The 55,719-nt window shown below is 69.6% G+C and carries 51 protein-coding genes, 1 tRNA gene and 2 pseudogenes (2 of these 54 running past the window's edge); 29 read left to right on the top strand and 25 right to left on the bottom strand.

All coding sequences use genetic code 11. The annotated features are described in order from the left end of the window. The 4 genes from ACWD0Y_RS08875 to ACWD0Y_RS08860 all read left to right on the top strand — a co-directional run. A protein-coding gene (locus ACWD0Y_RS08875) for an aspartate kinase (protein ID WP_450259687.1) crosses the window boundary here: on the top strand, positions 1 to 1,105 show its 3' portion. The gene continues 167 nt to the left of window position 1, outside the view; the window shows 1,105 of its 1,272 coding nt (coding positions 168-1,272); its start codon lies off the left edge, out of view; the stop codon is at positions 1,103 to 1,105. Continuing rightward, entirely contained in the window at positions 1,102 to 2,160 is a 1,059-nt protein-coding gene (locus ACWD0Y_RS08870) for an aspartate-semialdehyde dehydrogenase (protein ID WP_450259686.1), read from the top strand. Before ACWD0Y_RS08875 ends, ACWD0Y_RS08870 begins: the two co-directional genes overlap by 4 nt. 295 nt (positions 2,161 to 2,455) lie before the next feature. Further along, complete coding sequence (locus tag ACWD0Y_RS08865) at positions 2,456 to 3,115, top strand: SigE family RNA polymerase sigma factor (RefSeq protein ID WP_450259685.1); 660 nt, start codon at positions 2,456 to 2,458, stop codon at positions 3,113 to 3,115. Then, complete coding sequence (locus tag ACWD0Y_RS08860; RefSeq protein ID WP_450259684.1) at positions 3,112 to 4,401, top strand: hypothetical protein; 1,290 nt, start codon at positions 3,112 to 3,114, stop codon at positions 4,399 to 4,401. Before ACWD0Y_RS08865 ends, ACWD0Y_RS08860 begins: the two co-directional genes overlap by 4 nt. 70 nt (positions 4,402 to 4,471) lie before the next feature. Here the strand turns inward: ACWD0Y_RS08860 and ACWD0Y_RS08855 are convergent, their stop codons facing one another. Next, a complete protein-coding gene (locus ACWD0Y_RS08855; protein WP_450259683.1) occupies positions 4,472 to 5,326 on the bottom strand; it encodes an SURF1 family protein in 855 nt (284 codons plus the stop codon). 111 nt (positions 5,327 to 5,437) lie between these two features. Further along, complete coding sequence (locus ACWD0Y_RS08850; protein WP_450259682.1) at positions 5,438 to 7,240, bottom strand: S9 family peptidase; 1,803 nt, start codon at positions 7,238 to 7,240, stop codon at positions 5,438 to 5,440. Between the two features lie 683 nt (positions 7,241 to 7,923). Between ACWD0Y_RS08850 and ACWD0Y_RS08845 the strand changes: the two genes are divergently transcribed. After that, positions 7,924 to 10,257 carry an FhaA domain-containing protein gene (locus ACWD0Y_RS08845; protein WP_450259681.1) on the top strand — a complete coding sequence of 778 codons (2,334 nt, stop codon included), beginning with the start codon at positions 7,924 to 7,926 and terminating at the stop codon, positions 10,255 to 10,257. A 268-nt stretch (positions 10,258 to 10,525) separates the two neighbouring features. On the opposite strand, the gene ACWD0Y_RS08840 is transcribed toward ACWD0Y_RS08845, so the two are convergent. Together ACWD0Y_RS08840 and ACWD0Y_RS08835 are read right to left on the bottom strand one after the other, a co-directional pair. Continuing rightward, positions 10,526 to 10,599: transfer RNA gene (locus ACWD0Y_RS08840), tRNA-Pro, on the bottom strand. Between the two features lie 137 nt (positions 10,600 to 10,736). Beyond that, entirely contained in the window at positions 10,737 to 11,684 is a 948-nt protein-coding gene (locus ACWD0Y_RS08835) for a metallophosphoesterase (RefSeq protein WP_450259680.1), read from the bottom strand. Between the two features lie 76 nt (positions 11,685 to 11,760). Between ACWD0Y_RS08835 and ACWD0Y_RS08830 the strand changes: the two genes are divergently transcribed. Beyond that, positions 11,761 to 12,225: a GatB/YqeY domain-containing protein gene (locus ACWD0Y_RS08830; protein WP_450259679.1), complete on the top strand. Its 465-nt coding sequence runs from the start codon at positions 11,761 to 11,763 to the stop codon at positions 12,223 to 12,225. 121 nt (positions 12,226 to 12,346) lie between these two features. On the opposite strand, the gene ACWD0Y_RS08825 is transcribed toward ACWD0Y_RS08830, so the two are convergent. Further along, the gene (locus tag ACWD0Y_RS08825; RefSeq protein ID WP_450259678.1) at positions 12,347 to 14,581 is read right to left on the bottom strand and encodes a transglycosylase domain-containing protein; all 2,235 of its coding nucleotides are present in this window, start codon (positions 14,579 to 14,581) and stop codon (positions 12,347 to 12,349) included. A 407-nt stretch (positions 14,582 to 14,988) separates the two neighbouring features. On the opposite strand from ACWD0Y_RS08825, the gene ACWD0Y_RS08820 reads away from it, so the two are divergent. Then, complete coding sequence (locus ACWD0Y_RS08820; RefSeq protein WP_176710042.1) at positions 14,989 to 15,330, top strand: WhiB family transcriptional regulator; 342 nt, start codon at positions 14,989 to 14,991, stop codon at positions 15,328 to 15,330. Here the strand turns inward: ACWD0Y_RS08820 and ACWD0Y_RS08815 are convergent. Both ACWD0Y_RS08815 and ACWD0Y_RS08810 read right to left on the bottom strand, forming a co-directional pair. After that, the gene (locus tag ACWD0Y_RS08815; RefSeq protein WP_450259677.1) at positions 15,327 to 16,676 is read right to left on the bottom strand and encodes an ArsA family ATPase; all 1,350 of its coding nucleotides are present in this window, start codon (positions 16,674 to 16,676) and stop codon (positions 15,327 to 15,329) included. The two genes, ACWD0Y_RS08820 and ACWD0Y_RS08815, sit on opposite strands and share 4 nt — an antisense overlap. Then, positions 16,673 to 17,662, bottom strand: a complete 990-nt coding sequence (locus ACWD0Y_RS08810) for an ArsA family ATPase (protein ID WP_450259676.1) — start codon at positions 17,660 to 17,662, stop codon at positions 16,673 to 16,675. Before ACWD0Y_RS08810 ends, ACWD0Y_RS08815 begins: the two co-directional genes overlap by 4 nt. 71 nt (positions 17,663 to 17,733) lie before the next feature. On the opposite strand from ACWD0Y_RS08810, the gene ACWD0Y_RS08805 reads away from it, so the two are divergent. The 4 genes from ACWD0Y_RS08805 (at position 17,734) to ACWD0Y_RS08790 (ending at position 20,216) form a co-directional block, all read left to right on the top strand. Further along, positions 17,734 to 17,895, top strand: coding sequence for a DUF4177 domain-containing protein (locus ACWD0Y_RS08805; RefSeq protein WP_019355547.1), 162 nt, complete (start codon positions 17,734 to 17,736; stop codon positions 17,893 to 17,895). Further along, positions 17,892 to 18,362, top strand: coding sequence for a RidA family protein (locus ACWD0Y_RS08800; RefSeq protein ID WP_093799831.1), 471 nt, complete (start codon positions 17,892 to 17,894; stop codon positions 18,360 to 18,362). The genes ACWD0Y_RS08805 and ACWD0Y_RS08800 overlap by 4 nt, the downstream gene beginning before the upstream one ends. Positions 18,363 to 18,489: 127 nt before the next feature. Continuing rightward, positions 18,490 to 19,389, top strand: coding sequence for an NUDIX hydrolase (locus tag ACWD0Y_RS08795; protein ID WP_450259675.1), 900 nt, complete (start codon positions 18,490 to 18,492; stop codon positions 19,387 to 19,389). After that, positions 19,386 to 20,216, top strand: a complete 831-nt coding sequence (locus ACWD0Y_RS08790) for an MBL fold metallo-hydrolase (RefSeq protein ID WP_450259674.1) — start codon at positions 19,386 to 19,388, stop codon at positions 20,214 to 20,216. The genes ACWD0Y_RS08795 and ACWD0Y_RS08790 overlap by 4 nt, the downstream gene beginning before the upstream one ends. 149 nt (positions 20,217 to 20,365) lie before the next feature. On the opposite strand, the gene ACWD0Y_RS08785 is transcribed toward ACWD0Y_RS08790, so the two are convergent. After that, positions 20,366 to 21,040 (bottom strand): Crp/Fnr family transcriptional regulator, encoded by a 675-nt coding sequence (locus ACWD0Y_RS08785; RefSeq protein ID WP_014046869.1) that lies wholly within the window; start codon positions 21,038 to 21,040, stop codon positions 20,366 to 20,368. 333 nt (positions 21,041 to 21,373) lie between these two features. On the opposite strand from ACWD0Y_RS08785, the gene nth reads away from it, so the two are divergent. The 4 genes from nth to ACWD0Y_RS08765 all read left to right on the top strand — a co-directional run bounded on the left by nth (position 21,374) and on the right by ACWD0Y_RS08765 (position 25,604). Next, positions 21,374 to 22,165, top strand: a complete 792-nt coding sequence (gene nth, locus ACWD0Y_RS08780) for an endonuclease III (RefSeq protein ID WP_450259673.1) — start codon at positions 21,374 to 21,376, stop codon at positions 22,163 to 22,165. A gap of 64 nt (positions 22,166 to 22,229) precedes the next feature. Next, positions 22,230 to 22,970, top strand: a complete 741-nt coding sequence (locus ACWD0Y_RS08775) for an NUDIX hydrolase (protein ID WP_450259672.1) — start codon at positions 22,230 to 22,232, stop codon at positions 22,968 to 22,970. Positions 22,971 to 22,982: 12 nt separating this feature from the next. After that, the gene (locus ACWD0Y_RS08770; protein ID WP_450259671.1) at positions 22,983 to 24,188 is read left to right on the top strand and encodes a MarP family serine protease; all 1,206 of its coding nucleotides are present in this window, start codon (positions 22,983 to 22,985) and stop codon (positions 24,186 to 24,188) included. 45 nt (positions 24,189 to 24,233) lie between these two features. After that, on the top strand, positions 24,234 to 25,604 hold the full coding sequence (locus ACWD0Y_RS08765; RefSeq protein WP_450259670.1) for a 6-phospho-beta-glucosidase: 1,371 nt from the start codon (positions 24,234 to 24,236) through the stop codon (positions 25,602 to 25,604). Positions 25,605 to 25,660: 56 nt separating this feature from the next. Here the strand turns inward: ACWD0Y_RS08765 and ACWD0Y_RS08760 are convergent, their stop codons facing one another. The 6 genes from ACWD0Y_RS08760 to ACWD0Y_RS08735 all read right to left on the bottom strand — a co-directional run bounded on the left by ACWD0Y_RS08760 (position 25,661) and on the right by ACWD0Y_RS08735 (position 33,892). Next, entirely contained in the window at positions 25,661 to 25,855 is a 195-nt protein-coding gene (locus ACWD0Y_RS08760; protein ID WP_450259669.1) for a hypothetical protein, read from the bottom strand. 115 nt (positions 25,856 to 25,970) lie between these two features. After that, positions 25,971 to 26,951, bottom strand: a complete 981-nt coding sequence (locus ACWD0Y_RS08755; RefSeq protein ID WP_450259668.1) for an alpha/beta fold hydrolase — start codon at positions 26,949 to 26,951, stop codon at positions 25,971 to 25,973. Next, positions 26,948 to 27,424 (bottom strand): phage holin family protein, encoded by a 477-nt coding sequence (locus tag ACWD0Y_RS08750; protein WP_450259667.1) that lies wholly within the window; start codon positions 27,422 to 27,424, stop codon positions 26,948 to 26,950. The genes ACWD0Y_RS08755 and ACWD0Y_RS08750 overlap by 4 nt, the downstream gene beginning before the upstream one ends. A 49-nt stretch (positions 27,425 to 27,473) precedes the next feature. Further along, entirely contained in the window at positions 27,474 to 28,931 is a 1,458-nt protein-coding gene (nhaA, locus tag ACWD0Y_RS08745) for a Na+/H+ antiporter NhaA (RefSeq protein ID WP_450259666.1), read from the bottom strand. Between the two features lie 263 nt (positions 28,932 to 29,194). Further along, complete coding sequence (gene acs, locus ACWD0Y_RS08740; protein ID WP_450259665.1) at positions 29,195 to 31,162, bottom strand: acetate--CoA ligase; 1,968 nt, start codon at positions 31,160 to 31,162, stop codon at positions 29,195 to 29,197. A gap of 198 nt (positions 31,163 to 31,360) precedes the next feature. Beyond that, a complete protein-coding gene (locus ACWD0Y_RS08735) occupies positions 31,361 to 33,892 on the bottom strand; it encodes a bifunctional SulP family inorganic anion transporter/carbonic anhydrase (RefSeq protein WP_450259664.1) in 2,532 nt (843 codons plus the stop codon). Between the two features lie 279 nt (positions 33,893 to 34,171). Between ACWD0Y_RS08735 and ACWD0Y_RS08730 the strand changes: the two genes are divergently transcribed. Continuing rightward, positions 34,172 to 35,497 carry a hypothetical protein gene (locus ACWD0Y_RS08730; protein WP_450259663.1) on the top strand — a complete coding sequence of 442 codons (1,326 nt, stop codon included), beginning with the start codon at positions 34,172 to 34,174 and terminating at the stop codon, positions 35,495 to 35,497. Here the strand turns inward: ACWD0Y_RS08730 and ACWD0Y_RS08725 are convergent. Next, a complete protein-coding gene (locus tag ACWD0Y_RS08725) occupies positions 35,485 to 36,480 on the bottom strand; it encodes an ATP-binding protein (protein WP_450259662.1) in 996 nt (331 codons plus the stop codon). The two genes, ACWD0Y_RS08730 and ACWD0Y_RS08725, sit on opposite strands and share 13 nt — an antisense overlap. 102 nt (positions 36,481 to 36,582) lie before the next feature. Between ACWD0Y_RS08725 and ACWD0Y_RS08720 the strand changes: the two genes are divergently transcribed. Continuing rightward, positions 36,583 to 37,407, top strand: coding sequence for an oxidoreductase (locus ACWD0Y_RS08720; protein WP_450259661.1), 825 nt, complete (start codon positions 36,583 to 36,585; stop codon positions 37,405 to 37,407). Positions 37,408 to 37,754: 347 nt separating this feature from the next. Here ACWD0Y_RS08720 and ACWD0Y_RS08715 read toward each other — a convergent pair whose 3' ends face one another. Next, positions 37,755 to 38,645: an HAD family hydrolase gene (locus ACWD0Y_RS08715; protein ID WP_450259660.1), complete on the bottom strand. Its 891-nt coding sequence runs from the start codon at positions 38,643 to 38,645 to the stop codon at positions 37,755 to 37,757. Between the two features lie 430 nt (positions 38,646 to 39,075). On the opposite strand from ACWD0Y_RS08715, the gene ssd reads away from it, so the two are divergent. Continuing rightward, positions 39,076 to 40,197: a septum site-determining protein Ssd gene (gene ssd / locus ACWD0Y_RS08710; RefSeq protein WP_450259659.1), complete on the top strand. Its 1,122-nt coding sequence runs from the start codon at positions 39,076 to 39,078 to the stop codon at positions 40,195 to 40,197. Next, a pseudogene (locus ACWD0Y_RS08705) lies at positions 40,194 to 41,048 on the top strand (TadA family conjugal transfer-associated ATPase); the annotation flags it as partial. The gene ssd and the pseudogene ACWD0Y_RS08705, both read left to right, overlap by 4 nt. A gap of 277 nt (positions 41,049 to 41,325) precedes the next feature. Here the strand turns inward: ACWD0Y_RS08705 and ACWD0Y_RS08700 are convergent. Both ACWD0Y_RS08700 and ACWD0Y_RS08695 read right to left on the bottom strand, forming a co-directional pair. Further along, on the bottom strand, positions 41,326 to 41,535 hold the full coding sequence (locus ACWD0Y_RS08700; RefSeq protein ID WP_450259658.1) for a DUF397 domain-containing protein: 210 nt from the start codon (positions 41,533 to 41,535) through the stop codon (positions 41,326 to 41,328). Between the two features lie 106 nt (positions 41,536 to 41,641). Next, positions 41,642 to 41,869 (bottom strand): DUF7848 domain-containing protein, encoded by a 228-nt coding sequence (locus ACWD0Y_RS08695; protein WP_450259657.1) that lies wholly within the window; start codon positions 41,867 to 41,869, stop codon positions 41,642 to 41,644. Between the two features lie 374 nt (positions 41,870 to 42,243). Between ACWD0Y_RS08695 and ACWD0Y_RS08690 the strand changes: the two genes are divergently transcribed. Genes ACWD0Y_RS08690 through ACWD0Y_RS08680 form a run of 3 tightly spaced genes read left to right on the top strand, consistent with a single transcriptional unit; the run spans position 42,244 to position 43,860 of the window. Then, complete coding sequence (locus ACWD0Y_RS08690) at positions 42,244 to 42,498, top strand: hypothetical protein (protein ID WP_450259708.1); 255 nt, start codon at positions 42,244 to 42,246, stop codon at positions 42,496 to 42,498. Beyond that, positions 42,470 to 42,985: a DUF6879 family protein gene (locus tag ACWD0Y_RS08685; RefSeq protein ID WP_450259656.1), complete on the top strand. Its 516-nt coding sequence runs from the start codon at positions 42,470 to 42,472 to the stop codon at positions 42,983 to 42,985. Before ACWD0Y_RS08690 ends, ACWD0Y_RS08685 begins: the two co-directional genes overlap by 29 nt. A 20-nt stretch (positions 42,986 to 43,005) precedes the next feature. Further along, positions 43,006 to 43,860, top strand: a complete 855-nt coding sequence (locus tag ACWD0Y_RS08680; RefSeq protein WP_450259655.1) for a helix-turn-helix domain-containing protein — start codon at positions 43,006 to 43,008, stop codon at positions 43,858 to 43,860. A 189-nt stretch (positions 43,861 to 44,049) separates the two neighbouring features. On the opposite strand, the gene ACWD0Y_RS08675 is transcribed toward ACWD0Y_RS08680, so the two are convergent. Next, entirely contained in the window at positions 44,050 to 44,313 is a 264-nt protein-coding gene (locus ACWD0Y_RS08675) for a hypothetical protein (protein ID WP_450259654.1), read from the bottom strand. 108 nt (positions 44,314 to 44,421) lie between these two features. Here ACWD0Y_RS08675 and ACWD0Y_RS08670 point away from each other — a divergent pair, with 108 nt between their 5' ends. Beyond that, positions 44,422 to 45,189 carry an HNH endonuclease gene (locus tag ACWD0Y_RS08670; RefSeq protein WP_450259653.1) on the top strand — a complete coding sequence of 256 codons (768 nt, stop codon included), beginning with the start codon at positions 44,422 to 44,424 and terminating at the stop codon, positions 45,187 to 45,189. Positions 45,190 to 46,850: 1,661 nt separating this feature from the next. Here the strand turns inward: ACWD0Y_RS08670 and ACWD0Y_RS08665 are convergent. The 5 genes from ACWD0Y_RS08665 to ACWD0Y_RS08645 form a co-directional block, all read right to left on the bottom strand. After that, entirely contained in the window at positions 46,851 to 47,330 is a 480-nt protein-coding gene (locus ACWD0Y_RS08665; protein WP_450259652.1) for a hypothetical protein, read from the bottom strand. Continuing rightward, entirely contained in the window at positions 47,330 to 47,575 is a 246-nt protein-coding gene (locus ACWD0Y_RS08660) for a hypothetical protein (protein WP_450259651.1), read from the bottom strand. The genes ACWD0Y_RS08665 and ACWD0Y_RS08660 overlap by 1 nt, the downstream gene beginning before the upstream one ends. A gap of 19 nt (positions 47,576 to 47,594) precedes the next feature. After that, a complete protein-coding gene (locus tag ACWD0Y_RS08655; protein ID WP_450259650.1) occupies positions 47,595 to 47,843 on the bottom strand; it encodes a hypothetical protein in 249 nt (82 codons plus the stop codon). A gap of 264 nt (positions 47,844 to 48,107) precedes the next feature. After that, positions 48,108 to 48,827: a hypothetical protein gene (locus tag ACWD0Y_RS08650; protein ID WP_450259649.1), complete on the bottom strand. Its 720-nt coding sequence runs from the start codon at positions 48,825 to 48,827 to the stop codon at positions 48,108 to 48,110. Between the two features lie 759 nt (positions 48,828 to 49,586). Continuing rightward, positions 49,587 to 51,230 carry a recombinase family protein gene (locus tag ACWD0Y_RS08645; RefSeq protein ID WP_450259648.1) on the bottom strand — a complete coding sequence of 548 codons (1,644 nt, stop codon included), beginning with the start codon at positions 51,228 to 51,230 and terminating at the stop codon, positions 49,587 to 49,589. Between the two features lie 52 nt (positions 51,231 to 51,282). On the opposite strand from ACWD0Y_RS08645, the pseudogene ACWD0Y_RS08640 reads away from it, so the two are divergent. The 6 genes and pseudogenes from ACWD0Y_RS08640 to ACWD0Y_RS08615 form a co-directional block, all read left to right on the top strand. Continuing rightward, a pseudogene (locus tag ACWD0Y_RS08640) lies at positions 51,283 to 51,591 on the top strand (TadA family conjugal transfer-associated ATPase); the annotation flags it as partial. A gap of 41 nt (positions 51,592 to 51,632) precedes the next feature. Beyond that, entirely contained in the window at positions 51,633 to 52,460 is an 828-nt protein-coding gene (locus ACWD0Y_RS08635) for a type II secretion system F family protein (protein ID WP_450259707.1), read from the top strand. Next, complete coding sequence (locus ACWD0Y_RS08630; RefSeq protein WP_450259647.1) at positions 52,457 to 53,269, top strand: type II secretion system F family protein; 813 nt, start codon at positions 52,457 to 52,459, stop codon at positions 53,267 to 53,269. The genes ACWD0Y_RS08635 and ACWD0Y_RS08630 overlap by 4 nt, the downstream gene beginning before the upstream one ends. 14 nt (positions 53,270 to 53,283) lie before the next feature. Beyond that, entirely contained in the window at positions 53,284 to 53,496 is a 213-nt protein-coding gene (locus tag ACWD0Y_RS08625) for a DUF4244 domain-containing protein (protein ID WP_093803408.1), read from the top strand. Continuing rightward, complete coding sequence (locus ACWD0Y_RS08620; protein WP_093799813.1) at positions 53,483 to 53,854, top strand: TadE family type IV pilus minor pilin; 372 nt, start codon at positions 53,483 to 53,485, stop codon at positions 53,852 to 53,854. Before ACWD0Y_RS08625 ends, ACWD0Y_RS08620 begins: the two co-directional genes overlap by 14 nt. Next, on the top strand, positions 53,851 to 54,324 hold the full coding sequence (locus ACWD0Y_RS08615; RefSeq protein ID WP_450259646.1) for an Rv3654c family TadE-like protein: 474 nt from the start codon (positions 53,851 to 53,853) through the stop codon (positions 54,322 to 54,324). Before ACWD0Y_RS08620 ends, ACWD0Y_RS08615 begins: the two co-directional genes overlap by 4 nt. Here the strand turns inward: ACWD0Y_RS08615 and ACWD0Y_RS08610 are convergent. Further along, positions 54,212 to 55,719: the 3' portion of a DEAD/DEAH box helicase gene (locus ACWD0Y_RS08610; RefSeq protein WP_450259645.1), read on the bottom strand. It continues 1,045 nt past the right edge of the window; the window shows 1,508 of its 2,553 coding nt (coding positions 1,046-2,553); its start codon lies off the right edge, out of view — the gene reads right to left on this strand; the stop codon is at positions 54,212 to 54,214. The genes ACWD0Y_RS08615 and ACWD0Y_RS08610 overlap by 113 nt on opposite strands.

Genomic DNA, 55,719 nt, shown 5'->3' with positions numbered 1-55,719 from the left:
GGTATCCCCGATTCCTGCCGGACGTGAATTCGACATGCTGCTGACCGCGGGTGAGCGGATCTCCATGGCCCTGCTGGCCATGGCGATCAAGAACCTGGGCCACGAGGCCCAGTCGTTCACGGGCAGCCAGGCGGGTGTCATCACCGACTCGGTCCACAACAAAGCGCGCATCATCGATGTCACGCCGGGCCGGATCCGCACCGCTCTCGACGAGGGCAACATCGCCATCGTCGCCGGGTTCCAGGGTGTGTCCCAGGACAAGAAGGACATCACCACCCTCGGCCGGGGCGGGTCGGACACGACCGCGGTCGCCCTCGCGGCAGCGCTGGACGCCGAGGTCTGTGAGATCTACACCGATGTGGACGGTGTCTTCACCGCCGACCCCCGGGTCGTGAAGAAGGCCCGGAAGATCGACTGGATCTCCTTCGAGGACATGCTGGAGCTCGCCGCCTCCGGCTCCAAGGTGCTGCTGCACCGGTGCGTGGAGTACGCACGCCGTTACAACATCCCGATCCACGTCCGCTCGTCCTTCTCGGGACTGCGCGGCACCTGGGTCAGCAACGAGCCGCAAGGGGACCAGCAGGTGGAGCACGCCATCATCTCCGGAGTCGCCCACGACGTCTCCGAAGCCAAGGTCACGGTCGTCGGTGTGCCGGACAAGCCGGGCGAGGCCGCGGCGATCTTCCGGTCCATCGCGGACGCCGAGATCAACATCGACATGGTCGTGCAGAACGTCTCGGCCGCGTCGACCGGACTGACCGACATCTCCTTCACCCTCCCCAAGACCGAGGGCCGCAAGGCCATCGACGCCCTGGAGAAGTCGAAGGCCACGATCGGTTTCGATTCGCTGCGTTACGACGACCAGATCGGCAAGATCTCCCTGGTCGGCGCCGGTATGAAGACCAACCCGGGCGTGACGGCGGGCTTCTTCGAGGCGCTGTCCGACGCGGGTGTGAACATCGAGCTGATCTCGACGTCCGAGATCCGCATCTCGGTCGTCACCCGCGCCGACGACGTCAACGAGGCCGTGCGCGCCGTGCACTCGGCCTTCGGCCTGGACAGCGACTCCGACGAGGCGGTCGTCTACGGAGGCACCGGGCGGTGACCGGCAAGCCGACGCTCGCGGTCGTCGGAGCGACCGGAGCCGTCGGCGCCGTCATGCTCCAGATCCTGTCGCAGCACGCCGACGTCTGGGGCGAGATCCGACTCCTCGCCTCCCCGCGCTCGGCCGGCCGCAAGCTGGTCGTGCGCGGGGAGGCGACCGAGGTCCTGGCGTTGTCGGAAGAGGCCCTGAGGGGCGTCGACGTCGCGATGTTCGACGTGCCCGACGACGTGGCCGCGCGGTGGGCGCCCGTCGCCGCCGCCCAGGGCGCGGTGGTGGTGGACAATTCCGCGGCCTTCCGGATGGACCCGGACGTCCCGCTGGTCGTCCCCGAGGTCAATCCGCATGCCGTACGGACCCGCCCGCGGTCCATCGTGGCGAGCCCGAACTGCACGACGCTGTCGATGATCGTGGCGATCGGCGCGCTGCACGCCGAGTTCGGTCTCGCCGGCCTCGTCGTCTCCTCGTACCAGGCCGTGAGCGGCGCGGGCCGGGCCGGCGTCGAGGCGCTGCGCACCCAGCTCTCGCTCGTCGCGGGCACGGAGCTGGGGACGCACCCCGGTGACGTACGACGCGCGGTGGGCGACGACACCGGGCCCTTCGCCGCCCCGATCGCGCTGAACGTGGTGCCGTGGGCCGGCTCGCTCGCGGACGACGGCTGGTCGTCGGAGGAGCTCAAGATCCGCGCCGAGTCGCGCAAGATCCTGGACCGGCCCGGTCTGCCGGTGTCGGTCACGTGCGTCCGGGTGCCGGTGCTCACCACGCACTCCCTGGTGGTGCACGCACGCTTCGAGAACGAGGTCTCGGTCGAGCGGGCGCACGAGATCCTGGCGACCGCGCCGGGCGTGGTGCTGTTCGACGACCCGGCCGCGGGGGAGTTCCCGACGCCGGCCGACGTGGTGGGGACCGACCCGACGTGGGTGGGGCGGGTACGCCGGTCGCTGGACGATCCGACGGCGCTCGAACTCTTCGTGTGCGGTGACAACCTCCGCAAGGGCGCCGCGCTCAACACCGCGCAGATCGCCGAGCTGGTGGCCGCCGAGCTGGGAGCGGCGTAACCCGGCGGTGGAATCGGGGCGGTGACAAGCGGAATCCTTTGTAGGATCTGTGAACACTCTGTGATCAAGTCGAAGACCGCATTACTTGAACCGGAGCGTGATTCTGTTCGATCATTCGCTCCCCGCCTTACTGCAACCGGCAGTTGGGAGGGGAGCGTCTTTGCGGTTGCCCCGGCAAAACGCCACGACAATTGGGGCATTCAGGAGGGCGGGTGCGCATGCGGGCGTTTGTAACACCGTCAAAAGCGGTGCCTCGTGCGTACAACCCTGTCGGGGGGAAGCGTGTCCAACAGGCGTGGCAGAGGTACTCGACATCACAGTGGGCACGGCTCGAGGCGCAGCAGTGCGCCCGCTCCGGCGGCCCCGCCCGCCCGGCGGCATGCCGGTGATCGCCCCCATGCCGACCGCACGTCCCGCCCGTATACCGTCCGCGCGTGAGGGCGCTGAAGACGTCATGACCGCGGGCACCACAGTCGATCACCTGACCGAGACCTACCGGGCTCACTACCGCTCCCTGCTCGGCCTCGCGGCCCTGCTGCTCGACGACACGGCCTCGTGTGAGGACGTCGTGCAGGAAGCTTTCATCCGTGTGCACTCCGCGCGCAACCGGGTCCGCGACCCGCAGAAGACCCTGGCCTACCTGCGCCAGACCGTCGTCAACCTCTCCCGCTCCACGCTGCGCCGCCGCATCCTCGGCCTGAAGCTGCTGTCGAAGCCGATGCCGGACATGGCGAGCGCGGAGGAGGGGGCGTACGACCAGCTGGAGCGTGACGCGCTGATCAAGGCGATGCGCGGGCTCCAGCGACGCCAGCGCGAAGTGCTGGTCCTGCGGTACTTCGCGGACATGACGGAGGCTCAGTGCGCCGAGACGCTGGGGATATCCCTGGGTTCGGTGAAGGCGTACGGTTCACGCGGCATCGCGGCGCTCCGCGTCGCCATGGAGGCCTCGGCATGAGTGACAAGCAAGAGCGGCACGGGCCGGACGGGCCGTTGAACGACCTGACTGGAAAAGCGATTGTGAACGACAGTCCGAACGAGCGCGACGAGCCCGATACGGACGAGGTCCTCGGCACGACCGACGGTCCCGGCACGACCGACGGTCCCGGCACGGACGACGGTCCCGGCACGAGCGACGGCCCGGGCACGGCCGACGGCCTCGGCATGGGCGACGAGCTCGCCCTGCGCCGGATGCTGCGCGGCGCCGTGGAAGAACTGGAGCCCTCGCGAGACGCCCTGGAACACCTGCGCAAGGCGGTCCCCGCCCGGCGCGCCAGGCGGCGCCAGGCCGTCGTCGGCATGGCGGCCGCCGCCCTCTTCGTCGGCACGGCGGTCCCCGCCTTCGTCCACGTGGCGAACTCCGACAGCGCGGCCGACGGCCGCCCGTCGATAGCGGGCCACGGACGGGACACGCACGGCGGCACCGGCTGGGAGAAGGGCGTCGACGGCGGCAAGGGCAAAAGGGTGGAGGAGAAGCCTTCCGAGAAGGAGCTCTCCCGGGAAGAGAAGAAGAAGCGGAAAAAGAAGGAGAAGGACGCCGGGAAGGGTTCTTCGGACACCGGTGAGAGCCGCCGCACCGGCAGTGGCGGCGGCGGTGGCGGCGGCGGTGGCGCCGAGGCTCCGGGCAGCGTGCCCGCGTCGACGCCGACCTGCGGCGCGAGCCAGCTCTCGGTCGTCTCGGCGGGTACCGGCACGCCCGACGCCGAGGGCAAGGTGTACGGCACGTTCCGGGTCGTCAACATCTCCGAGATGCGGTGCACAGTCGCCGGCCGGGGCTCGGTGTACGCGCAGCCGATGGGCGCGGCCGACCCCAGCCGTATCAACGTCGTCGACCACACCTCGGGCGACGCGGCGGCCGGTCTGCCGGACCCGTCCCTGGAGACGACCGGCCTGCTGCTGGAGCCGGACATGGCGTACGAGGTGAAGTTCGCCTGGGTGCCGACGGACAGCTGCCCGACGACCAACCCCTCGCCCGATCCCGTGCCCACCGATCCGGGCCCGGACCCGGGTCCGACGGGCGGCACGGAAGACAGCAGCACGGGCGGCATCGGCGGTACGGGCGAGGGAAGCGAGGCTGAGCAGGCCGGCATGGAGCCGCAGCTCGGCACCGAGGACGGCGGCACGGCGGACGGCAGCGTCTCGGTGAGCCACACACCGGAGGCGGGCGCGTCGAGCGCGGCGGCGACGGTTCCCAACGCGTGCGCGGGGACGATCTACCGCACGGGCGTGCTGGCGGCGCAGTAACGGAGCGGAAGGGTACGGCGACGGGGCGGGCGCGCCGTCGCCGGCCGCGCCCGCCCCGTCGCCGTACCTCTCAGTCGCGCCTGCCGCCGGAACCGGCGGTGTCGCCGGCGCCCGCGCCGACCGCCACCCCGTCGGCCTGCCCGTCCCCGCTCTCCGGGGTCTCCGGCACCGCCGGGCCCTCCGGCAGGATTCCGAGGGCGAGGTCCCGGGCGGCCTCCGCCTCACGGCGCATGAGCCGGAACCACATGAAGAGCACGAAGCCCGCGAAGACGAACCATTCGCCGGTGTAGCCGAGGTTCTGGAACGCCTTGAGATCGAGGCCGCTGCCCTGCGGGGCGACCGCGGGGACGGGCAGCAGGCCGGGATCGCCCTCGGTGAGGGTGATCCAGGCGTCGTACACGTCGTACGGAACGAGGTTGACGAGCGACGCGGCGCTGATCATCCCCAACTGCCCCTCCGGCAGTCCGCCGCCGGTGTGCACGCCGTCGGTGCCCGAGTTCTCGGACGCCTGGAGCGCGCCGGTCACGGTGACCTCGCCCGGGGGCGCGGCCGCGGCCCTCTCCCCGGCGGGCAGCCATCCGCGCACGACGGGCAGGGCCTTGCCGTCGTCCGTGCGCAGCAGGGTCAGCACGTAGGAGCCGCGCTTGCCGTCGAGCTCCCGTCCGGGCACGACGAACTGCTCGGCGTAGCGCCCGGTCGCGGTGGCGGGCCGCCCGGAGGTCTCTTTGTCGACGGGGAGCAGCTCTTCGAGGGGTACGGCGGCCTGCGTGCCCGGATCGGGCTTCTCCTCGGCGGCCTGGTGGGTCTCGACGCGGTCTTCGAACCGCCCGAGCTGCCAGGACCCCATGAAGACACAGAAGGGAATGGCCAGCACGACGAAGAGGTGGATCCCCCACCAGCGGGGCGTCAGCAGGAACCGGTACACCCCACCAAGGTACGGGCCCGCCCCGCCCCGCACACAGCCCGGGGTCGCCGGACGCGGACATTCCGGCCCGTCCGGGGCCCGGCTCCGGCCCGGCCCCGGGCCCCGTTCCCGCTAACCCAGATGCCGGGCGGCGAACTCCAGCTCCAGCCGGACCTGCTTGATCCGCTCCTCCACCACCAGCGACCCGTGCCCCGCGTCGTACCGGTACACCTCGTACACCGCTCCCCGCGCCGCCAGCCGGTCCACGTAGTTCTCGACCTGGCGGATCGGACAGCGGGGGTCGTTGACGCCCGCGGAGATGTAGACCGGGGCCCGCACCGCGTCGACGTACGTCAGCGGCGAGGACGCCTCGAAGCGCTCCGGGACCTCCTCCGGCGCGCCGCCCAGCAGTGTGCGGTCCAGTGCCTTCAGCGCCTCCATCTCGTCGTGGTACGCCGTCACGTAGTCGGCGACCGGTACCGCCGCCAGCCCCACCGCCCACGCCTCCGGCTGCGTACCGAGGCCGAGCAGCGTCAGGTACCCGCCCCACGAACCGCCCGCCAGCACCAGCTTCGCCGGGTCCGCGAGGCCGGACGAGACCGCCCACTCCCGGACCGCCGCGATGTCCTCCAGCTCGATCAGCCCGACCCGGTGCTTGAGCGCGTCCGTCCACGCGCGCCCGTACCCGGTGGAACCGCGGTAGTTGACCCGCACGACCGCGTAGCCGTGGTCCACCCACGCCGCCGGCCCGGCCGCGAACGCGTCGCTGTCGTGCCAGGCGGGCCCGCCGTGGATCTCGAAGACCGTCGGGAACGGCCCCTGTCCGGTGGCCGGCTTCTGCACGAGCGCGTGGATCCGCCCGCCGGGCCCCTCCACCCACGCGTCCTCCACCGGCACCGACGCCGGCGCCTTCGTCCCCGGCGGGTCGAGCACCACGCGCCCCGACGTCGACCGCACCACCGGCGGCCGGGCCGCCGAGGACCACAGGAACTCCACCGACCCGTCCGGCCGGGCCGTGGCGCCCGACACCGTGCCGGCCGGCGTCTCGACCTCCACCAGCTGCCGCGTGGCGAAGTCGTACCGCCACAGCTCACTGCGCGCCTCGAAGCTGTGCACGACGAGCAGCGCGGCCCCGTCCGGATACCACTCGGCCGACACGTCGCCCGGCAGCTCGATCCCCAGCTCGGTCTCCTCGCCCGACGCCACGTCCCACACCATCGGCTCCCAGCGCCCGCGCCGCTGGTGCCCGACCAGCAGCCGGGTGTCCCCGTCGACCGGAGCGAAGCCGAGCACGTCGAGCCCCAGCTCGGCCTCCCCGCCGCGGGTGTCGTCCAGCTCGGCCACGCCACTGCCGTCCAGCCGCATCACCCGCAGCGCGGAGTGCATCGCGTCGCCGTGCTCGGTGTGCTCGATCGCGATCAGCGTCCCGTCGTGCGACATGTCTCCGACGCCGGCCGACTCCCGGTGCCGGTAGATCTCGACGGGCTCGGCGCCCGGCCGTACGACATGCACCGTGGACCCGTCCTCGTCGGTCGAGCGCCCCACGACCGCCGTCCCGTCCCGCCCGAGCGCCAGCCCGCCGGGGTACGACGGCTCCAGCCCCGGCGCCGCCGGCTCGTCCGCACCGCCCGCGAACGGCTGCCGCATCCAGACGCCGAACTCGTCCCCGTCCGTGTCGCTGAACCACCAGATCCACTCGCCGTCGGGTGTCAGCACCCCGTCGGTGGTCCCGTTCGGCCGGTCGGTGGCCTGCCGCTGCGCTCCGGTCGCCCGGTCCCAGGCGTACAGCTCGTACGTCCCCGTCGCGTTGGACACGAACAACGCGCGGTCCGGCGCGTCCTCGGCCCAGTCGGGCAGCGAGACGCGCGGCGCCCTGAAGCGCTTCTCCCAGTCGGGCATGGACATGGCCTGCGAGGACCCGCTGTTCTCAGTCATCCCCCCATTCTGCGCCGCTCCACCGACAGGCCTCTCCTGTCCTGTCGGTATGCCCGAGGACACGAGGGGGCCAGGTGCTCAGCGCGGGCGTCGTCCGACGGCAGAGCCGACAGCGGTCATGCAGGAGGAGCAGTAACGGTCCGCCGGCGCGTCAGCCCCGGGCAGGGGCGCGCTCGGGGGACGTGAGGGCAGCGGGTATCCGCACAGAGCGCCGACGGCCGCCTCCTCGCTGGTCACATGCCAGACCAGCTCGCTCCGACCGGTCACCGGCTCCGCGTGCATCTCGTACATCCGTGTGCCCTTCCGTACTCACAGCGAGCGGCGCCCGCCCACCGTTCCATGAGAAGCCGCCGGGCCCGAAGGGGCGAATCGGCATGGGCCGGCAGAGGAAACGGGACACCGGAAGCTCGCCGGGCGGACACCCCTGCCCCCGCCCCGCGCAATGCCTGACAGGCCATCAGCTGCCGTGGCCCCTGTCGGCCGCGCGCCGACGCGGCACGCCCACGGCCAGGGAGGGCGGGCCGCAGGCCCCGGCGCGGCGCTCCGGGGGTGAGGGCTTAGGACCGATTCAGTGAATTGCGTCGACACACCGCAGTAAATGACCGTATCTGTCTATATAAGGACTATCGGTAATATTCGCCTCATCTGCCTGTATTGCGGCAGATCGGCACCCGGAGGCTGTAGTGGGAACGCTGAACAAGCTCGAGCAGCGCTTCGAGGCTCTGGTCAACGACACCTTCGCCAAGGTCTTCAGATCCGCCGTGCAGCCCTTGGAGTTCGCCGGCGCGCTGCGGCGCGAGTGCGACATCAACGCCAGGATCTGGACCCGGGACTGCACCATCACACCTAATGTTTTCATCGTCGAACTCAGCCCGGGCGACCACGAGTTGTACAACGCCTGCCTGCTCATGCTCGGCGAGGAGCTGGTCGAGACGGTACGCGCGCACGCCGAGGAGCAGTGCTACTCGTTCGTCGGCCCGCTGAAGGTCCAGTTGCAGCGGGCGGAGAACCTGAAGGCCGGGCAGTACCGCGTGCGCAGCCGGCTCGAGGTCCCGCCCCAGGTCCAGCTCGCCCTGGAAGCCGGCCGGGGCCACCGCGTCACGTACGCGACGGAAGCCGGGCTCCGCGCTGAAGGGGCCCGGGCCTGGCAACCGCCGCAGCATGTCCAGCGCGGTGACAAGCGGGTCCTGACACCGGACCAGTTCATATCGATGGGCCTTTCGATCAGCGAGGACGGCAGCCTGATCCGCGCCGTCCCCCCGAGCCCTCTCGCCGCGCCGCCGGGGCCGCTCCGCCTCGTCGAGGCCGCGGCGAACCGCCCGGGCGTCGCCGTCCTGCCCCAGTCCGGTCACGCGGTACGTGCCCTCCCCGTCGGATCCGGCGGGCGTCCGGCACGTGGCCCCGCAGGAGACCCCGCGCATCGCCCGGACCGCGGGACCGGGCACCAGCACATCGTCCGCCCGCCCGAGCCGCAGATCAGGAGCCTGCCCACAGGCCAGCCGTCGGCCGCCCTCGATCCGGTCGGCGACTCCGGCCGTGCCGAAGCCCCAAGTCATTGGTCCGGAAAGCAAGTGCTGGCCGGAAAGCATTGCCGTCATCACACCACCGACGCTGTGCCCGACGGGCCCTCTCTCTCATCGAAAGGACAAAACGTGACGAACGATCGCGACATCCGCGTTGACGGCTCCGCACCCGACAGGGGCAGGGAGTACTCCGACGGGCTCGGCTTCGCGCCGCCGGACCGGTACGTCGCCGGCGGGCCCCAGGCCGCCGCGCCGACGGAGCCTTCGACCGCCACGCGGCCGGCCGGTCAGGCGGTGTCGCAGGGGGGACCGGCGGAGGACCACGCCCCACTGCCCGTGCGCAACGGCCTCGGCGCGGAGCCCCTCGCGGCTCCCTACGACAGGGGAGCGCAGCAGGCGCGGGCCGCCGGTGGAACACCGGTGCCCCCTCGCCCGCCGGTGCACCACGGCCCGGCGCACCACGGCCCGGCGCAATGGCCGGGGCCGGACTGGAACGGCCGTAGCGGGGGCCTGGGGCACAGCGCGGCTGTCGAGCTCTCCTCCGACCGCCTGCTGCGCAGCCGGTCCAACGGCCGCCGCGGCCTCAGCCGGTTCCGCATCGGCGGCAGGAACGCCGAACAGGAACGCCTGCAGAAGCTGGCCATCCTCCGCACCCCGGTGATGCAGTGCCACAAGATCGCCGTCATCAGCCTCAAGGGCGGAGTCGGCAAGACGACCACCACGACTGCCCTGGGCGCGACGCTCGCCGCCGAGCGCCAGGACCGGGTCGTCGCGATCGACGCCAATCCGGACGCGGGCACCCTCAGCCGCCGCGTGCGCCGCGAAACCGGCGCGACCATCCGCGACCTGGTGGTCGAGATCCCGAACCTCACCAACTACATGGCCGTACGGCGCTTCACCTCCCAGTGCCCGAGCGGCCTCGAGATCCTCGCCAACGAGGTGGACCCCGCTCTCTCGACGGCGTTCAACGACGAGGACTACCGACAGGTCATCAACTGCCTCGGACAGCACTACCCGATCATCCTCACCGACTCCGGCACCGGCCTGCTGCACAGCGCGATGCGGGGCATCCTGGATTTCGCCGATCAGCTGATCGTGGTCGCCACGCCCAGCGTGGACGGCGCGACCAGCGCCAGCACCACCCTGGACTGGCTCAACGCGCACCACTACGAGGACCTCGTCAACCGGAGTATCACCGTGGTGTCCGAGGCGCGCGTGAAGAGCAAGACGGTGAAGGTGAACAACGTCGTGGACCACTTCCGTGCCCGCTGCCGGGGCGTGGTGGTGATCCCGTTCGACGAGCACCTCGCCACGGGCTCGGAGGTCGACCTGGAGCAGATGAAGCCGCGGACCCGCGAGGCGTACTTCGACCTGGCGACGCTGGTGGCCGCGGACTTCCCCCGCACCCAGCCCGAGGCCGTGAGCTGGGCCGCCTCCTACCCCCACTCGGGTTACAACGCGCCCAGCTATTTCGCAGCCCCTGCGCGAGGATGACCTGCCGCCGGATCCGGACCGCCCTGGTACGCCGTTCCCGCCGCCGCCAACTCATTGACTCCCTGCTGCGGCGGCAAGGCACCTGACCTGCGACGAAAGAGGGCCCGGACACGCTTTCCGGGCCCTTCGCGTTTCCCGGCCGCATGCCCCTTCGCGGTCCGGGGACCAGTGAGCGGCCGGCCGCACGCGACGGCACCGAGCGGGCCGGAGAACGGGTCAGGCCCGGCCTCCAATGAAGGAGACCGGGCCTGACCTGGTGTTTCAGCTGTCGGGGTGGCGGGATTTGAACCCACGACCTCTTCGTCCCGAACGAAGCGCGCTGCCAAGCTGCGCTACACCCCGATGTCGCGCGCGTTGCGGCGACATCGATTACTTTAGCGGACGCACGCCCGGAGGCGAAATCCGGTTTCGCGGCCTCGCGGGCCGGGGCGGATCCGGCCGGGGCCGGTGATCACCAGGTCCAGGGTGGGGCCGCTCCCTCAGGGACGTGCCACGAGCGTCAGCAGGGTCGCCTCCGGCGGGCACGCGAAGCGGACCGGGGTGTAGCGGTTGGTGCCGCAGCCCGCCGAGACGTGGAGGTAGGAGCGCCGGCCCTCGGCGGAGTGCGTCGAGAGGCCCTTCGCCCGGTCCGTGTCGATGTCGCAGTTGGTGACCAGTGCCCCGTAGAAGGGAATGCACAGCTGGCCGCCGTGCGTGTGGCCGGCCAGGATCAGCGGGTAGCCGTCGCCGGTGAAGGCGTCGAGTGAGCGCAGGTACGGGGCGTGGACCACGCCGATGGAGAGGTCGGCCGAGCGGTCCGGGCCGCCGGCGACCTCGGCGTACCTGTCCCGCTTGATGTGCGGGTCGTCGACGCCGGTGAAGGCGACCTCCATGCCGTCGAGCCCGCCGAGCTTGAGCCGGCCCCGGGTGTTGGTGAGGTTCACCCAGCCCGCCGCGTCGAAGCCGTCGCGCAGCCGCTCCCACGGGTTGTGCACGACGCCGACGGCCGGCGCGTTGCCGTTCAGGCCGTGCTTGCCCTGGGCCTTCTCGATGAGGTAGCGCGCGGGGTTGCGGAGCTTGGGGCCGTAGTAGTCGTTGGAGCCGAAGACGTAGACCCCCGGGAACTCCATCAGCGGGCCGAGCGCGTCCAGCACCTCCGGCACACCCTCCGGGTCGGAGAGGTTGTCGCCCGTGTTGACGACGAAGTCGGGGCGCAGGCCGGCCAGCGACTGGAGCCAGCGCTGCTTCTTGCGCTGCCCGCTCACCATGTGGATGTCCGATACCTGGAGCACGCGCAGGGGCCGGGCCCCCGGCGGGAGCACGGGCACGGTCACCCGGCGGAGCCGGAACGAGCGGGCCTCGAACCCGGCGGCGTAGGCGAGGCCGGCCGCGCCAACAGCCGTGATTCCTGCGGTGACTTTCAGGGGTACCCCGTAACGTGCGCGCATGTGCCCATCGTCGCAGACGGTCCCGGCGCACGAAATCGGTGGGCGTCAGTCGATGCGTACCTGCCACACTTGCCCCATGACCACGCTCAAGTCCAGGCTTCAGGAAGACCTCACCGCCGCCATCAGGGCGCGCGACGAGCTGACCTCGTCCACGCTCCGGCTGACCCTCACCGCGATCACCAAGGAGGAGGTCGGCGGCAAGGCGGCGCGCGAGCTCTCCGACGACGAGGTGCAGAAGGTGATCGCCAAGGAGGCGAAGAAGCGCCGCGAGGCGGCCGAGGCGTTCACCCAGGGCGGCCGGACCGAGTCGGCCGAGCGCGAGCTGGCGGAGGGCAGGATCCTCGACGCGTACCTGCCGCAGCAGCTGAGCGACGACGAGCTGAACGCCATCGTCGGGCAGGCGGTCGAAGAGGCGAAGGCCACGGGCGCCGAGGGGCCGCGCGCGATGGGCGCGGTCATGAAGATCGTGAACCCGAAGGTGGCGGGCCGCGCCGAGGGCGGCCGGGTGGCGGCCGCGGTCAAGAAGCTCCTGGCGGGCTGAGCACGCCCTACGCGTACACGGGCGTACGGGCCGCGGTACGGCGCACAGCACGGCGGAAGGGGCGCCCGGTGGTCTCCACCGGGCGCCCCTTCCGCCGTACCCGTACACGATGCCGCTGTGTCTACGGCCCGTTCCCGCCCCGGCCGCCGCCGTTGCCGCGGCCCCGGTCGCGGTCACTGCCGCCGTCGTCGTCACCGGGCCCGTCGTCACCGGGCCCGTCGTCACCGGGCCCGTCGTCGCCGGGCTTGTTGTCGTCGCCCTCGTCCCGGTCGCCCTTGTCCTTCTTGTCCTTCTCGGGCTTCGGGATGTGGACGGTGTTGAAGCCGGGCGCGGGCTCGCCGTCCAGCGCGCCGCTCATCGCGTCCTTCCAGATCGGGCCCGGAACCTGGCCGCCGTAGACCTTCGGGTGGTAGACGCCGCCGATGGTGATGTTCTCCATCGAGACCTGCTCGGCGCCGGCCGCGCCGACCCAGACCGCACCGGACAGGTTCGGCGTGTAGCCGACGAACCAGGCGTTGTGGCGGCTGTCCGTCGTACCCGTCTTGCCGGCGTTGTCGCGGCTGGTGAGCCCGGCCTCCTGGCCGGTACCGGAGTCGACCACACCCATGAGCAGGGTGTTGATGGTGTCGGCGGTCCGCTCGGACATCGCCCGCGAGCAGGACGACTTGGGCACCGGCAGGCTCTTGCCCTGCGCGGTCGTGACCGACTCGATGAAGACCGGCGTGCAGTACGTGCCGCGGTTGGCGAAGGTCGCGTACGCGTTCGCCATCGTCAGCGGGGACATGCCCTCCGTGCCCAGCGAGATCGCGGGCACTTCCTTCAGCTTCTGTCCGTCGGCCGTGACGACGCCGAGCTTGTCGGCCATCCTCGTCACCGGGCAGATGCCGATGTCCTCGATCATCTGGATGAAGTAGGTGTTGACCGAGAGGGCCATCGCCTCCTGCAGCGGGTACGGGCCGACCTCGGACTCGGACTCGTTCGGCACCCGCTCGCCGTTGACGTTGACCCAGGGCCTGCTGCTGCAGGTCTGCACCGTCGGGTAGTCCATCTCGAACGGCGACGAGTAGATCTTCGTCGCCGGGATGCCCTGCTCGATGGCCGCGGCCGCCACGAACGGCTTGAAGGTCGAGCCGGTCGGGAAGCCGTAGGTCGATCCGCCCATCTTCTTGTCGGCGGAGAAGTTGATCGTCGTCTCGTTGTTCCCGAAGCCGTACGGCCTGGACTGGCCCATGCCGAGGACCTTGCCGCTGCCGGGCTCGACCAGCGTGACGGCCGTCGCGACCTTGTCGGACTGGTAGACGTGGTTCTTGATCGACGCCTGCACCGACTCCTGCGCCTTCGGATCCAGCGTCGTGCGGATCTTCAGGCCGCCCTTGTTCCAGACCTTGATCCGCTCCTCCTTGGTCTTCCCGAAGACCGGGTCGGACAGGAAGACCTCGCGCACGTAGTCGCAGAAGAAGCCCGCGCCGCTGACGGCGGTGATGCAGCCGTTCTTGGGCTTGCTGACGTTCAGCTCGATCGGGGTGGCCTTCGCCCGGTCGGCCTCGGCCTGCGGGACGGCGTGGACGTCGGCCATGCGCTGGAGCACGGTGTTGCGCCGCTTGGTCGCCTCTTCGGAGTCGTTGACCGGGTCGTAGCGGGACGGCGACTGCACGATGCCGGCCAGCAGCGCGGCCTCCTCCAGCTTGAGGTCCTTGGCGGACTTGCTGAAGTAGCGCTTGGACGCGGACTCGACGCCGTACGCCTGCTGCCCGAAGAAGGTGATGTTGAGGTAGTTCTCGAGGATCTTGTTCTTGCCCAGCTCCTCCTCGACCTGGATCGCGTACTTGAGTTCGCGGACCTTGCGGCCGAGTGTCTGCTGGGTGGCCTGGGCGACCTTGGTGCGGTCGTCACCGGCCTCCTCGACGAAGACGTTCTTGACGTACTGCTGGGTGAGGGTCGACGCGCCCTCCGAGACGCCGCCCGTCTGGGCGTTGCGGTTGGCCGCGCGCAGCACGCCCTTGAGGTCGATCGCCCCGTGCTCGTAGAAGCGCGCGTCCTCGATCGCGATGATCGCCTTCTGCATGTACGGGGAGATGTCCTTCAGGTCCACGACGGTGCGGTCACGCGAGTAGACCGTGGCGATGGGGCCGCCCTGCGCGTCGAGGATGGTGGTGCGCTGGCTCAGCGGCGGCGTCTTGAGGTTCGCGGGGATCTCGTCGAACCCCTCGACCGTCCCCTTGGCCGCGAGACCCAGCGCTCCGGCCGCCGGCAGCGCGATGCCCGCCAGCACAGCTCCGGAGAGCGCGGCGACACCGATGAATTTGGCGGCCTGCTGGATCCCGGTGAGACCCCCGCCCGAGCGCTTTTTTGGCATGGGGGCAGCCTACGTTCTCATTCGCCGGACACGCGTATAGGCCTTGGCCTAAGCTGCTCCCAACTGTCACAGCAGTGTGGTTTCGCATCAAGCCCCCCGACATCGCCGGTGTCAAATTCCGTCAGTTCCGGAATGGGGCGTGCGCATGTCCGATTCCGCCTCATGCGTCACTTGGTTTCCGTTGTGACTTGGCCGAACCGCCCTGCTTCGTCGGGTTGGTTACGTATGCCCTCGCATCACTCCGTCGGGTGATCTGTCGCTTACGCATAGTCCGTTCGGGCCATTCAAGATTGGGCCCGAAGGGGGTGTTGTGCTGTGCCCACCTTCCGTAACGTCCTCAACTGGCAGCGGTGAATATGCCGCTGTCGCCGTGGGGGAGCCTCGATTCGGGAGAGGACGGCGCCGGTATGGGCTGGGTAACCGACTGGAGTGCGCAGGCAGCCTGCCGCACTACCGATCCGGATGAACTGTTCGTACAAGGAGCAGCGCAGAACAGGGCCAAGGCGGTGTGCACCGGATGTCCGGTGCGGACCGAGTGCCTGGCCGACGCGCTGGACAACCGCGTCGAGTTCGGCGTGTGGGGCGGCATGACGGAACGGGAGCGGCGCGCACTTCTGCGCAGGCGCCCCACCGTCACTTCCTGGCGCCGGCTCCTTGAGACCGCCCGCACTGAGTACGAGCGCAGCACGGGCATTCTGGCCGAGGACGACGAGACCGGGGCGTACATCGAGTACGCGGCTGTGGGTTAGTCCGGACGGACGGACCCACCAGGCTCGGCGGCCTCACCGGCGGCGAGCCGGTCAGCGATGGCCCGGAGTCCCGTCAGGTCGTGCACGTCGCCCGGGAGGGCGGCCACTTCGGTCACCGCCACCTCGGGGTGGAGTGCGGTGAAGCGGTCGCGCGTGCGCTGTTCACGCGCGAGGACCTGCATGCGCTCGGCATGCAGGCGCAGCAGACCCGCCGTCAACTGCTCCACGGTGCGGGTGCCGCCGGGGCCGTGGTCCCGGGGGTGGTCCGGTGCGATTTCGGCGTGGGTTTCGTCATCGACTTCCGCATCGGGAGAGGTGGCCGAGGAGTCACGAACACCAGCCTTCCCGGCCTCCTGATCCACAATGCGGCCCTCATCAAGATTTTCTGCGGCGGCGAGCGCCCGCTCGGCCGAGAGCCGGGAAGCGCCGCTGCCGTGAACCCGGTTGAGTACGAGTCCGGCGAACGGCATCTCCTCCGCCGCCAGCCGCTCGACGAAGTACGCGGCCTCGCGCAGCGCGTCCCGCTCCGGTACGGCGACCACCAGGAACGCCGTACCGGGCGCCTGGAGCAGCCGGTACGTCGCGTCCGCACGCGTGCGGAAGCCGCCGAACATGGTGTCCATGGCGGCCACGAAGGTCTGTACGTCACTCAGCAGTTGACCGCCCATCAGCTTGCTGAGGGTGCCCGTCATCATCGACATGCCGACGTTGAGGAACTTCATCCCGGCCCGGCCGCCCACCTTCGCGGGCGCCATCAGCACCCGGATGAACTTGCCGTCCAGGAACGACCCGAGCCGCTTCGGCGCGTCGAGGAAGTCGAGGGCGGACCGGCTCGGCGGGGTGTCGACGACGATCAGGTCCCACTCGTCGCGCGCCCGCAGCTGGCCCAGCTTCTCCATCGCCATGTACTCCTGCGTGCCGGCGAAACCGGCCGACAGGGACTGGTAGAAGGGGTTCTCCAGGATCGCGCGGGCCCGCTCGGCGTCCGCGTGCGCCTCGACGATCTCGTCGAAGGTCCGCTTCATGTCGAGCATCATCGCGGAGAGCTCGCCGCCGGCCGACTCGTCTATGCCCTTCACCCGGCGCGGGGTGTTGTCCAGCGCGTCGATGCCCATGGACTGGGCGAGCCTGCGGGCCGGGTCGATGGTGAGGACGACGACCTTCCGGCCGCGCTCGGCCGCCCGTACCCCCAGGGCCGCCGCGGTCGTCGTCTTGCCGACGCCGCCCGAGCCGCAGCACACGATGATGCGGGTGGCCGGGTCGTCGAGCAGCGGGTCGATGTCCAGCACGGGCGCCGTGTCCATCGCGTCCGCCGTGTCCCTCGTGTCCGTCGCGTTCGCGGTCATGCAGTTCCCCCAGGGGCGGTACGGGCCCGCAGTTCCTTCGCCAGCCGGTAGAGCCCGGCGAGGTCCATTCCCCCGCCGAGCAGCGGCAGTTCGTACGCCGTCAGGTCCAGCCGGGCCAGTACGGCGCGCTGCTCGCGCTCCAGCTCGACGCGTTGCGCGTGCTCCGCGGCCTGTTCGAGGAGCGGGTCGACGAGACGCTCGGCGAGACCGCCGCGGCGAGCGCCGCCCAGTCCGGCCCGGGAGAGCGCCTTGGCGACATCGGAGCGCCGCTCACCGGACGCGGTGCGCAGCGCGTCCTCGTCGAGGTGGTGGGGCCGGACCATGTTCACGATGACGTTGCCGACGGGCAGTTCGGCGGCGCGCAGTTCGGCGACGCCGTCGGCGGTCTCCTGGACCGGCATCTCCTCGAGCAGCGTCACCAGGTGGACCGCGGTCTCCGGCGACTTGAGCACGCGCATGACGGCCTGGGCCTGGTTGTGTATCGGGCCGAACTTGGCCAGTCCCGCCACCTCGTCGTTCACGTTGAGGAAGCGCGTGATGCGGCCGGTGGGCGGCGCGTCCATCACGACGTAGTCGTACGCGTAACGGTTCTGCTTGTCCCGGCGGCGGACCGCCTCGCACGCCTTGCCGGTCAGCAGCACGTCTCTGAGACCCGGCGCGATGGTGGTCGCGAAGTCGATCGCGCCGAGCTTCTTGAGCGCCCGGCCGGCTCCTCCGAGTCTGTAGAACATCTGGAGGTAGTCGAGAAGCGCGCGTTCGGCGTCTATCGCGAGGGCGTACACCTCCCCGCCGCCCGGTGCGACAGCGATCTTGCGCTCTTCGTACGGAAGCGCTTCCGTCTCGAAGAGCTGCGCGATCCCCTGCCTGCCCTCGACCTCCACGAGGAGGGCGCGTTTGCCCTCCGTCGCGAGGGCGAGCGCGAGTGCCGCGGCCACCGTGGTCTTTCCGGTACCGCCTTTGCCGCTGACGACCTGGAGCCTGCTCACGTCCTGGAGCCTAACCAGTCGGGGCCCGGCCTACGCAGGAGGCTGCCTGTGGCAGGGACTACAGTCGCCGTATGACCAAGTGGGAATACTCGACCGTGCCCCTTCTCGTGCACGCGACCAAGCAGATTCTGGACACCTGGGGCGAGGACGGCTGGGAGCTCGTCCAGGTCGTGCCCGGGCCGAACAACCCCGAGCAGCTGGTGGCCTACCTGAAGCGGGAGAAGCAGGCATGACCGGTGTGGTCGAGGCGAAGCTCTCCGAGCTCGGCCTGACGCTTCCGGAGGTCGTTCCGCCGATCGCCGCGTACCAGCCGGCCGTGCAGTCGGGCGTGTACGTCTTCACCTCGGGCCAGCTCCCGATGGTGGAAGGCAAGCTTCCGTGCACCGGCAAGGTCGGCGCGGAGGTCACCCCGGAGGAGGCAAAGAACCTGGCGCGTACGTGCGCGCTGAACGCCCTGGCCGCCGTCAAGTCGGTCACCGGCGACCTGGACCGCATCGCGCGTGTCGTGAAGGTCGTCGGCTTCGTCGCCTCCGCCGCGGACTTCACCGGCCAGCCGGCCGTGATCAACGGCGCGAGCGAGCTGCTGGGCGCGGTGCTCGGCGACAAGGGCGTGCACGCGCGCAGCGCGGTGGGCGTGGCGGTACTGCCGCTCGACGCGCCGGTCGAGATCGAGATCCAGGTCGAGCTCGCTTCCGCCTGAGGGCCCGCGTCCGCCCGAGAACTCTCCCGTCTGCCCCACGACCGGGGTCCCGACTCCGGACCCCGGTCTTCCGCCCCCGGGCCCCGGTCCTCTCGAACATCCAACCGGGAGCGGATAGCCTCCGGCCATGCCCAATGGTCAGTGGTACCCGCCCGAGTGGCCGGACCGGATCCGCGCCCTCGCCGGCGGTGAGCTCACCGTCGCGTCCCCCAAGCGGGCCGCCACCGTCATGCTGCTGCGGGACACGGCGGGCGGCCCCGTCGTGCACATGCTGCGCAGACGCGCCTCCATGGCCTTCGCCGGAGGCGCGTACGCGTATCCGGGCGGCGGTGTGGATCCGCGCGACGACGACCACCACGTGGGCTGGGCGGGCCCGTCGCTGGACGACTGGGCCGTGCGGCTGGGCGTGGACCCGGCGTCGGCGCAGGCCGTCGTGTGCGCGGCGGTGCGCGAGACGTACGAGGAGGCCGGCGTGCTGCTCGCGGGCCCGACGGCCGGCACCGTGGTCGGCGACACCACGGGCGACGACTGGGAGGCGGACCGCCGGGCGCTGGTCGCCCGGGAACTGTCCTTCGCGGACTTCCTCCGGCAGAGGTCCCTGCTGCTGCGCTCGGACCTGCTGGGCGCGTGGGCGCGCTGGATCACCCCCGAGTTCGAGCCGAAGCGGTACGACACCTGGTTCTTCGTCGCCGCGCTGCCGGCCGGCCAGCGGACCCGCAACGCCTCGACGGAGGCGGACCGCACGGTGTGGATCAGCCCGGCGGAGGCGGCCGCGGGCTACGACAGGGGCGAGCTGCTGATGATGCCGCCGACGATCTCGACGCTGCGTACGCTCCAGCCGTACGCCACGGCTGCCGAGGCCCTCGCGGGCGCGGCGGACCAGGACCTGGCGCCGGTGCTCGCGCGGGCCCGCCTGGAGGGTGACGAACTGGTGCTGAGCTGGCCGGGCCACGAGGAGTTCACGAAGCGCATCGGGAACACCATGGAGAGCGGCGACCGTACCGGGAGCACAGGAGGCACCGCATGACCGACGCAGCAGCGCTTCCCGGACAGCCCCGCGGCGGCGTGCTCTCCGGGCCCGCCACCGCGCGCGCCGTCAACGTCCTGGCCCCGAACGCCTCCGCGATGACCCTCGACGGCACCAACACCTGGATCGTCTCCGAGCCCGGCTCCGACCTGGCGGTCGTCGTCGACCCGGGGCCGCTCGACGACGTGCACCTGCGGGCGGTGATCGCCACCGCGGAGGAGGCGGGCAAGCGGGTCGCGCTGACCCTCCTCACCCACGGGCACCCCGACCACGCGGAGGGCGCGGCGCGCTTCGCCGAGCTGACGCGTACACCCGTACGGGCCCTGGACCCCGCCCTGCGGCTCGGGGACGAGGGGCTCGCGGCGGGGAACGTCGTCACCACCGGGGGGCTGGAGATGCGCGTGGTGGCGACGCCGGGGCACACCGCCGACTCGCTCTGCTTCCACCTGCCCGCCGACCGGGCCGTGTTGACGGGCGACACCGTCCTCGGGCGCGGCACGACGGTCGTGGCGCACCCGGACGGGCGGCTCGGCGACTACCTCGACTCGCTGCGGCGGCTGCGTTCGCTGGCGGTCGACGACGGGGTGCAGGTCGTGCTGCCCGGGCACGGGCCCGTCCTGGAGGACGCGCAGGGCGTGGTCGAGTACTACCTGGCCCACCGCGCGAACCGGCTCGCGCAGGTCGAGACGGCCGTCGAGGACGGGTACGTCAGCGCGTCCGAGGTCGTCGCCCGCGTGTATGCGGACGTGGACCGGTCACTGTGGCCGGCGGCCGAGCTCTCGGTGCGGGCGCAGCTGGAGTACCTGCAAGAGCACGGCCTGATCTAGTACGGAGCTGTCCGGGCCCGGCGGCCCGGCCTCCTCGCTTGTCACCGACCGTGTGCACAGGGTAGCCACGGCCACTGACACCCGGCCCGGGAACGCGGAAGGGCCACCCCTTGGCGGGGTGGCCCTTCCGGCAGTCGTACGGGCTCGTACTAGCGCGAGCGCTTCGCCAGGCGCTCCACGTCCAGCAGGATCACGGCCCGCGCCTCCAGGCGCAGCCAGCCGCGGCCCGCGAAGTCGGCGAGGGCCTTGTTGACCGTCTCGCGGGACGCGCCGACCAGCTGGGCCAGCTCCTCCTGCGTCAGGTCGTGCACGACGTGGATGCCCTCCTCCGACTGCACGCCGAAGCGGCGCGACAGGTCGAGGAGCGCGCGGGCCACACGGCCCGGCACGTCGGAGAAGACCAGGTCCGACATCTGGTCGTTGGTCTTGCGCAGCCGGCGGGCGACGGCGCGCAGGAGCGCCGTGGCCACCTCCGGGCGGGCGTTCAGCCAGGGCTGGAGGTCGCCGTGGCCGAGGCCGAGCAGCTTGACCTCCGTCAGGGCGGTCGCGGTGGCGGTGCGCGGGCCCGGGTCGAAGAGCGACAGCTCACCGATCAGCTCACCGGGACCGAGGACGGCCAGCATGTTCTCGCGGCCGTCGGGGGAGGTGCGGTGGAGCTTCACCTTGCCCTCGGTCACCACGTACAGGCGGTCGCCGGGGTCGCCCTCGTGAAAGAGGGCGTCGCCGCGAGCGAGCGTCACCTCACTCATCGAGGCGCGGAGCTCCGCGGCCTGCTCGTCATCGAGCGCCGCGAAGAGCGGGGCGCGCCGCAGAACGTCGTCCACGAGTTCTCTCCTTGTCGACCTGCTCACAGGAACCGTGGTCACCATGATGCCGGACGGTAAAACTAGTGCGATCAATCACAAGTTTGACGTACCGGCGTGCCTGACCGTGCGGCAGGGGGCCGATTGGGTTGGCAATTGGCTGTGACCGGGGCGGATGTCAGTGCCGGGCTTTAGGCTGGCCGGGTGTCCAAATCGCCGGTGAGAGTGCAGGCCAAGGGGGCCGGACAGGTGACCGAAGCCCATAATTCCGCTGTGGGCGAACAAGTTCCGGCCCAGCCCAGAAAAGCCAAAAAAGAGGACGAAACGCCCAAGCCCGCCAAAGCTGTCAAGCCCGTGAAGCCCGTGAAGGCCGCCGGGCCGGAGTCGCGCCTGGCCATGGTCCGCCGCGCCCGCCGGACCAACCGCGAGCTGGCCGAGGTCTATCCGTACGCCCATCCCGAGCTGGACTTCGAGAACCCGTTCGAGCTGCTGGTCGCCACGGTCCTCTCCGCCCAGACCACCGACCTGCGGGTCAACCAGACCACCCCGGCCCTCTTCGCCACGTACCCGACGCCCGAGGACATGGCGGCCGCGGTCCCCGAGGAGCTGGAGCAGATCATCCGGCCGACGGGTTTCTTCCGCGCCAAGGCCCGTTCCCTGCTCGGCCTGTCCGCGGCCCTGCGGGACAACTTCGGCAGCGAGGTCCCCGGCCGTCTGGAGGACCTGGTCACGCTGCCCGGCGTCGGCCGCAAGACCGCCAACGTCGTGCTGGGCAACGCGTTCGGCGTCCCGGGAATCACGGTCGACACCCACTTCGGACGGCTTGTGCGCCGCTGGAAGTGGACTGAGCACGAGGACCCGGAGAAGGTCGAGGCGGACATCGCCGCGATCTTCCCGAAGCGCGAGTGGACGATGCTCTCGCACCGGATCATCTTCCACGGCCGCCGTGTCTGCCACTCCCGCAAGCCGGCCTGCGGCGCCTGCCCGATCGCGCACCTGTGCCCGTCCTACGGCGAGGGCGAGACGGATCCGGAGAAGGCGAAGAAGCTCCTCAAGTACGAGATGGGCGGCCACCCCGGGCAGCGGCTGAAGCCCCCGCCGGGCTTCCCGGGAGAGCCGGCGCCCCCGCTGGGGGCCGCCGGGTGACGGGTGTGCGGGATGGCGCGGAACGAACAGGCCCGCTTCGGGCGTTGTGACGACGGGGGTGCCCATGGCGCGTAGGAGCGAGACGTACGACAGCGGGGCGGCCGGGACGGCCGGGACCGTGGAGGCGGGCGGCCTGCCCGAGGTCGCCGTGACGAGCACCGGGCTGCCCGGATGGCTCGACCCGGTGGCCGAGGCCGCCCGGTCCGTGCGCCCCGAGCAGCTCAGCCGATTCCTGCCGCCCGAGAGCGGCGCCGGGCGCCAGTCGGCCGTGCTGATCCTCTTCGGCGAGGGCGAGAAGGGCCCCGAGCTGCTGCTCATGGAGCGGGCGGGCAGCCTGCGCTCGCACGCGGGACAGCTGAGCTTCCCCGGCGGCGCCCTCGACCCCGCCGACGGCGATCCGGAAACGACAGGCCCGCTGCGCGCCGCGCTCCGCGAGGCCGAGGAGGAAACCGGACTCGATCCCTCGGGCGTCCAGGTCTTCGGCGTACTGCCCCGCCTCTACATCCCCGTCAGCGACTTCGTCGTGACGCCCGTCCTCGGCTGGTGGCGCGAGCCGAGCCCGGTCGGGGCCGTCGACCCCGCCGAGACCGCGAGCGTGTTCACGGTCTCCGTGGCGGATCTCACGGATCCGGCCAACCGCGTGACGAGTGTGCACCCGCGCGGCCACAGCGGTCCGGCGTTCCTGGTCGGACCGGCGCTGGTCTGGGGTTTCACCGCGGGCGTGATCGACAAGCTCCTTCACTACGCGGGCTGGGAGCGTCCCTGGGACCGCTCCCGGCAGGTCCCGCTCGACTGGCACGCGTGACAGGGTGGCCATGTGAACGTCCTGGACATCTTGTTGCTGGTCGCGGCGGTGTGGTTCGCGATCGTCGGGTACCGACAGGGATTCGTCGTCGGCATTCTGTCGGTGATCGGCTTCCTCGGCGGTGGCCTCGTCGCGGTCTACTTGCTGCCCCTCGCGTGGGACCAGCTGACCGACGGGTCGGAAGTCAGCTCGACGGCCGCCGTCGTCGCGGTCGTCATCGTGATCGTCTTCGCCTCGGTGGGCCAGGCCTTCACCACCCACCTCGGCAACAAGCTCCGCAGATACATCACCTGGTCGCCCGCGCGCGTCCTGGACGCCTCGGGCGGCGCGCTGGTCAACGTCGTCGCGATGCTCCTGGTCGCCTGGCTGATCGGCTCCATGCTCGCGCAGACCTCGCTGCCCACGCTGGGCAAGGAGGTCCGTAACTCCAAGGTGCTCCTCGGCGTCTCGCGCGTGATGCCCGATCAGGCGAACATGTGGTTCACGGACTTCAGGTCGGTCCTCGCGCAGAACGGCTTCCCCCAGGTCTTCAGCCCCTTCTCCAACGAGCCCATCACCGAGGTCGAGGCCCCGGACCCGGCGCTCGCGGGAAGCCCCGTCGCCGCCCGCGCGAAGAAGTCCATCGTCAAGGTCGTCGGTACGGCCCCGAGCTGCGGCAAGGTCCTCGAAGGCACCGGCTTCGTCTTCGACGACCGCCGCGTCATGACGAACGCCCACGTGGTGGGGGGTGTCGACGAGCCGACCGTGCAGATAGGCGGAGAAGGCCGCCGGTACGACGCCACGGTGGTGCTCTACGACTGGGAGCGCGACATCGCCGTACTGGACGTTCCGAACCTCGACGCCCCGGCGCTGGAGTTCACGGGCCCCGACGATGACGCGCGCAGCGGCGACAGCGCGATCGTCGCGGGCTTCCCGGAGAACGGCGCCTACGACGTCCGCTCCGCCCGTGTCCGCGGCCGGATCAACGCCGACGGCCCGGACATCTACCACCACGGCACGGTCCGGCGCGACGTCTACTCGCTCTTCGCGACCGTCCGCCAGGGCAACTCGGGCGGCCCGCTGCTGACACCGGACGGCAAGGTCTACGGCGTCGTCTTCGCCAAGTCCCTCGACGACGCCGACACGGGGTACGCCCTGACGGCCGACGAGGTCCGCGAGGACATCCGCCTCGGCAGCGACGCCAACCAGCAGGTCGACAGTCAGGGATGCGCGCTCTGACGATTCCGGCATGCTGACGATTTCGAGAGGCCGGTTCACCTTCACATGCGTCTGACGATCCTCGGCGGCGGCGGCTTCCGCGTCCCCCTCGTGTACGGAGCGCTCCTGCGCGACCGCGCCGAGGGCCGCGTCACCCACGTCACCCTCCACGACCTGGACCGCGCCCGCCTGGCCGCCGTCGCCCACGTCCTCGCCGACCAGGCCGCCGGCGTCCCGGACGCGCCGGCCGTATCCGTCACCACCGACCTCGACGACGCCCTGCGCGGCGCCGACTTCGTCTTCTCCGCCATCCGGGTCGGCGGCCTGGAGGGCAGGGCCGCCGACGAGCGCGTGGCCCTCGCCGAGGGCGTCCTGGGCCAGGAGACGGTCGGCGCGGGCGGCATCGCCTACGGACTGCGTACGGTCCCGGTGGCCGTCGACATCGCGCGGCGCGTGGCGCGGCTCGCCCCCGACGCGTGGGTCATCAACTTCACCAACCCCGCCGGTCTCATCACCGAGGCCATGTCCCGCCATCTCGGCGAGCGCGTCATCGGCATCTGCGACTCGCCCGTGGGCCTCGGGCGCCGCGTCGCCCGCGCGCTCGGCGTCGCCGACCCGGCGCGGGCGCGGCTCGACTACACCGGCCTCAACCACCTCGGCTGGCTGCGCGGGGTGTACGCCGACGACGAGCCCGGCCGGAACCTGCTCCCGGCCCTGTTCGACGACGAGCGCGCCCTGACCTCCTTCGAGGAGGGCAGACTCTTCGGAGCCGAGTGGCTGCGCTCGCTCGGCTCCGTCCCCAACGAATACCTGCACTACTACTACTTCAACCGCGAGACGGTCACCGCCTACCGCGAGGCGAAGCAGACCCGGGGCGCGTTCCTGCGCGACCAGCAGGCACGCTTCTACGACGGCATGGCGGACCGCACGTCGGCGTCGGGCGCCCTGGCCGCGTGGGACCGTACCCGCGCCGAGCGCGAAGCCACGTACATGGCGGAGAACCGGGAGGCGGCGGGCGCGGGCGAGCGCGCCGCCGACGACCTGGAGTCCGGCGGGTACGAATACGTCGCGCTCGCGCTGATGCGGGCCATCGCCCGCGACGAACGCGCCACGCTCATCCTCAACGTCCGCAACCGGGGCACGCTGCCGCTGCTCGACGACGCGGCCGTCGTCGAAGTCCCGTGCCGGGTCGACGCGGCCGGCGCCCACCCCCTCGCCGTGTCACCGCTGACCGGCCACGAGGCGGGCCTGGTGGCCGCGGTCAAGGCGGTGGAGCGGTGCGTACTCCAGGCGGGGGAGAGCGGGTCGGCGCGAGCGGCGGTGAAGGCGTTCGCCCTGCATCCGCTCGTCGACTCGGTCACGGTGGCGCGAAGGCTGCTCGACGGCTACCGGAGCGCGCACCCCGGACTCGCCTATCTCAAGTCCGGGGTGCGGTAGCTCCAGCGGTTTCGGCCGCGTCAGGTGTGCCGGTTGTTTTCGTCGCGTACGTCGTGTCAGTCGCGGGGATGACGCAACCGCGCCGAGACCCAGCGGGCCCGGCGGCGAAGAATGCGGGGAATCCCGATCGTGCGGGAAGGCGGGCCGTGGCCGTGGCTCTGGTCCTGCGGACCGCCCCTTTCCTGGGTGCTCAGCGTGGTGGCCGAGCGGCGATTGCGTGCTGCGTCACCGTAGTCGTGCGTCCAGCCCATACCCGACGTGTGCCCGTGCCCCATGGTCCGTAATCGCGCCGGGGGCAGCCAATTGGCCTATGCGTCAGGCAATTGGCTGTTCGTAGGACAAGCGTTCCGGTGGCTGGGCGGTCGGTCAGCGGTCCGGCTCGGGATCCTTCAGCCAGTTGACCAGCTCGGTCGAGAAGGCCGCCGGGTCCTCCTCGTGCGGGAAGTGCCCGAGTCCGTCGAACAGCCGCCACCGGTACGGGGCTTCGACGTACTCACCGGAACCCGCCGCGCTGCGCGTGCGCATCACCGGGTCCAGCGAGCCGTGCAGATGCAGCGTCGGCACCTGCACCGGCCGCTTCATGCGCCGGTTGAACTGGATGCCGTCCGGCCGTGCCATCGACCGCACCATCCACCGGTACGGCTCGATCGAGCAGTGCGCCGTCGACGGGATCGACATCGCCCGCCGGTACACGTCGACGTCCTCGTCGTTCGGCAGCCGCGGACCCGACCAGTCGCGGATCAGCCGCCCCACCAACGCCGCGTCGTCCGCGACCAGCTGACGCTCGGGCAGCCACGGGCGCTGGAATCCCCAGACGTACGATCCGGCCCGTGTCTGGGACACGTCGGAGAGCATCGCCGAGCGCCAGCGGCGCGGGTGCGGCATCGAGGAGACCACGAGCCGGCGCACCAGCTTGGGCCGCATCACGGCCGCCGTCCACGCCAGGTACCCGCCGAGGCCGTGCCCGACGAGCGCCGCGTCCGGCTCGCCGAGCGAACGCACCACGCCGGTGATGTCGAGCGCGAGGTTCGCCGGGTCGTAACCCCGCGGCGTACGGTCGCTGCCACCCACGCCCCGCAGGTCCATCGCGACGGCCCGGAACCCGGCGTCGGCGAGCGCGGTCAGCTGGTGCCGCCACGTCCACCAGAACTGCGGAAAGCCGTGCAGCAGCAGCACCAGCGGGCCGTCCCCGGCCTCCGCGATGTGGAAGCGCGCGCCGTTGGCCGCGACCTCGCGATGGGTCCACGGGCCGTCGGGACGTACGACAGAAGCAGGTGTCGGGGCGGGCACGGGCACGGGCGCAGGTGCGGGCGCGGGAGCGCCGGAGTCGGAATCAGGGGCCGTCATGTGGACGAGCGTGCCACAGCCACTGCCTTGTCACCGACCTGGCGGGGATGAGGCTTGGCACCCTGGAGCACGGCCGCCGTCTGCTTGGCCGAGGCGATGCTCTTCTCCGGCGGCTTGACCTTCTTGAACTTCGACACGGCGATCAGCGCCAGCAGACCCGCCAGCAGCAGGAACGCGCCGCCGACGATCAGGAAGGACCAGGCGAGACCCAGCCCCAGGTTGTGGATGCCGTACGCCGCGGCGAAGCTCAGCACCGGCAGGGAGAAGAGCGCGAACACCCCCGCGACACCGATGGCGCTGCCGCCGATACCGACGCGCTTGACGTCCTGCCGCAGCTCGGCCTTGGCCAGCGCGATCTCGTCGTGCACGAGCGCGGACATCTCGGCGGTCGCGGAGGCGACCAACTGGCCGAGGCTGCGGTCGACGGTGTCAGCGGTGCGGACGGTGTCAGTGGTGCGGGCGGGGTCACTCATCGCTCTCTCCCTCTTCTACGTCTGCTGTTTCGATGGATCTGATGTCAGATCATGCCGGACCGTCGCCCTTGCTGCCGGACGCCCCCGCGAGTTCCGCGAGCTTGCGGTGGGCCGCGGCCTTCTCCTCGTAGATCGCGGCCATCCGCAGGTGGTACTCGGGCTGGTCGAGCTCGTAGATGTCCGGGATGCCGTCGTGGTCGTCGTCGCGCTCCTCGTCCTCGACCATCGCGCGGTACTTGCGTACCCGAAGCTTGAGCAGGATCCCGGAAATCACGGCAGCGATCAGTGACCCGATGAGCACGGAGGCCTTGACCTGGTCGGTCAGCGCGGCGTTCCCGGTGAAGGCGAGTTCGCCGATGAGCAGGGAGACGGTGAAGCCGATGCCGGCCAGCGAGGCGACGGCGAAGACGTCGGGCCAGGCCAGGTCGTCGTTGAGTTCGGCCTTGGTGAAGCGGGCCGCCAGCCAGGTGCCGCCGAAGATGCCGACGGCCTTGCCGACCACCAGGCCGAGGACGACGCCGAGGGTCTCGGGCCGGGTGAACACGTCGCCGGCCGCCTCGCCGGAGATGGAGACACCGGCGGAGAAGAGGGCGAACAGCGGCACGGCGATCCCCGCCGAAAGGGGACGCACGAGGTGCTCGATGCGCTCGCCGGGGGAGTGCGCCTCGTTCTCGTTCCGGTTGCAGCGCAGCATCAGGCCCATCGCGACACCGGCGATGGTGGCGTGTACGCCGCTGTTGTACATCAGGCCCCAGATCACCAGGGCGAGCGGTACGTAGATGTACCAGCCGCGCACACGCCCCCGCAGCAGCAGCCAGAACACGGCGAGACCCACGGCCGCGCCGCCGAGCGCGAGGAAGTCGAGGTCGCCGGTGAAGAAGACCGCGATGATCAGGATCGCGAACAGGTCGTCGACGACGGCGAGGGTGAGCAGGAAGGCGCGCAGCGCGGACGGCAGCGAGGTGCCGATCACCGCGAGGACGGCGAGCGCGAAGGCGATGTCGGTGGCGGTCGGGACGGCCCAGCCGCCCAGGGACCCGTTCCCGAGGACGTTGACCAGGACGTACACCAGGGCCGGCATCACCATGCCGCTGAGGGCGGCTATGACGGGCAGCGCGGCGGCCTTGGGATCGCGCAGTTCACCGGCGACCAGCTCGCGCTTCAGCTCGATGCCCGCGACGAAGAAGAAGACGGCGAGCAGACCGTCGGCCGCCCAGTGCTGGACGGAGAGGTCGAGGCCGAGCGAGGCGGGCCCCAGGTGGAAGTCGCGTACCGACGCGTAGCTGTCGCTGAGCCCGGTGTTCGCCCATATCAGCGCGGCTATCGCGGCTACGAGGAGCAGTACGCCGCCCACGGTCTCGGTCCGCAGGGCATCCGCCACGAACGTACGTTCGGGAAGGGGGAGCCGTCCGAGGAACTTGCGAGGGCCGGACGGGGTGGGCGGGGTGGGCGAAGCAGGTGCGGCCACGGGTGAAAACCTCCGGTCGGTGGGCAGCATGGAGCACATTGCCGACCAGACTTCCCGGCACACCTGTGGACTATTGACGCCTTCCTGACGCGGGCACCCACCCTACCGGGGGCGTGCAAGGACGGAATCCGGTGATCATCACTGTACGAGCAGAACGGGCACCCGGCGCGGGGGACGGGTGCCCGTTCTGGGGGCGTACTAACGCGGTCGTGACCAATGGGCCGACGAACCGACGGGACCGACCGGACCAAGGGACCGACGGGACCGACGACCGGCGTGGCCCCGGCGGCCGGTGCTGGCTCTCAGTCCTCGCTGGAGGCGTTCGGCAGCTTGGTCTGGATCAGGTCCATCACCGAGGAGTCGGTGAGCGTGCTGACATCGCCCAGCTGCCGGTTCTCGGCGACGTCGCGCAGCAGCCGCCGCATGATCTTGCCGGAGCGGGTCTTGGGCAGCTCGGCCACCGGGAGGATCCGCTTGGGCTTGGCGATCGGGCCGAGGGTGGCGCCGACGTGGTTGCGGAGCTCGGCGACGAGGGTCTCCGTCTCGGACGCCGTACCGCGCAGGATCACGAAGGCGACGATGGCCTGGCCGGTCGTCTCGTCGTTCGCGCCGACGACCGCCGCCTCGGCGACGGACGGGTGCGAGACGAGCGCCGACTCGACCTCGGTGGTCGAGATGTTGTGGCCGGAGACCAGCATCACGTCGTCGACCCGGCCGAGCAGCCAGATGTCGCCGTCGTCGTCCTTCTTGGCGCCGTCGCCCGCGAAGTACTTGCCGGGGAAGCGGGACCAGTAGGTGTCGATGAAGCGCTGGTCGTCGCCCCAGATCGTACGGAGCATGGACGGCCACGGCTCGGTCAGGACCAGGTAGCCGCCGCCCCCGTCGGGCACCTCGTTCGCCTCGTCGTCGACGACGGTCGCGCTGATGCCGGGCAGCGCGCGCTGGGCGGATCCGGGCTTGGTCGCGGTGACGCCGGGCAGCGGCGAGATCATCATCGCGCCGGTCTCGGTCTGCCACCAGGTGTCCACGATCGGGCACGCGTCGGCGCCGATGTGCTTGCGGTACCACATCCATGCCTCGGGGTTGATCGGCTCACCGACCGAGCCGAGGATCCGCAGCGAGGACAGGTCGAACTTGGCGGGGATGTCGTCCCCCCACTTCATGAACGTGCGGATCGCGGTCGGCGCGGTGTAGAGGATCGTGACGCCGTACTTCTGCACGATCTCCCAGAAGCGCCCCTGGTGCGGGGTGTCGGGCGTGCCCTCGTACATGACCTGCGTCGCGCCGTTGGCCAGCGGGCCGTACACGATGTACGAGTGCCCGGTCACCCAGCCGATGTCGGCCGTGCACCAGTAGACGTCGGTCTCCGGCTTGAGGTCGAAGACGGCGTGGTGGGTGTAGGCCGCCTGGGTGAGGTAGCCGCCGGAGGTGTGCAGGATGCCCTTGGGCTTACCCGTCGTACCGGACGTGTAGAGGATGAAGAGCGGGTGCTCCGCGTCGAAGGCCTCGGGGGTGTGCTCGGCGGACTGGCGGGCGACGATCTCGTCCCACCAGACGTCCTTGCTGTCGTCCCACGCGGTGTCCTGGCCCGTGCGGCGTACGACGAGGACGTGCTCCACCTGCGGGCACTTGGCGACGGCCTCGTCGATGGCGGGCTTGAGGGCGGAGGGCTTGCCCCGCCGGTAGCCGCCGTCCGAGGTGATGACGATCTTGGCGTCCGCGTCCTGGATGCGGGAGGCGATGGCGTCGGCCGAGAAACCGCCGAAGACGACCGAGTGCGCGGCGCCGATGCGGGCGCAGGCCAGCATCGCCACGGCGGCCTCGGGAATCATCGGCAGGTAGACGGCGACCCGGTCGCCCTTGGCGACGCCCAGTTCGGTGAGGGCGTTGGCGGCGCGTGAGACCTCGTCCTTGAGCTCGGCGTAGGTGATGGCGCGGCTGTCGCCGGGCTCGCCCTCGAAGTGGATGGCGACGCGGTCGCCGTGGCCGGCCTCGACGTGGCGGTCCACGCAGTTGTACGCGACGTTGAGCCTGCCGTCGGCGAACCACTTCGCGAAGGGCGGGTTCGACCAGTCGAGTGTCTCGGTCGGCTCGGTGGCCCAGGTGAGCCGCCGGGCCTGCTCGGCCCAGAAGCCCAGCCTGTCCGCCTCGGCCTGTTCGTACGCCTCCGCCGTGACGTTGGCGTTCGCTGCCAGCTCGGCGGGCGGCGCGAAACGGCGCTCCTCCTTCAAGAGGTTGGCCAGGCTTTCGTTGCTCACGACATCTCCCATTCCCAGGGCGTCCGATGTGTCCCGTGCCCTAGCTCATCAGTCCCGTGCCCGGGTGACAAGAGCCTTCCGGAAATTGGTTTAGACCTGTGAGCTGGGACGGGCCGCATCCGACCGGTGTTTGCGGCGGCGTGCGGCCCCTCCTCGCAGGGCGGCGCGGGGAGGGGCCATACGGTCTCACGGACGCGGAGGCGGATCGGTTCAGGCGCGCGATTCCTGGAGCGCGCCTTCTGCTTCGCCTTCTGCCTCGCCTTCCGTCCCGCTTGCCCTCTCGTTTTCCGTCCCGTCTTCCGTATCCGAAGGGCCGACCCGGTCGAAGACCTCTCCGGTCCCGTCGGCCCGGACGCCGTCCTTCAGCAGATACGCCTGGGCCTCGCCGACATGGAAGTACATGCCGTGCAGTTCGAGCGTGCCCTCGGCGAGCCGGCGGCGCACCGCCTCGTGCGTGCGCAGATGCTCCAACTGCTGGACCACATTGGTCAGGCAGAGCTGCTCGATCGCATCGGCCGGCATCCGTCCCGAGATCCTCGCCCAGGAGTGGCGCCTGCTCCTCATCCGTTCCAGGCTGGGTGTGCCGTGCCGCAGCCAGCGCCGCAGCGGCGTCTGGGCCCCGTCCTGCGGTGCGGTGAGCAGGGCCTGCATCGCGCCGCAGCCGGAGTGCCCGCAGACGGTGATGGACTGGACCTTCAGTACGTCCACGGCGTATTCGATGGCCGCCGCGACCGAGTCGTCCGTGCTCTCCGTACCGGGTGGCGGAACCAGGTTGCCCACATTCCGTACGGTGAAGAGGTCACCGGGGCCACTGGACGTGATCATGCTGGTGACCAGCCGGGAGTCCGCGCAGGTGATGAAGAGCTGCGACGGCGTCTGCCCTTCGCGGGCAAGCCGGGCCAGCTCCTCGCGCACCAGCGGCGCCGTGTTCCGCTGGAAGGCGCTGAGCCCGGTGGCCAGTTGGCCGGCGCCGGCGCCGGCGCTCGCCAGGCCCGGTGTGAGGGACGGCGCGGCGGCGTGGTCGTCGCAGTGGTGGTTGCGCCAGGGGGTCCACGGCCGGCAGCAGGTGTGGGTGGAGCGAGTGAAGCGAGTGGAGTGGGCGGAGCGGGCGGAGTGCGTGGAGTCGGCAGAGCCGGGAAGGACGGCGGAGCCGGTGCCGGAGTCCGGCTCGGTGAACCGGTGGCCCGAACGCCCGGTGATTTCGACCCGGCCCCCCTGCGCGGCATGCGCGTCCCGCCAGTGCTGGAGTGTTTCGTACGCAGCGTGGTCCATGAAGGACCCCTCCAACTCGACGACCGCGTCGTCCCCCTGGGGCACCTGGTTCAGCGCACGGCTCAGCCGGGGCACCGCCAGGAAGGTCAACTGGCCCCGCACCCTGATGTGGTGGGCACCGTCCGCCGTCGCCTCCGCGGTGACATGAGTCTTGGCCAGCCGGTGCAGCGCGACCGCGACCGCGACCGCGATCCCCATCACCACACCTTCCAGCACACCGAGGAGAACGACCCCGGTGACCGTCACCACGTACACCAGTACCTCCCGGTGGCGGGAGGCGCTGCGGATGTGGGTGACGTTCACCATCTGGAAACCGATGACCATCACCAGCGCGGCGAGCGCGGGCAGCGGGATCAGGTCGATGACCGGGACGAGGAAGAGCGCGGCCAGCACGATCCACAGGCCGTGCAGCATGGTGGAGTGCCGGCTGACCGCGCCCGCCGACACATTGGCGACGCTCCGTACGGCGACACCGGCGACCGGCAGCCCGCCGAGTGCCCCGGACACGATGTTCGCGGCTCCCTGCCCGGCCAGTTCGCGATCGAGGTCCGCGCGCATCCCGCCGGTGCGCGGCTCCTTGCGCGCGGACACCAGCTTGTCGACGGCTACGGCCGAAAGCAGTGACTGCACGCTCGTGACCAGCGTGACCGTGAGCACGGCCGCGGCGATCCCGAGCACCGGCCCTTCCGGAAGCCCCGGCAGCGCGTGGCTGCTCCAGGAGGGCAGGTCGACGCGCGGCACCTTCATCCCGGTCAGTACCGCGAGCACGGCGGCGGCAGCCACCGCGACGAGGGCGGCCGGGACCGTCCGGGCGATCCGGCCCGTACGTCCTGGAATGTGCGGCCAGAAGAGAAGCACGGCGACGGTGAGGGCGCTCACCAGGATGGCCGGTCCGTGGAGGTCGGCCAACTGGGCCGGCAGGCCGCGCGCGTTGTCGACGGCGGAGCTCTGCGGTGTGCCGCCGAGGACGATGTGAAGCTGGGACAGGGCGATGGTGGCGCCGATGCCGGCCAGCATGCCGTGCACGATCGCCGGGCTGACGGCGAGGGCGGAACGGGCCACGCGCACCGCCGACAGCGCCAGTTGGGCGACGCCGGCGAGGACGGTGATGGCGCAGGTGGTGCGCCAGCCGTACTGCAGGATCAGCTCGGCCGTGACCACCGTGAGTCCGGCGGCCGGCCCGCTGACCTGGAGCGGAGCTCCGCCCAGCCGGCCGGCGACGATGCCGCCGACGGCTGCGGCGACGAGGCCGGCCTGGAGCGGGGCGCCGGTGGCCAGGGCGATTCCCAGGGAGAGCGGCAGCGCGATCAGGAAGACGGAGATCGAGGCCGACAAGTCGGCTCCCTCGATACGGAATCGGCGGGGGCGGTTGCCGCCGTCGCCCGGCGGGGGGCTGTGGGGACGTCGGAATCGGGGTGCGCGCGTGGTGCGCGAAGAGTGGTCGGTGCGGGTGGGGACGCAAGCAGACATGGTTCCCGTCTCCTCCGGGGCAGCGCGGTCGCGGAATGTGGGACGCGGCCGTGGGTCACGGCGTGCAGCGGCGGGATTTTCAACTCTCAGTAAACGAATAGTAATGCAGAGTAAAGAATCAAGGGGGTAATTGGGTGCAAATGGTCTAAAGATTCACCCGTTTTAGTGCATAAATAATTTAAGCGGCTTGTCGTACTTTCTTCTCCTTCGAGGCGTGCGAAGTTTGCCGCGCAGTGTCGGCACTTCAGCGCAGGAAACCTGAGGGAAGAGGGTGGGCGGATGATGGCCGCCGCGAAGAGGATCGTCTTCGGCGTTGCCGCAATGACCATGGCGGGTGCGCTCGCCGCCTGTTCGGGGCCCGCCGGCCCGGAACCCCCCAAAGCCGAGGGGGGCGCCCACGGGGAGAAGAAGGGGCCTCCCGCCGCGGCGCCCGAGAACGCGGTGCGCCTGATCGGCGACGGCTCCACGGCGTACACGGGCAAGCAGCCGCACCTGCCCAGGCCCCAGCGGCTGAGGCCGGGTCAGAAGCCGCCGCAGTTCGTGGTGTTCTCCTGGGACGGGGCGGGGGAGGACAGCCAGCGGCTCTTCTCCCACTTCCGCAAGGTCGGCAAGAAGTACGACGCGACGATGACGTACTTCCTCAGCGGCGTCTACCTGCTGCCGGAGGACAAGCGGCACCTCTACGACCCGCCCCAGCACTCGCAGGGCCGTTCCGACATCGGCTTCAACGACGTCGCGGGAATCAGCGACACCGTGGACCAGCTGCGCGGCGCGTGGCTGGACGGCAACGAGATCGGTACGCACTTCAACGGCCACTTCTGCGGCAAGGACGGCGGCGTCGGAACCTGGTCCGCGGAGGAGTGGAAGAGTGAGATCGCGCAGGCCAAGGCGTTCGTGAAGCGCTGGAAGACCAACTCGGGCCTGAAGGAGGCGAAGCCGCTGCCCTTCGACTACGACAAGGAGCTCATCGGCGCCCGCACGCCCTGCCTGGAAGGGCAGAAGAACATGATGCGGGCCGGAAAGGAGCTGGGCTTCCGCTACGACTCGAGCGGTGTCGGCAAGCAGGTGTGGCCGAAGAAGACCCAGGGTCTGTGGGACATTCCGCTCCAGTTGGTCCCGGTGCCGGGACGGGCCTTCGAAACGCTCTCGATGGACTACAACTTCATGGTCAACCAGTCGGGAACGGTCAAGGGCGATCCGTCCCAGCACGAGTTCTGGGGCAACCAGATGCGTGACGGCCTGTTGAAGGCCTTCGACCGCTCGTACAACGGAAACCGCGCCCCGCTGATCATCGGCAACCACTTCGAGTCCTGGAACGGCGGCACCTACATGCGCGCCATCGAGGAGACGATCAAGACGGTCTGCGTGCAGCGGGACGTGCGCTGCGTCTCCTTCCGGCAGGTCGTCGACTGGCTGGACGCGCAGGACCCGAAGGTGCTGGCGAAGATGCGCACCCTGGGGGTCGGCGAAGCCCCGGAGGGGGGCTGGGCGTCATTCCTGGCCGCCCAGCCCGCGGCCACCTCGAGCAGTGTCCGGCCGGGCGCCGCCCACCCGGACAGCCGCTCGCCCGAGCGCCTGGACGACCTTCCCGGTCACGCGGGCTGAGCGGCACCGGCCTCCGCGAGACGCTCATCGAGTACGAAGGCGGGGTCGACCTGGGCGGCCAGGTCGACGCCCGTCTTCGCGTTGCCCCAGCTCTCCGCGTTCTTCAGGTGGAAGTGCACCATCTGGCGCGTGTAGCGCTCCCAGTCGCGGTGCGCGTACGAGTCCTCCGCGGCGTTCTGCAGGGTCTGGAGGGCGAGGCGGTTGTCCGCCTCCAGCAGCTCGAAGCGGGAAGGGCGGCCCTTCTCCATCGCGCGGACCCAGTCGGACGCGCGGACGGTCACCAGGAGGTCGTCGCCCACCTGCTCGCGCAGGAAGTCGATGTCGTCCTGACCCTGCACCTTGTTGCCGACGACCTTGAGGGACACGCCGTAGTCCCGGGCGTACTCCTTGTACTGGCGGTAGACGGAGACCCCCTTGCGGGTCGGTTCGGCCACCAGGAAGGTCATGTCGAAGCGGGTGAACAGGCCGGAGGCGAAGGAGTCGGAACCGGCCGTCATGTCGACGACGACGTACTCGTCCGAACCGTCGACGAGGTGGTTGAGGCACAGCTCGACCGCGCCGACCTTGGAGTGGTAGCAGGCGACGCCCAGATCGGACTCGGTGAAGGGGCCGGTGGCCATGAGCCGGATCTCGCCGTCGTCGAGCCGCACGGTACGGGCACACGCGTCGTAGACCGGATTGTCCTCGCTCACCCGCAGGATGCGGGAGCCCTCGCCCGGCGGCGTTGTCTTGATCATCGCCTCGGCGGAGGCGATACGGGGGTTGGTGCCGCGCAGGTACTCCTTGATGAGGGGGAGGTGCGCGCCCATCGCGGGCAGCGCGGCGGCTTCCGTCTCGTCGAGACCGAGCGCGGCGCCCAGGTGCTGGTTGATGTCGGCGTCCACGGCGATGACCGGGGCCTCGTTGGCGGTGAGGTGGCGGATGAAGAGCGAGGACAGCGTCGTCTTGCCGCTGCCGCCCTTCCCTACGAAAGCGATCTTCATGTTCACCAAGGGTAATCGCATGATTGCGCCTTGTGTGCGTCCCGAGTGAAGAAGACCACTCCAAGGTGGGGCGAGGGCCGTGGATGCGTAGGGTCCTTACTTATGAGTACGAACGCTGATCCCCTTGCGGCGCTCGGCGCGCTGCCCGGTGTGCCCGAGGCCGTGGAATCCGTCCGCAAGGCCGTCGACCGGGTCTACGGGCACCGCGTCATGCGGCGCCGCAGTAACGAGATCACCGCGGAGGCGGCGCTGCGCGGGGCGCGCGGCTCGGCGGCGCTCTCGGGTGCGGACTGGGCGCTGGAGGAGGTGCGCCGGCGTACCGACTTCAGCATCGACGAGGAGTCGCGGACGGTCGGCGCGGCGCTGCGGCTGACCGCGGAGGCCGGGCAGCTGCTGTCCATCTGGCGGCAGTCGCCGCTGCGGGTGCTGGCCCGGCTGCATCTGGTGGCGGCGGGCGGTGCGGGTGTGTCGGACGAGTTGGTGGGCCGGCCGCGGCTCGCGGGCGAGCCGGTGGACGAGCCCCTGGTCGAACTTCCGCTGCCGGGCGCCGACGAGGTGGCGGGCCGGCTCGAAGGGCTTTCGGAACTCGTCATCGCGGGCGGTTCCGCGCCGGCGCTGGTGACGGCGGCCGTGGTGCACGGCGAGCTGCTGGCGCTGCGCCCGTTCGGCTCGTACAACGGCCTGGTGGCGCGCACCGCCGAGCGGATCGTCCTGATCGGCAGCGGGCTCGATCCGAAGTCGGTCTGCCCGGCGGAGGTCGGGCACGGGGAGCTGGGGCGCGCGGCGTACGTGGCGGCGCTGGACGGCTACGTGTCGGGGACGCCGGAGGGCATGGCGGCGTGGATCGCGCACTGCGGGCGCGCGGTGGAGCTGGGCGCCAGGGAGTCGACGGCCGTGTGCGAGGCGCTCCAGCGCGGAGCTGCCTGAACTCGCCCGCCGGACCCGCCCGCGCGGGCGGACGGGCCGGGGAACGAGCGGGCAAAGGGTTGCGGCGGTACCGCTGAGCGGTACCGCCGCTGGCACGTCCGCCGGGTTACCATGCGTCCTCGAATTTTGCCCATCAGGCCGGGAACTTTGCCCGCCACCTGGTGCGGCTGGCCCGTAATCGACGGGTCGACGTCGCGTGGGTGCTCGGCTTTCATGCTCGGTCCGTGGGGCCTTCGTGCATCAGAGGTCATCCTCTCGGATGTCCTTGGTCTCGCGGGCCGTTGAGTCCTTTGTACTCCTCGGGCCCGTGAAGCGGAACCCCTGGAGGCGCTTCTTTGCTTTTTGGTTTAAATCCGGGCAAAGTTTTCGTATGGCTGGCCGGCTCGCGGAGGGCGGGCCCGCCGGCCGGGCCTGCGGCTGACGTACCAGACCAGGCCCGCGGTGGCGGCGGCCGCTCCCACCGCGGCCGCGGCGACGAGCGCGGGGCGGGGCGGTATGGAGAAGGCGGGCAGCCGCTGCTTGAGGCGGACGGGCCGGTTGAAGACGAGAACCGGCCATCCGCGGGCGAGTGCCTCACGGCGCAGCGCCCGGTCCGGATTGACCGCGAAGGGGTGACCGACGGACTCGAGCATCGGGATGTCGGTCGCCGAATCGCTGTACGCGAAACAGCGCGCCAGGTCGTACCCCTCGGACGCGGCGAGCTCCTTGACCGCCTCGGCCTTGGTGGGGCCGTACGCGTAGTACTCCACCTCGCCCGTGAAGCAGCCGTCGTCACCGACGACCATCCGGGTCGCCACGACCCGGTCGGCCCCCAGGAGCTCACCGATCGGCTCCACCACCTCCGCGCCGGAGGTGGAGACGATCACGACGTCGCGGCCGGCGATGTGGTGCTCCTCGATGAGGGAGGCCGCCTCGTCGTAGATGATCGGGTCGATCAGGTCGTGCAGGGTCTCGGCGACTATCTCCTTGACCTGCTGGACGTTCCAGCCCTTGCAGAGCGCGGAGAGGTAGTCGCGCATGCGCTCCATCTGGTCGTGGTCCGCGCCGCCGGCGAGGAAGACGAACTGGGTATAGGCGGTGCGGAGAGCGGCCCCGCGGCTGATCAGTCCGCCTTGATAGAAGGACTTGCTGAAGGTCAGCGTGCTCGACTTCGCAATGACGGTCTTGTCGAGATCGAAGAAGGCGGCTGTTCGGGGCAAGGAGTGGTTTTCCACGAGGCGAGCATAGGCGCCCGCCATTCGGCGTACGCTGTGGCGTGTGGGTTTGCCTGAGAAGGCTCTCGGGTACACCATGGAAGTCACGGATCGTTCGCGACCGTGCTACCCCGGTCCGACTCCTCCCCCCCCGAGTCGGCCGTGGAGACGACCCCCGTTCTCCCCCCCGACGGGGGTCGTCGCATGTCCGGACGCGTTTTCGCCACCCGAATCCGATCATTTCTCCCCCTCCGGACCGCCTCGGCGTCTGTCTCCTGCTCATGAGACTCGTGACACTGCGTAACGGTTCCGCCGCTCTCCGGAAGTCACTGGTATAGGTGAGCGGGATATTCACAACCGACGGGTTGTCCCCAGTTTTTTAGCAAGATCCACACGATTTTCCAGATCCCCGCACGGTGATTCCGTCCACGAAGTTCGCGGACCGAAGGAATCGCAGTGAGAGGGGGCGGAGATCGTGGCCGGATCCATCACACCCGACCGACCGCCGGCCGCCGGAGTGCGGCAGGGCGGACCGCTGATCGTCACCGAGGACGCCGACCTGCTCGACGATCTGCTGCGGCTGTGTGCCGCGGCCGGCGTCGAACCGGAAGTCCACCACGCGGTGCCCGAGCGCAGAGGCACCTGGGAGAGCGCGCCGCTGATCCTGGTGGGCGACGACGCCGCCGAACGGGTGCGCGGGGCGGTGCTCGGGCGTGGCGGTGCGCGCAGAAGCGGCGTGCTGCTCGTGGGCAAGGACCAGGACGACCCCGGAGTGTGGCGGCGGGCGGTGGAGATCGGCGCCGACCATGTGCTGCGGCTGCCCGACGCCGAGAGCTGGCTCGTCGAGCGCATCGCCGATGTGGCGGAGGGCGTGGGGCGCCAGGCCCTGACCGTGGGGGTGCTCGGCGGACGGGGCGGGGCAGGGGCTTCGACCCTGGCGTGCGCGCTGGCGGTGGCCGCCGCCCGGACGGGCCGGCGCACGATGCTCATCGACGGTGACCCACTGGGCGGCGGGCTCGACGTACTGCTCGGCGGGGAGGCCACGGAAGGCATGCGGTGGCCGGATTTCGCCGAATCCAGGGGACGGGTCGGCAGCGGCGCGCTCGAGGAATCGCTGCCGGAACTGCATGCGCTGCGTGTGCTGAGCTGGGACCGGGGCGACCGTGTGGTGATCCCGCCGGAAGCGATGCGCGCGGTGCTGGCCGCCGCGCGACGGCGTGGCGGGGTGGTGGTGGTGGACCTGCCGCGCCGGGTCGACGAGGCCGTGGCGGAGGCCCTGGCCCAGCTGGATCTCGGACTGCTGGTGGTGCCGGCCGAGCTGCGGGCCGTCGCGGCGGCGAGCCGGGTGGCGTCGACGGCCGGCATGGTGCTGAGGGACCTGCGGGCGGTGGTGCGCGGGCCGTACGCCGCAGGTCTGGACGAGGAGTCGGTGGCGAGGCTGCTGGGGCTTCCGCTGGCCGGTGAGCTGCCGGTGGAGCCGGGACTGCTGGAGGCGCAGGCGTGCGGAACGCCGCCGGGCGGCAGCGCGCGCGGACCACTGGCCCGCTTCTGCACGGCCTTCTGGGAGCAGGCGCTCGCCGGGGGCGGTGTCTCATGAGCGCGGGAATGCTGGACGCCGTGAGGCAGCGGCTCGCGGAGAGCGGCGCCGAACCGACGCCGGCCCGGGTGGCGGCCGCGCTGCGGGCCCAGGGGCGGCTGCTGGGTGACGCGGAGGTGCTGGGAGCTGCCGAGGAGTTGCGGTGCGAGCTGGTGGGGACGGGGCCCCTGGAGCCGCTGCTCGCCGATCCCTCGGTGACGGACGTGCTGGTGTCCGCGCCCGACCGGGTGTGGGTGGACCGGGGAGGCGGGCTCGAGCTCACCGGCGTCTCCTTCGCCGACGCGGCGGCGGTGCGCAGGCTTGCGCAGCGGCTCGCGGCGGTGGCGGGGCGCCGGCTCGACGACGCGAGGCCGTGGGTGGACGCCAGGCTGCCCGACGGGACACGGATGCACGCGGTCCTGCCACCGGTGGCGGTCGGATCCACGTGCCTGTCGCTGCGAGTGGTGCGGCCCAAGGCGTTCTCACCGGCGGAGCTGGTCGAAGCGGGGACGGTGCCGCCCGGCGGCGACCGGGTGCTGCGAGCGCTCGTCGAGGCCCGGCTCTCGTTCCTGATCAGCGGAGGCACGGGCACGGGGAAGACCACGCTCCTGTCGACTCTCCTCGGCCTGGTCGGGGAGCGGGAGCGGATCGTGCTGGCCGAGGATTCGGCGGAGCTGAGGCCCGATCATCCGCATGTGGTGCGCCTGGAGTCGCGGCCAGCGAACCAGGAGGGCGCCGGACAGGTCACGCTGCAGGACCTCGTGCGACAGGCACTGCGGATGCGGCCCGACCGGCTGGTGGTCGGCGAGGTGCGCGGCGCCGAGGTCACCGAACTCCTGGCCGCGCTCAACACCGGACACGAGGGCGGGTGTTTGGTCAAATCATGCACGTAGAGAGGGGCAGCAGCAAGCCCCGCCCATGCGCCACGGGGGCAGCGCACAGACGGGGCCGTTGCGGGCAGTCCCGCTCAGTGCTCGCGTGGCCGGACAGGGGTGCGGGTGGATGCATTGCGCCACCACCACAAGCCCCGGCAGGCTGGCAGCGTGAGCCCGAAGAAAGCGCCGCACCGCGCGCACCATGGCAACCCGCTCTCCGGGTCTGTGGGGCCCTCGGAGGCACATCGGGGGCACTTCTTCACGGGACCTGCTCTCAGGCGCTCAGATCGAACTCTCCGGCCTTTACAGCGTCCGTGAGCGTCGTCCACTGGTCCGCCGTCATGGTGACGATGGTGTCGGGTCGCTCGCTGTCCCGCAACGCCACGACGCCGGGCACGTTCACGGCCACCTGCGGGCAGTTGTCTACCCGTGCGTCACGGCAGGCTGCCGCAGCGGCGAACTCGAATTCGGGTACTGAGGTCATGGTGCCTATCCCTTCGCTGCACGTGTGGGGAGTCGGTCCCCACACCGTATTGCGACCCGCCCCGGTCGCTCGACCTGTCCAGGGTTTCCACCACCGGGGCGGGCGTCTAGTCGGCGCGGATCACCTTCGCGTGATCGGTGCACACTCGCCGGAAGAGGTCATGACCCGTCCGGCCGGTATGGCTAAGGCACCAATCCTGCGCCGCGTCTTGCTGATCCTGGGGGCCTGACTCAGCGGTGCATTCGAAGGCAGCACAGAAGGCTTCGTAAGCGACTCCGCCTTCCGGAGCGTGCCTGATGGTGTGCGCCACGAAGCGCATCACCGCGCGGCTCATGACCCTGCCCCGTGCGCGTGGGATCGGATCTCCACGTTGAGATCGGAGACGCGAGAAAAGTCTCCCTGGGCGCGGGCTTCTCTGCGCTGAGCCTCCAACGCTGAGCACACATCGCAACCAGCCGTAGGCGCTGGGCCGGGCTCCAGTCGTAGCGGAAGTTCAACCGGCGCACTCGGGTAGGTCCTCGGCTTGCTCACGTCCAACCCCCTGTCATCCCTCATCAGATGAGCAGTCAACGACCGGGAAAGCACTCGGCTCCACCAACTTGCATGGACTTGCACGCCAAGTACATTGCAGGCGGCCTTGACCGGGAACTCCACGGCGGGAGGATGGCTGTGCAAGTCGAAGCAAACCGCACACTGACGGAGGCTGACATGGCGCTACGGTTCGTCGGGATCGACCCGAACACCGATCTTGAACACTGCCCCACTGTCTGGGCTGACGAACAGTCAGGCGAACTTGTCATCCAGGGCTGGAAGGCAAGCCCCGACCTTCGGACAGCCTGTGAGGCAAACACACCGGCTAACGGACCGATCCCGGACAGCGAAGAGGTCATCAGGGTTCCGGCGCGCATGGTGCCGATGATCAGGGAAGCGTGCGATGCCGTCGAGCGTTCCGCCGTTCAGTAAACTATTGGCCGACACACGTGGATCCGCTGTCCATTTGGAACTGCGGGACGACTACGGCAGCAACCCCCGGCTAGAAGCCTGGCAGCGTGGGGAGCGTGTTGACTGGGATGACCGTGAATCCTGGTGGCATCCGTTTCACCAAACCATTGCAGACGCCGTTTCCCGTGGCGTAGTCATCCGACGTGCCCGCATCATCTCGGAGCCCGTCAGCGAATACATCCGCTGGGAGCACTACGCGACACAGGCCAACGCCATTGCTGGCGAAGAGGTGCGCTGGTTGCCGCGTAGTCAGGCAGACGGCTTCCTGGTGCCCGCCAATGACTTCTGGCTGTTCGACGGAAAGCTACTCCGAATCCATCACTTTGCAGGAAACGGGAACCACGTCACGGATGAACTCACCGCTGATGCCGCGACGCTGAAACTGTGCGCCACGGCGTTTGAGGAGATCTGGCAGCGAGCTATCCCACACAGCGAATACACCATCTAGCACCAACGGACAGCTAACTCATGTCGTCGTCTCCTTCGTCCCGCGCCCAAGAGGCAAGGGAAGCCATATCCGGTCGTCTGCGCGAAATGCGGCTAGATGCGGGGATCACGGCGCGTGAGTTGGCTGTTCGGTGCGGGTGGAGTGAGTCAAAGTCGTCACGCATCGAGCACGCGAAGACACCTCCCAGTGATGCCGATATCCGGTCTTGGTGCACGGCGTGCAATGCTCCGGGGCAGGCGGATGACCTTATCGCTGCCAACCGGCAGGCTGATTCCATGTACGTCCAGTGGCAGCGGCTACAGAGGACCGGTCTGAGGCGGCTACAGGAGTCGGGTATACCTCTCTATGAGAAGACACGGCAATTCCATGTCTACTGCTCCAATGTGGTGCCAGGGTTCTTTCAGACCCCGGGGTATGCAACGGCCCTGTTGACTTCCATTGCGAAGTTCCGAGGAACACCGGACGACGTAGCGGATGCGGTAACGGCCCGGATGAGCCGGTCACATGTGGTCCGCGAAGGTGACCACCGATTCGCCGTACTGATTGAGGAATCGGTCTTGCGGTACCGGATAGGAAGCCCCGACGTAATGGCCGCACAGCTTGGGCACCTGCTGTCCGTCATGGCGCTGCCTTCGGTCTCACTCGGTATTATCCCGTTCACAGCCTGTCGGGAATCATGGCCCCTTGAGACGTTCACCATTTTTGACGGTAAGCGCGTGCACGTCGAAACGCTGTCGGCAGCCATCAAGGAGACTCAGCCAAGTGATGTGGCGCTGTACGTCCGGGCGTTCGGAAATCTCCACGAAATTGCGTCCTATGGGGCTGACGCGCGCTCGCTGATCACATCAGCCATTGATGCGCTCCCTGCAACCTGACAGCTCATCAGAAAGACCAAAGCCCGTACCTGCCACCAGGAAGGCGAGTGAAGTGCCGGAAGTCGCCGACTTGTTCGATGGGCATCAGGCCGCATTGTTCACGACAGCGCACATAAGTGCAAAGACGCCAGTCAAGGAAAGTGCAGGTCAGAGGACCAGGCACCCTCAGCCGGCGAAAGGTGCGCATTTTCAGCCGCCAACATCGAAAGTCAGCACCCTGACAGCGGGTAACATGCAGGCATGGCGAAATGTGTCGAGTGTGCAACCGACTTCGAGATTGAAGACGCACGAAACGAGTACAGCTCTGAATTCGACGGAGAGCTGAATTATGATGAGGACTTCAGCGAAGGGGAACACTGTGGAAGTTGCGCCGCAGCGCAATCCGAATCGAACCTGAATCACGGCAATGCCATTCTCATGATGAATGGCGATGTGGACTACGACGATGATCACGTGCAGAAGTATTTGTAACTGAGCTAGAAACAGCGAAGGCCCTGTACCGGCCACCAAAAAGGCAGCGTGTACGGGGCCAACAGTCATCCATTCCTTGCGAGGTTGAAGATGGGCATCTCCGAGAAGACCCGAAAGATTTTGTGGGTCCAGGCTGGCGGCCTTTGCTCCATCTGCAAAGAGCAAGTGATCATACCTGGGACTACATCGGATGACCCTTCTGTTTTTGGCGAGGAAGCACACATCGTCGCACGCTCAGAGGGCGGCCCTCGGGCAGGAGGGCTGACAGAGGATCTGATCAACCATCACACGAACCTGATCCTCTTGTGCAGCAAGGATCACAAGCGGGTGGATGATCAGCCAAACCACTTCACTGTGGAGCGGCTCCGGCGAATCAAATCGGAACACGAAACGTGGGTGCGTTCCGTGGTGGATGCCGACGAAAGCCGCATAAGGCTGGTGCCCGATCCCATGTTTCCTCAGCCCAGGGTGCTAAAGCTAATAACGCGTGGAAACCCGCTTTGGAATATGATCAAAGAGAGTGTCACGTTCGAGTACGCCATGCCGGACGGCTTGCACGATGACGATGAAGATCTAATCATCGAATTTATGGATATGCTGAGGGACTTTCTCGATATAGCCGGGGAACTCGTAAGCGTTCGAGACAACCGTGAAGCAGAGAAGACACTTCAGCAATACATCAGCCGGCTCGCTGAGCGTGACTATCTGGTGGGCGCCTACGTTCGGCACATGCTCTTGAAGGGTGGGAGCATTGAAAGCGCGACCCCCTGGCCCATGCTGCGGGTTGAAGTGCAAACGTCTGCATCGGCGGTGGTGGCAGACGAGAGTGGCACTGCCTATCCACATCAGGATCGCTAGAGGACTATCCAAGCCTTCAATCCGGTCGGGCGGATGAGCGCATCAAAACAATGCACAGCCGCATTAGGCCGTACCTCAAGAACCACGCCGCTCGTGACTTTTTCGAGCGGGCCCGACTGGTCAGTCCTCCGAATCTCCTGCCTCGCTGAGCCGGGGCCTACCTCTGGCAGGAAGATCACCCAGCGTGGCCAGGATTCCGGTCGGCGAGAGCCCTAGGAATCAGGACACACCGCCACACTGCAGACCGCCACGCCGATGCCGGATCACCCAGAGTGCCCAGAACGACGAAAGGCCCGACACCTCCCGCCAGTCAGCGAGGAAGGGCCGGGCCTTTTCGTATGCGTGCAAGATGCGAAGGGGTACTAGAAGCGAGATACTTGCTTCACACGCCCGCCTTAACGGGAGGCATCCATGGGAATTCGCACCGTGGTCTCAATGACCGTGCGTAACGACGTCCTGGAGGAAGCGCGCCTCGCTCTGTGGAGCCTGGTAACCGGTCCTGTCGGCCCTGTAGAGGTCTACCGCTCAACGGCACCGGACGCCACCACAACAGTCGTAACCTCGCTTCCTGGTGACGCTCGCGAGTCCGTAGAAGAGCAGTTGAAGCCGCTAACTGCGCTGCCGTATCACGTGGAGCTCGTAGAGGACGATCTCTAGGGCATCCCGCAGAAACGGCCTAATCAGCCATCGTAGGTTTTTGCCTCCCTGCCGCTCAGTGTGAGAGGCGGAGGGGGGTACCCCGCCACCCCCTACCCGCTGAGCGGGAGGGAGCGGGAGAACCACGCCCGCAACTAGACCAATTTGCGCGTGGCATTCGATCGGTGCTCAGCGGCAAACCCGCCCGGCTGATTCTTCGCCGTCTCCTTGTTGTGGCAAGGCACACACAATGGCCTCAAGTGCTTAGGTGCATCGGGCTTTGGCTCGCCCCTTGCGATCAACTCGCGTCGACTCAAAGGCCAATGGTCAGCAACGTTGCCGAGCCGACCGCACAAGACACACCAGGGATTACGGTAGAGGAACGCTTTCCGAATGCGTTGCCAGCGAACATCATAGCCACCCTTTCGGGCATTGCTACCGCGTTGCTCCTCGCGCTGCTTTCGGTGGTCGTCGCACGCCCCACCACTGGTCAGCTCAGGACACCCAGGCTGAGGGCAAGGGACACGGGGCTTACGGGGCATGGGGGTCCTTTAACTAGAGAGGGGCCCCAGCGCTACCCGTGGGGGGAGGTAGCACCGGGGCCGGGGTGTCAGGCTGCCCGCATACGGGCTTTCAGGTTGTCACTACAGGGCAGGCAGACGGCCACCATGTAGTAGCCCAACATGTGCTCGGGAATTCCTCTTAGCCGTAGTTCTGCGCGACTCCGTGGAAAGTGGATGTGGGCTTGAGATTCCCTGTCTCCGCACCGCCAGCACCACGGATATTCGCGCCGTCTCACGGCTGCTTGACCGGCACCACGATGGGGTTACCGGCAGCATCGCGGGGTGTCTGGTCGAAGCCAACTCGTTTGCCAGACACCGCCGTTGTCCACGTGACGCCACGCCGCACCACAGTGCCCGTGTAGCCAACCGGGGCGAGGTCTGCCCACGCGGGCGAGCCGTCTGCAAATCGGGGGAAGTGGGGGTAGTCGCCATTTGGGCCAGGGTCGAGAGCATCGGAGACCATTAGTCACCCTCGCTGACTAGCCACTTGGAACCGAGTTCGTCCGCTAGGTCGGCAGCGTGCATGTTTGCTGCGCCGCTAACCGCGTCCTCTAGCCGGTCGGCAATCATCATGTCTCGGTGGCTAAGTTCCATTGCGAAAATGGCACTCGGGTGCTCGCCGTGCACCCGGAAATAGGCATCTCGGGCGTGCTGCCGAATGACGTTGCGCTTACCGCGCGCAGTCCAATGCGTCGCAATGACCTGCACCGGGTCTGCGCCCTCGTAGACGGCCACGGATGCGGACTGAGAAGCGGCCTCCATCAGTTGGGTGTCTAGTGCCTCCCACTGCTTAAGGAATTCCTCGTCTAGTGCTCGCTGCTTCTCGGCGCGCTCAGCGGCGATCTGAGCGGCCTTCTCGGCTTCCTGGTCCTCTAGCTTGGCTAGCTCCTCGGCAGCCTTCTGCGCGGCCTCACGAGCCTTCTGTAGCTTGTCGATCGCCATTACTTGGCACCCCCCGTCACGTCAATGCCGTGTGCCTTCGCAGCGGCCTTACTTGCCGAATAGTAGGCCGTCGTGGTCTTTAGCGCTGGAGAGAGCGAGTCGAAAGCGGCGGGGTCGTTTGCCTTCATTGCTAGTAGGGCCTCGCCCTGCTGGCTGTAGGCGAAGTTATCCGCCTTGCTCCGCTCGATGCGAGCGGCAACCTCTGGAGTGAATCCGCTGCTGGTTAGTCGGCTGTTCTCGTACATGTATGTCTCCTCTTGCTGATCAGTTAATTAGGGCGAGGCCGTGGACGACCTTTACGCCGCGCACCATGGTTCGTCTGTAACCGGCGTGGTCGAGAATGCGGTTCATCGCGCCGATTGGAACAGTCGGGCGGTTGTTGCGGACGAGCCAGCGCCACACTGCAACGCCTAGTCGTTGACGGCCTACATGTCTTCCGGGCGCATCGGTTGTGATTTCTCGAAGGGCGTCATAAACGCCCGGCAGATAGTGCCAGTCTTCATCGAGCATCATTTATGACCCCCTCGGGCCGGCTGGAGCCTGGGATATTTGCTGTCTCGGCATCCCCATGCGTCACGGCGAGGCCGCCTCTCGGTCAATCGCTTCCCGCAGTTCCTGTCCCGAACGGGCAATATCCTGAAAGGCGCGAAAAACGGCTTCTCGTTCACCGGGGTTGCGGGGAACAATGCAGTGGTCTGCCAGCATGCCTAGGGCCTGGTCGATTCCGTCAGGGGTTACGTAACTCATGTCTTCTCCGGTATCGCGTTAGAGGATGGGCTACTTCGGATCGCTTTGGGTGTTAAGGCTCACACCGAACAGCGTGATTCCCTTAGAGGTCTTCTGGCTGAGGGCACCGCGAGATTCCATAGCTCGATAGAACGAGTTCCGGCGCATACGAACAGGTGCGGGGATGTTCTGCCCAGCGCACCATTCCTCATACGCCTTGAAAGCAACTGAGCCGAGCACTCGCGAAGTAATGCCAGCCTCTGAGAGCACGCCGGGGAAGAAGCCTTCCATGTGGCCGTGCAGCTTCAAGAGCTTTACCGCTTCGCGTGCGCTCTTGGCAGCGATCTTGGCTCGAATGCGCGCCTGCCGAATGTCGGCCTGGGCTAGCTGCTCGTCAACCTGTGCGTTGCGTGCCATTTCGTGGACGTCGAACATCGCGGCGCGGAGTCGCGCTTGTACCGCCCTTTTCTCGTCCGTCTCACGCTCCCATGCGAGCTGCTTTAGCCGGGAAACCTCGGCAGCGAGGCCGGAAAGTCCCACCCGACGGTATGTGGCATCAAAGGTGCGGTGGTCCCTCCGGCACAGCGGAATGTAGTGCGCCGTGTTCTCGCTCCACACGTATCCGTCTTCCTCGCGCTGCCGGGGGTCGTTCCAGTCGTAAGCCCATTCGGCGGCGTCGCATCCACACCACGCACAGGCATGGTGAACGGCCTTGCCGTGGCACTCCGCCACTAGCCGGTGCCAAGTCTGATACTCAGCGAGTGCAGTCATTCGAGGTCTCCAAGGTGATGCCGAGAAAGCAGAAAGGCCCCTATCCGGGCTCAGCGCATCGGGGCATCACTACCGATGGGCGAGCAGCCGAATAGGGGCTGTCTGGCGCGATATCAACCGTCGCGCGGCGGGGCTCATTCAGCGGACTGAGGTGATGCCGTCCGCGCCGGTTTCCCCGACACTCTCTCTAGAGCGCAAGCGTTACCGACAATTGGGAGCGGATCGGACATTCTCAAAATTCCTTTACCCCATCGTTACCGGAAGCGCTGCGGGGTGGCCGGGGTGGAGGCATGACGAAGAAACGTCATTCTTGTTTTCCCAATAGAAGTTCTTATGAGATATCTAATGATCTTGGTAAATCGTCAACTCATCAGAAAGTGCAGGTCAGAGCCTCGTTCGCCTCGCCGTTCGCTCGCTGAGTCGTCATGTCCCGTCACTGTTCCCGCGATGCCGCCCCATGTGTCCGGCCCGGTGACGCGTCGCTGGTCGATCCGTCGCGCCCGTAAACGGACGTGTGCGGCCACGGAAGGGCCCCGCCGGGGCTTCAGAGTTCGCCCCGGGGGCTCTTTCGGCCCCTCGGTGGGCACCAGTTGCCTTGCGGGCCCATGCGGAGCCGACCGGCTTCCTGCCGGTGGCCAGGGGGCAGTAACTGAAAAGCAACTGCCCTACCTCGAAGCCCTGTACGCCCGCCTGAGGGCATGAAAAAGCCCCGCCCGACCACGATGGCCGAACGGGGCTCTCGGGGGCTTGCGGGGGCGGCTAGGCGGCTTCTGCGGTTAGGTGTCGGGTGTGACCCGCCTCGGCAGTTCCTATCGACTGCTCGCATTCGTCCGCAGCGATAGCGACTAGTTCCGCTGCCGCAGGATTGTTCCGGAACCAAACTGGGCCCTCGAATACAACACTCGCACGGCTCTCGCTGAAACGGCGTTCAGCTCCCTTTGGCAGTGGGGTCACGGTTGCCACTGCCCCGAAGTCGTGGAGCATGGTGTTCCGTCCCTCGGTATCCCGTGCGGCCCACTCCTCGGCAATGGTCCGCCCCGTGCGAACCCATTCCGTCCGGGTGGGAACGGCATCTGCCAGTAGCAGCGTCTCTAGCTTCGCTTCAAGCGCGGATATCTGCCCGATGACGGTTTGAGCAGCACGGCCCCCGGCGGGCAGCGCGGCAAGGTTTCCGCTCAGGTTGTCTAGAGCCTCTTCGGTCTCCAGAATTTCGCGGCTCACGTCCTGACCCCCGGTAGATACCTCGGTCAGAAGGGGGAATCGGCCAAAGCGCATGAGGAATTCGGCTTCTACCTGACCTTCAAGACCGCTGGCTTGAATGATGTTGGACGCATGCGCGCTGTGCTTGCCGACGCCGTTGGGGCACACGTATGTCGAGTAGTCCTTTCCCTCCACGGCGCGTTGCTGGTGGTACATGGGCCGGGAGGATTCGGCGGAGTCAGCGCCATGGTTGGCATCGACGCACTCGGAGCACGCGGCTACGTGCAACAACAGCGCCTTACCGGTGCGGGTCTTACCACGGCCGACAGAGCGTCGGTCGATGACCTCACGCACCGTGGTCCATGTGTCCGCGTCCAAGAGTTCCGGGCCGACGCGGTGCGGCTCACCCTTTGCGTCCAGCACGGGAACAAGGTTCAGCGCGGAGCGAGGCTTGCCGGAGGCCGCCTGACACAGCCATCCGCGAGCGGCCGGGGTGATGAGCACGTCCCGCAGAGTGGTAGTGCTCCACTGGGTCCCGCGCGTCTCTCGGCCGTTCCGCTTCCGGGCGTGGTCAGCGGGGGAGAGCACCGCACGGACGTTGAGATCCCGCACAAGGCCGGTCAGCGATGCCCCGTGTTTGATCAGTTTCTCGGCGCAGTCACGGACGACGGCCGCCGCTTCCGCATCTATGTCGAGATAGGTTCCGCCGTCCCGCTTGATCAGCTTGTATCCGTACGGGGCAGCGCCACCAAGCCAGCGGCCAACGGTGCGAAGGTGCTTCTTCGACGCGGTGATGCGCGCCTTGATCACGTCGCGTTCGTACTCCGCGAAGCTGGACAGCAGGTTGACCATGAACCGTGACGTGTCGGGGTTGAGTGCCCCATCGGCGGTTACCAAGGTTGTGTTGCAGCCGTCGGCAGCGCGGAGCAAGCGGGAGAACTCCAGAACGCTGCGCGCGTACCGGTCCAGCTTGGCCGCAATTACGAAGTCGGCTTCACCCAGCGCGGCGAGGACACGAGCCATGCCCTTGCGGTTCTCAAGGCGGGATGCGCCGGACACGTCCACGTCTTCAGCGATGAACAGCACGCGCCACCCGTTGCGGTTGGCGTACTCCTCGCAGGCTGCGGTTTGGCTTGCGACGGAGGTAGACGCGTCACTGTCCCGGCTGAGGCGGACATAGATGACGCAGGTGGGCTTTCTCATGGGAACCCCTGGAGCGCAACGGTTACCCCACCGCGTGAACGGCTAGGCGAAACACCCGGGCGGATGCGGGACCGTCCACGCCAATGCGGCCACGGACGTCCCGGCGCGGCTCGAGGCGCTCGGCTCGGCCGCGGGACTCGACCGGGCGGCGCTGCACAGCCAGCTGGCGGCGGCCCTGTCGGTGGTGATCCATCTCGCGCGCGGCCGGGGCGGGCTGCGACGGGTCGCCGAGGTCCATGTGCTGGAGCGGGACGCGGCGGGGCTCGTGGTGACCGTACCGGCGCTGCGGTGGGGTGCGCAGGCCTTCTCGTACGAGCGCGGCTGGCCCCGGCTGCGTGAGCTGACCGGGAGCGCGCTGTGACGGGGACCGGAGCGGGAGCGGTACCGGTGTATGCGGCGGTGATGTGCGCGGGAGCGGCTGCCTGGCTGCTGGCCGGGCACGACCGGGACCTGCGGCGGGCACGGTTGATGCTCGCGGGCGAAGCGGTGGATCCGGAGGGCACGGGCGCGCTGTGGGAGCGGTTGGCGGCGCCGGTGCGGGGGCGGCTGCGGCGGGAGTGGCTGTGCGTGCCGGTGGCGGTGCTCGTGGCCGTACTGGGCGAGTCGGTACTGCCGTTGGCCGCGGGAGCGGTGGCGGTGCCGTTGGTGGGACACCGGCTGCGGGCCGGGGAGCGGCGCCGGGAGCGGGAGAGGCGGGCGGAGGCGGTCATCGTGCTGTGCGGGGCGGTGGCGGGCGAGCTGCGGGCGGGCAGGCAGCCGGGGCAGGCGCTGTTCGCGGCCGCCGCGGGCACCGACGGCCTGGGCGGGGCGGAGGCCGACGTGATGGCGGCGGCGCGGTTCGGCGGAGACGTACCGGACGCGCTGAGGAGAGCGGCCCGGGAGCCGGGGGCGGAGGGGCTTGCCGGGGTCGCCGCGTGCTGGCGGGTGGCGGTGGACGGCGGCGCCGGTCTCGCGGCCGGGCTCGACCGGCTGGAGGGCGCGCTGCGGGCCGAGCGGGACCAGCGGGAGAACCTCCGGGCGCAGCTGACGGGCGCCTGGGCGACGGTGGCGCTTCTGGCGCTGCTTCCGGTGGCGGGGCTGCTCATCGGCAGCGCGCTGGGGGCCGGACCGCTGCGGGTGCTGCTGCACACCCCGGCCGGAATGGGGTGCCTGCTGGTCGGCGGGCTGTTGGAGGGCGCGGGTCTCTTCTGGGCCCGGCGGATCGTACGGCAGGGGGAGGGCTCGTGTTGAGCGGGGAGGTTGTCCACAGGCTGGGGGTGGTGGTGTCGGCCACGGCCACCGCGGTGTGGCTGGTGCTCGCGCTGGCCGGACGGCGGCGGGAGCGGTTGCTGCGCAGGCGGCTGGCGGTGCTGCTGGCCGTGGAGGCGGCAGGGGTGACCGGGGCGGGCTTCGAGCGGTGGCGGTGGCGGTGGCGGTGGTGGCGACGGTGGCGGCCCGAGTACGGGGCGTGGGCACTGCGCTGGGGACCCCCTCTGGGGGCCGTGGTCACCGGCTATGTGCTGGTCGGCGGCGTGAGCGGGTGCGCGGTCGGGGCGGTCGCGGCGTACGGGGCCGTGCGATGGGGGCGCGGGCGCAAGCCGCGTGAGGAGGGCCCCGTCGACACGCGCCAGCTTCCGCTCGCCGCCGACCTCCTGGCGGCCTGCGTTTCCGCGGGCGCCGGGCCGCGCGAGGCGGCGGAGGCGGTCGGGGACTCGCTCGGTGGGCCGGTGGGTGAGCGGCTGGCGCGGACGGCCGCCGAACTGCGGCTCGGGGGCGAACCAGCGGACGCGTGGGGCCGGCTGGGCGCGATACCTGGCGCCGCGGGGCTGGCCCGCTGTCTGGAACGGGCGGGTGCCACCGGGGCTCCGGCGGCCGATCCCGTGTCCCGGCTGGCCGAGGGGCTCAGGACGGAGCGGGCGCGGGAGGCGGCGGCCCGGGCCCAGCGGGCGGGCGTGCTGATGGTCGGGCCGGTCGGGCTGTGCTTTCTGCCCGCCTTCCTGGTGGTCGGAGTGGTGCCCGTGGTGATCGGACTGGCGAGCGGACTGATGAACGGCAACTGACCTTGGGGGTCGAGATGCGGGTGTGGAAGCGGATGCGGGCACAGGCGTCGGCGCTGGTGCGCAGGGCGGCCGGCGGCGGGGACGCGGGGATGACGACGTCCGAGTACGCGATGGGGACGATCGCGGCATGCGCCTTCGCGGCGGTGCTCTACAAGGTCGTCACGAGCGGCATGGTGTCGTCGGCCCTGGAAGCGGTCGTGGGGAGGGCTCTCCATGTGCCGTTCTGAGGCCGGGGGACGCGGTGACCGGGGCTATGTCACGGCGGAGGCGGCCGTGGTGGTGCCTGCCCTGGTGCTCTTCACCATGGCGCTGGTCTGGGCACTGATGGCGACTTCCGCGCAGATTCAGTGCGTGGACGCGGCGAGGGCGGGTGCCAGGGCCGCCGCGCGCCAGGAGCCGGAGGACGCCTCGGTGGCGGCGGCCCGGCAGGCGGCGCCGCGCGGGGCGCGCGTCACCCTCGGCAGGGAGGGCGATCTGGTGCGGGTGGCCGTCGAGGCACCCGCACCGGGGCCCGGCGTGCTGTCACTGACGCTGCGGGCCGAGGCGGTCGCGCAGGCCGAAGAGAGCGTGGGGGTGGTGGCATGAGCGGGAGGGGGGAAGGAGAGGGCGACCGGGGGTCGGCCACGGTGTGGGCGGTTGTGGCTGTGGCCGTGCTCGGGGTGGTGTTCGCGGGAGCGCTGGCCATGGGGCAGGCGGCCTTGGCCCGGCACCGGGCCGGTGGCGCGGCGGACCTGGCGGCCCTCGCGGCGGCGGCGCACTGGATGCGGGGTCAGACCGCCGCCTGTGATGAGGCGGCCGAGGTGGCGGCGGCTCAGCGGACGCGTCTGATCAGCTGCTCCGTGTACGGCGAGGTCTCCGACGTCACGGCGGAGGCCGGCGCCGGGCCGTACAACGCGGCGGTGAGGGCCCGGGCCGGACCCGCCGGACCCGTGGCCTCCGGACTCACTCCCCGGGCCGCTCAGCGGCAGCAGGGGACTCCGGGGGAGCAGGATGCCGCGGGGCATCCGGAGGGCCCGGAGCGGCCGACGCGGCCGGGTCGTCCGGGGCTTCCCTGAGAAGGACGGTCAGGAGGCGGACGGCAGCCCGTTTGTCGAGGGGGTCGTTGCCGTTGCCGCACTTGGGCGACTGGATGCAGGAAGGGCAGCCCGCCTCGCACTCGCAGGAGGCGATGGCCTCACGGGTGGCGGTCAACCACTGGCGGGCCGTGTGGAAGGCCCGCTCGGCGAAGCCCGCGCCGCCCGGATGGCCGTCGTACACGAAGACGGTCGGCAGCAGGGTGTCCGGATGGAGCGGGACCGAGACGCCGCCGATGTCCCACCGGTCGCAGGTGGCGAAGAGCGGGAGCATCCCGATGGAGGCGTGCTCGGCGGCGTGCAGGGCGCCGCCGAGCTGCTCCGGATTGACGCGGGCGGTGTCGAGCTGGTCCTCGGTCACCGTCCACCACACGGCGCGGGTCCGGAGCGTGCGGGCGGGGAGGTCGAGCTTGGTCTCGCCGAGCACTTCACCGGTGACGAGTTTGCGGCGGAGGAAGGAGACGACCTGGTTGGTGACCTCGACGGATCCGAAGCACAGGCGGCCTTCGCCCCAGGGGACCTCGGTGTCGGTCTCCAGGACGGAGATGGCGGTGGTGTCGCGGGCGGTGGTGGAGTACGGCGGATTCGCCTCCTCGACCAGGGCGACGGCGCCGTACGGGTCGTCCAGGTCCAGGCGCTTCACCAGGTACGTGCGGCCCTGGTGGAGGTGGACGGCGCCGTCGTGGACGGAGGTGTGGGCGGCGGACGCGTCGACCGTGCCGAGCAGCCGGCCGGTGTCCGCCTCGACGATCTGCACGGGCCGGCCGCCCTCGCCCCGGATGTCGGTGAGGTCGGCGGCCCGTTCCCGGCGGGTCCAGTACCAGGACCTGCCCCGGCGGCGGAGCAGGCCGGCGGTCTCCAGCTGCGGCATCAGCCCGGGGGCAGCGGGACCGAAGAGCTCCATGTCGGCATCGGTGAGCGGGAGCTCGGCGGCGGCGGCGCACAGGTGGGGGGCGAGGACATACGGATTGGAGGGATCGAGGACCGTGGACTCCACCGGCTGCCGGAAGAGCGCATCGGGGTGATGGACCAGGTACGTGTCCAGAGGGTCGTCCCGGGCCACGAGGATCGCCAGGGCGCCCTCGCCCGACCGCCCGGCCCGCCCCGCCTGCTGCCAGAGGGAGGCGCGGGTGCCGGGGTAGCCGGCGATGACCACGGCGCCCAGGCCCGACACGTCGACACCGAGTTCGAGTGCGGTGGTCGCGGCGAGGCCGAGGAGTTCGCCGGAGTGCAGGGCGCGTTCCAGGGCGCGGCGTTCCTCGGGGAGGTAGCCGCCGCGGTAGGCGGCGACCCGGGGCGGGAGCGAACGGTCGACGGCGGCCAGGCGGTCCTGGGCGATGAGGGCGATCAGCTCGGCGCCGCGCCGGGAGCGGACGA

The organism is Streptomyces altiplanensis, from assembly GCF_053591575.1.
This window is presented reverse-complemented; position numbering and strand designations above follow the sequence as displayed.

Coding starts and splice junctions, on each gene's coding strand:
- ACWD0Y_RS08625 (WP_093803408.1), top strand. CDS start 53,284: ATGCGGGTGTGGAAGCGGATGCGGGCACAGGCGTCGGCGCTGGTGCGC.
- ACWD0Y_RS08795 (WP_450259675.1), top strand. CDS start 18,490: ATGCCCAATGGTCAGTGGTACCCGCCCGAGTGGCCGGACCGGATCCGC.
- ACWD0Y_RS08765 (WP_450259670.1), top strand. CDS start 24,234: ATGCGTCTGACGATCCTCGGCGGCGGCGGCTTCCGCGTCCCCCTCGTG.
- ACWD0Y_RS08680 (WP_450259655.1), top strand. CDS start 43,006: ATGTCGTCGTCTCCTTCGTCCCGCGCCCAAGAGGCAAGGGAAGCCATA.
- ACWD0Y_RS08725 (WP_450259662.1), bottom strand. CDS start 36,480: ATGAAGATCGCTTTCGTAGGGAAGGGCGGCAGCGGCAAGACGACGCTG.
- ACWD0Y_RS08775 (WP_450259672.1), top strand. CDS start 22,230: ATGGCGCGTAGGAGCGAGACGTACGACAGCGGGGCGGCCGGGACGGCC.
- ACWD0Y_RS08720 (WP_450259661.1), top strand. CDS start 36,583: ATGAGTACGAACGCTGATCCCCTTGCGGCGCTCGGCGCGCTGCCCGGT.
- ACWD0Y_RS08660 (WP_450259651.1), bottom strand. CDS start 47,575: ATGTACGAGAACAGCCGACTAACCAGCAGCGGATTCACTCCAGAGGTT.
- ACWD0Y_RS08700 (WP_450259658.1), bottom strand. CDS start 41,535: ATGACCTCAGTACCCGAATTCGAGTTCGCCGCTGCGGCAGCCTGCCGT.
- ACWD0Y_RS08715 (WP_450259660.1), bottom strand. CDS start 38,645: ATGGCGGGCGCCTATGCTCGCCTCGTGGAAAACCACTCCTTGCCCCGA.
- ACWD0Y_RS08650 (WP_450259649.1), bottom strand. CDS start 48,827: ATGACTGCACTCGCTGAGTATCAGACTTGGCACCGGCTAGTGGCGGAG.
- ACWD0Y_RS08620 (WP_093799813.1), top strand. CDS start 53,483: ATGTGCCGTTCTGAGGCCGGGGGACGCGGTGACCGGGGCTATGTCACG.
- ACWD0Y_RS08820 (WP_176710042.1), top strand. CDS start 14,989: ATGGGCTGGGTAACCGACTGGAGTGCGCAGGCAGCCTGCCGCACTACC.
- ACWD0Y_RS08655 (WP_450259650.1), bottom strand. CDS start 47,843: ATGATGCTCGATGAAGACTGGCACTATCTGCCGGGCGTTTATGACGCC.
- ACWD0Y_RS08690 (WP_450259708.1), top strand. CDS start 42,244: ATGGCGCTACGGTTCGTCGGGATCGACCCGAACACCGATCTTGAACAC.
- ACWD0Y_RS08615 (WP_450259646.1), top strand. CDS start 53,851: ATGAGCGGGAGGGGGGAAGGAGAGGGCGACCGGGGGTCGGCCACGGTG.
- ACWD0Y_RS08825 (WP_450259678.1), bottom strand. CDS start 14,581: ATGCCAAAAAAGCGCTCGGGCGGGGGTCTCACCGGGATCCAGCAGGCC.
- ACWD0Y_RS08645 (WP_450259648.1), bottom strand. CDS start 51,230: ATGAGAAAGCCCACCTGCGTCATCTATGTCCGCCTCAGCCGGGACAGT.
- ACWD0Y_RS08860 (WP_450259684.1), top strand. CDS start 3,112: ATGAGTGACAAGCAAGAGCGGCACGGGCCGGACGGGCCGTTGAACGAC.
- ACWD0Y_RS08695 (WP_450259657.1), bottom strand. CDS start 41,869: ATGAGCCGCGCGGTGATGCGCTTCGTGGCGCACACCATCAGGCACGCT.
- ACWD0Y_RS08755 (WP_450259668.1), bottom strand. CDS start 26,951: ATGACGGCCCCTGATTCCGACTCCGGCGCTCCCGCGCCCGCACCTGCG.
- ACWD0Y_RS08750 (WP_450259667.1), bottom strand. CDS start 27,424: ATGAGTGACCCCGCCCGCACCACTGACACCGTCCGCACCGCTGACACC.
- ACWD0Y_RS08760 (WP_450259669.1), bottom strand. CDS start 25,855: ATGGGCTGGACGCACGACTACGGTGACGCAGCACGCAATCGCCGCTCG.
- ACWD0Y_RS08735 (WP_450259664.1), bottom strand. CDS start 33,892: ATGTCTGCTTGCGTCCCCACCCGCACCGACCACTCTTCGCGCACCACG.
- ACWD0Y_RS08730 (WP_450259663.1), top strand. CDS start 34,172: ATGATGGCCGCCGCGAAGAGGATCGTCTTCGGCGTTGCCGCAATGACC.
- ACWD0Y_RS08665 (WP_450259652.1), bottom strand. CDS start 47,330: ATGGCGATCGACAAGCTACAGAAGGCTCGTGAGGCCGCGCAGAAGGCT.
- ACWD0Y_RS08685 (WP_450259656.1), top strand. CDS start 42,470: ATGCCGTCGAGCGTTCCGCCGTTCAGTAAACTATTGGCCGACACACGT.
- ACWD0Y_RS08800 (WP_093799831.1), top strand. CDS start 17,892: ATGACCGGTGTGGTCGAGGCGAAGCTCTCCGAGCTCGGCCTGACGCTT.
- ACWD0Y_RS08830 (WP_450259679.1), top strand. CDS start 11,761: ATGACCACGCTCAAGTCCAGGCTTCAGGAAGACCTCACCGCCGCCATC.
- ACWD0Y_RS08790 (WP_450259674.1), top strand. CDS start 19,386: ATGACCGACGCAGCAGCGCTTCCCGGACAGCCCCGCGGCGGCGTGCTC.
- ACWD0Y_RS08850 (WP_450259682.1), bottom strand. CDS start 7,240: ATGACTGAGAACAGCGGGTCCTCGCAGGCCATGTCCATGCCCGACTGG.
- ACWD0Y_RS08835 (WP_450259680.1), bottom strand. CDS start 11,684: ATGCGCGCACGTTACGGGGTACCCCTGAAAGTCACCGCAGGAATCACG.
- acs (WP_450259665.1), bottom strand. CDS start 31,162: ATGGGAGATGTCGTGAGCAACGAAAGCCTGGCCAACCTCTTGAAGGAG.
- ACWD0Y_RS08635 (WP_450259707.1), top strand. CDS start 51,633: ATGTGCGCGGGAGCGGCTGCCTGGCTGCTGGCCGGGCACGACCGGGAC.
- ACWD0Y_RS08670 (WP_450259653.1), top strand. CDS start 44,422: ATGGGCATCTCCGAGAAGACCCGAAAGATTTTGTGGGTCCAGGCTGGC.
- ACWD0Y_RS08805 (WP_019355547.1), top strand. CDS start 17,734: ATGACCAAGTGGGAATACTCGACCGTGCCCCTTCTCGTGCACGCGACC.
- nhaA (WP_450259666.1), bottom strand. CDS start 28,931: ATGTGCTCCATGCTGCCCACCGACCGGAGGTTTTCACCCGTGGCCGCA.
- ACWD0Y_RS08815 (WP_450259677.1), bottom strand. CDS start 16,676: ATGACCGCGAACGCGACGGACACGAGGGACACGGCGGACGCGATGGAC.